The sequence below is a fragment of the Desulfonatronovibrio magnus genome, assembly GCF_000934755.1.
Lineage (GTDB): Bacteria > Desulfobacterota > Desulfovibrionia > Desulfovibrionales > Desulfonatronovibrionaceae > Desulfonatronovibrio > Desulfonatronovibrio magnus.
Map to the genome: position 1 here is coordinate 1 of NZ_JYNP01000045.1, position 53,142 is coordinate 53,142.

The 53,142-nt window shown below is 42.4% G+C and carries 56 protein-coding genes; 36 read left to right on the forward strand and 20 right to left on the reverse strand.

Annotated elements, in window-relative coordinates; genetic code table 11:
• Window positions 1-872 precede the first annotated feature (872 nt).
• From LZ23_RS05875 to LZ23_RS22375, 12 genes are all read left to right on the forward strand, one after another.
• On the forward strand, window positions 873-1,862 hold the full coding sequence (locus LZ23_RS05875; RefSeq protein ID WP_045212419.1) for an NAD-dependent 4,6-dehydratase LegB: 990 nt from the start codon (window positions 873-875) through the stop codon (window positions 1,860-1,862).
• Between the two features lie 364 nt (window positions 1,863-2,226).
• Window positions 2,227-3,465: a LegC family aminotransferase gene (locus LZ23_RS05880; RefSeq protein WP_045212500.1), complete on the forward strand. Its 1,239-nt coding sequence runs from the start codon at window positions 2,227-2,229 to the stop codon at window positions 3,463-3,465.
• Window positions 3,462-4,142 carry an acetyltransferase gene (locus tag LZ23_RS05885; RefSeq protein ID WP_045212502.1) on the forward strand — a complete coding sequence of 227 codons (681 nt, stop codon included), beginning with the start codon at window positions 3,462-3,464 and terminating at the stop codon, window positions 4,140-4,142. Before LZ23_RS05880 ends, LZ23_RS05885 begins: the two co-directional genes overlap by 4 nt.
• Complete coding sequence (neuB, locus tag LZ23_RS05890; RefSeq protein WP_045212421.1) at window positions 4,139-5,143, forward strand: N-acetylneuraminate synthase; 1,005 nt, start codon at window positions 4,139-4,141, stop codon at window positions 5,141-5,143. Before LZ23_RS05885 ends, neuB begins: the two co-directional genes overlap by 4 nt.
• A gap of 319 nt (window positions 5,144-5,462) precedes the next feature.
• The gene (locus tag LZ23_RS05895; RefSeq protein WP_045212423.1) at window positions 5,463-5,831 is read left to right on the forward strand and encodes a GxxExxY protein; all 369 of its coding nucleotides are present in this window, start codon (window positions 5,463-5,465) and stop codon (window positions 5,829-5,831) included.
• Window positions 5,832-6,131: 300 nt separating this feature from the next.
• Entirely contained in the window at window positions 6,132-6,368 is a 237-nt protein-coding gene (locus LZ23_RS05900; RefSeq protein WP_045212425.1) for a RelB antitoxin-like protein, read from the forward strand.
• Entirely contained in the window at window positions 6,358-6,699 is a 342-nt protein-coding gene (locus LZ23_RS05905; protein WP_045212427.1) for a type II toxin-antitoxin system RelE/ParE family toxin, read from the forward strand. Before LZ23_RS05900 ends, LZ23_RS05905 begins: the two co-directional genes overlap by 11 nt.
• Window positions 6,700-6,839: 140 nt before the next feature.
• Window positions 6,840-8,018 carry a UDP-N-acetylglucosamine 2-epimerase gene (neuC, locus tag LZ23_RS05910; protein WP_045212429.1) on the forward strand — a complete coding sequence of 393 codons (1,179 nt, stop codon included), beginning with the start codon at window positions 6,840-6,842 and terminating at the stop codon, window positions 8,016-8,018.
• Window positions 8,019-8,122: 104 nt separating this feature from the next.
• Window positions 8,123-8,497 carry a four helix bundle protein gene (locus tag LZ23_RS05915; RefSeq protein ID WP_198145915.1) on the forward strand — a complete coding sequence of 125 codons (375 nt, stop codon included), beginning with the start codon at window positions 8,123-8,125 and terminating at the stop codon, window positions 8,495-8,497.
• Window positions 8,498-8,580: 83 nt separating this feature from the next.
• Window positions 8,581-9,633: a nucleotidyltransferase family protein gene (locus LZ23_RS05920; RefSeq protein WP_045212431.1), complete on the forward strand. Its 1,053-nt coding sequence runs from the start codon at window positions 8,581-8,583 to the stop codon at window positions 9,631-9,633.
• Window positions 9,634-9,637: 4 nt separating this feature from the next.
• Window positions 9,638-10,330, forward strand: coding sequence for an acylneuraminate cytidylyltransferase family protein (locus LZ23_RS05925; RefSeq protein WP_045212433.1), 693 nt, complete (start codon window positions 9,638-9,640; stop codon window positions 10,328-10,330).
• On the forward strand, window positions 10,323-12,062 hold the full coding sequence (locus tag LZ23_RS22375) for a TIGR04372 family glycosyltransferase (RefSeq protein ID WP_052507148.1): 1,740 nt from the start codon (window positions 10,323-10,325) through the stop codon (window positions 12,060-12,062). Before LZ23_RS05925 ends, LZ23_RS22375 begins: the two co-directional genes overlap by 8 nt.
• A 428-nt stretch (window positions 12,063-12,490) precedes the next feature.
• On the opposite strand, the gene LZ23_RS05935 is transcribed toward LZ23_RS22375, so the two are convergent.
• The 18 genes from LZ23_RS05935 to LZ23_RS06020 form a co-directional block, all read right to left on the reverse strand.
• Window positions 12,491-13,198, reverse strand: a complete 708-nt coding sequence (locus LZ23_RS05935) for an LbetaH domain-containing protein (protein ID WP_045212434.1) — start codon at window positions 13,196-13,198, stop codon at window positions 12,491-12,493.
• Window positions 13,171-14,259 (reverse strand): DegT/DnrJ/EryC1/StrS aminotransferase family protein, encoded by a 1,089-nt coding sequence (locus tag LZ23_RS05940; protein ID WP_045212436.1) that lies wholly within the window; start codon window positions 14,257-14,259, stop codon window positions 13,171-13,173. The genes LZ23_RS05935 and LZ23_RS05940 overlap by 28 nt, the downstream gene beginning before the upstream one ends.
• 78 nt (window positions 14,260-14,337) lie before the next feature.
• Window positions 14,338-15,552 (reverse strand): class I SAM-dependent methyltransferase, encoded by a 1,215-nt coding sequence (locus LZ23_RS05945; protein ID WP_045212438.1) that lies wholly within the window; start codon window positions 15,550-15,552, stop codon window positions 14,338-14,340.
• The gene (locus LZ23_RS05950) at window positions 15,552-16,076 is read right to left on the reverse strand and encodes a WbuC family cupin fold metalloprotein (protein WP_045212440.1); all 525 of its coding nucleotides are present in this window, start codon (window positions 16,074-16,076) and stop codon (window positions 15,552-15,554) included. Before LZ23_RS05950 ends, LZ23_RS05945 begins: the two co-directional genes overlap by 1 nt.
• Window positions 16,060-17,244, reverse strand: coding sequence for a class I SAM-dependent methyltransferase (locus LZ23_RS05955; protein WP_045212442.1), 1,185 nt, complete (start codon window positions 17,242-17,244; stop codon window positions 16,060-16,062). Before LZ23_RS05955 ends, LZ23_RS05950 begins: the two co-directional genes overlap by 17 nt.
• Before the next feature lie 91 nt (window positions 17,245-17,335).
• Window positions 17,336-18,001: a class I SAM-dependent methyltransferase gene (locus LZ23_RS05960; protein ID WP_045212443.1), complete on the reverse strand. Its 666-nt coding sequence runs from the start codon at window positions 17,999-18,001 to the stop codon at window positions 17,336-17,338.
• A gap of 269 nt (window positions 18,002-18,270) precedes the next feature.
• Complete coding sequence (locus LZ23_RS05965) at window positions 18,271-19,335, reverse strand: radical SAM/SPASM domain-containing protein (protein WP_045212445.1); 1,065 nt, start codon at window positions 19,333-19,335, stop codon at window positions 18,271-18,273.
• Window positions 19,336-19,367: 32 nt separating this feature from the next.
• A complete protein-coding gene (locus LZ23_RS05970; RefSeq protein WP_045212446.1) occupies window positions 19,368-20,294 on the reverse strand; it encodes a transketolase family protein in 927 nt (308 codons plus the stop codon).
• Complete coding sequence (locus LZ23_RS05975; protein WP_157493113.1) at window positions 20,276-21,142, reverse strand: transketolase; 867 nt, start codon at window positions 21,140-21,142, stop codon at window positions 20,276-20,278. Before LZ23_RS05975 ends, LZ23_RS05970 begins: the two co-directional genes overlap by 19 nt.
• Complete coding sequence (locus LZ23_RS05980; protein WP_052507149.1) at window positions 21,114-22,163, reverse strand: aminoglycoside phosphotransferase family protein; 1,050 nt, start codon at window positions 22,161-22,163, stop codon at window positions 21,114-21,116. The genes LZ23_RS05975 and LZ23_RS05980 overlap by 29 nt, the downstream gene beginning before the upstream one ends.
• The gene (locus LZ23_RS24530; RefSeq protein WP_052507150.1) at window positions 22,147-22,755 is read right to left on the reverse strand and encodes an HAD family hydrolase; all 609 of its coding nucleotides are present in this window, start codon (window positions 22,753-22,755) and stop codon (window positions 22,147-22,149) included. Before LZ23_RS24530 ends, LZ23_RS05980 begins: the two co-directional genes overlap by 17 nt.
• An 85-nt stretch (window positions 22,756-22,840) precedes the next feature.
• Window positions 22,841-24,028 carry a hypothetical protein gene (locus LZ23_RS05990; RefSeq protein ID WP_045212448.1) on the reverse strand — a complete coding sequence of 396 codons (1,188 nt, stop codon included), beginning with the start codon at window positions 24,026-24,028 and terminating at the stop codon, window positions 22,841-22,843.
• Between the two features lie 83 nt (window positions 24,029-24,111).
• The gene (locus tag LZ23_RS05995) at window positions 24,112-25,185 is read right to left on the reverse strand and encodes a radical SAM protein (RefSeq protein ID WP_045212449.1); all 1,074 of its coding nucleotides are present in this window, start codon (window positions 25,183-25,185) and stop codon (window positions 24,112-24,114) included.
• Between the two features lie 193 nt (window positions 25,186-25,378).
• Entirely contained in the window at window positions 25,379-26,362 is a 984-nt protein-coding gene (locus LZ23_RS06000) for an SDR family oxidoreductase (protein ID WP_045212451.1), read from the reverse strand.
• Between the two features lie 207 nt (window positions 26,363-26,569).
• Window positions 26,570-27,181, reverse strand: a complete 612-nt coding sequence (locus LZ23_RS06005; RefSeq protein ID WP_198145916.1) for an SIS domain-containing protein — start codon at window positions 27,179-27,181, stop codon at window positions 26,570-26,572.
• 42 nt (window positions 27,182-27,223) lie between these two features.
• Window positions 27,224-27,922 carry a nucleotidyltransferase family protein gene (locus LZ23_RS06010; RefSeq protein WP_045212453.1) on the reverse strand — a complete coding sequence of 233 codons (699 nt, stop codon included), beginning with the start codon at window positions 27,920-27,922 and terminating at the stop codon, window positions 27,224-27,226.
• Window positions 27,919-29,343, reverse strand: coding sequence for a PfkB family carbohydrate kinase (locus LZ23_RS06015; protein WP_045212455.1), 1,425 nt, complete (start codon window positions 29,341-29,343; stop codon window positions 27,919-27,921). Before LZ23_RS06015 ends, LZ23_RS06010 begins: the two co-directional genes overlap by 4 nt.
• A 24-nt stretch (window positions 29,344-29,367) precedes the next feature.
• Window positions 29,368-30,732, reverse strand: a complete 1,365-nt coding sequence (locus LZ23_RS06020; protein ID WP_045212456.1) for a hypothetical protein — start codon at window positions 30,730-30,732, stop codon at window positions 29,368-29,370.
• A gap of 704 nt (window positions 30,733-31,436) precedes the next feature.
• Between LZ23_RS06020 and LZ23_RS06035 the strand changes: the two genes are divergently transcribed.
• The 3 genes from LZ23_RS06035 (at window position 31,437) to LZ23_RS06050 (ending at window position 32,896) form a co-directional block, all read left to right on the forward strand.
• A complete protein-coding gene (locus tag LZ23_RS06035; RefSeq protein WP_045212461.1) occupies window positions 31,437-31,673 on the forward strand; it encodes an AbrB/MazE/SpoVT family DNA-binding domain-containing protein in 237 nt (78 codons plus the stop codon).
• Complete coding sequence (locus LZ23_RS06040; protein ID WP_045212463.1) at window positions 31,670-32,065, forward strand: type II toxin-antitoxin system VapC family toxin; 396 nt, start codon at window positions 31,670-31,672, stop codon at window positions 32,063-32,065. Before LZ23_RS06035 ends, LZ23_RS06040 begins: the two co-directional genes overlap by 4 nt.
• A 444-nt stretch (window positions 32,066-32,509) precedes the next feature.
• Window positions 32,510-32,896: a GxxExxY protein gene (locus tag LZ23_RS06050; RefSeq protein ID WP_045212466.1), complete on the forward strand. Its 387-nt coding sequence runs from the start codon at window positions 32,510-32,512 to the stop codon at window positions 32,894-32,896.
• 426 nt (window positions 32,897-33,322) lie between these two features.
• Here the strand turns inward: LZ23_RS06050 and LZ23_RS06060 are convergent, their stop codons facing one another.
• Window positions 33,323-33,511 carry a hypothetical protein gene (locus LZ23_RS06060; protein WP_045212469.1) on the reverse strand — a complete coding sequence of 63 codons (189 nt, stop codon included), beginning with the start codon at window positions 33,509-33,511 and terminating at the stop codon, window positions 33,323-33,325.
• A 490-nt stretch (window positions 33,512-34,001) separates the two neighbouring features.
• On the opposite strand from LZ23_RS06060, the gene LZ23_RS06070 reads away from it, so the two are divergent.
• The 14 genes from LZ23_RS06070 (at window position 34,002) to LZ23_RS06130 (ending at window position 48,143) form a co-directional block, all read left to right on the forward strand.
• Entirely contained in the window at window positions 34,002-34,970 is a 969-nt protein-coding gene (locus LZ23_RS06070; RefSeq protein ID WP_269745163.1) for a Gfo/Idh/MocA family protein, read from the forward strand.
• A gap of 34 nt (window positions 34,971-35,004) precedes the next feature.
• The gene (locus LZ23_RS06075) at window positions 35,005-35,640 is read left to right on the forward strand and encodes a PIG-L deacetylase family protein (RefSeq protein ID WP_084590907.1); all 636 of its coding nucleotides are present in this window, start codon (window positions 35,005-35,007) and stop codon (window positions 35,638-35,640) included.
• 5 nt (window positions 35,641-35,645) lie between these two features.
• On the forward strand, window positions 35,646-36,632 hold the full coding sequence (locus LZ23_RS06080) for a sulfotransferase (RefSeq protein WP_084590908.1): 987 nt from the start codon (window positions 35,646-35,648) through the stop codon (window positions 36,630-36,632).
• A 21-nt stretch (window positions 36,633-36,653) separates the two neighbouring features.
• Window positions 36,654-37,346, forward strand: coding sequence for a WbqC family protein (locus LZ23_RS06085; RefSeq protein ID WP_052507151.1), 693 nt, complete (start codon window positions 36,654-36,656; stop codon window positions 37,344-37,346).
• A gap of 54 nt (window positions 37,347-37,400) precedes the next feature.
• A complete protein-coding gene (locus LZ23_RS06090; protein ID WP_045212476.1) occupies window positions 37,401-40,673 on the forward strand; it encodes a glycosyltransferase in 3,273 nt (1,090 codons plus the stop codon).
• A 74-nt stretch (window positions 40,674-40,747) separates the two neighbouring features.
• Window positions 40,748-41,020, forward strand: a complete 273-nt coding sequence (locus LZ23_RS23920; protein ID WP_157493114.1) for a hypothetical protein — start codon at window positions 40,748-40,750, stop codon at window positions 41,018-41,020.
• A 165-nt stretch (window positions 41,021-41,185) separates the two neighbouring features.
• Window positions 41,186-42,526: an ISNCY family transposase gene (locus LZ23_RS06095; protein WP_084590909.1), complete on the forward strand. Its 1,341-nt coding sequence runs from the start codon at window positions 41,186-41,188 to the stop codon at window positions 42,524-42,526.
• A gap of 224 nt (window positions 42,527-42,750) precedes the next feature.
• Window positions 42,751-43,470, forward strand: coding sequence for an FkbM family methyltransferase (locus tag LZ23_RS06100; protein ID WP_045212479.1), 720 nt, complete (start codon window positions 42,751-42,753; stop codon window positions 43,468-43,470).
• Between the two features lie 12 nt (window positions 43,471-43,482).
• A complete protein-coding gene (locus LZ23_RS06105; protein WP_045212481.1) occupies window positions 43,483-44,724 on the forward strand; it encodes a glycosyltransferase family 2 protein in 1,242 nt (413 codons plus the stop codon).
• A 33-nt stretch (window positions 44,725-44,757) separates the two neighbouring features.
• Entirely contained in the window at window positions 44,758-45,606 is an 849-nt protein-coding gene (locus LZ23_RS06110; RefSeq protein ID WP_052507152.1) for a glycosyltransferase family 2 protein, read from the forward strand.
• The gene (locus tag LZ23_RS06115; RefSeq protein ID WP_045212483.1) at window positions 45,599-46,942 is read left to right on the forward strand and encodes a protoporphyrinogen/coproporphyrinogen oxidase; all 1,344 of its coding nucleotides are present in this window, start codon (window positions 45,599-45,601) and stop codon (window positions 46,940-46,942) included. Before LZ23_RS06110 ends, LZ23_RS06115 begins: the two co-directional genes overlap by 8 nt.
• 169 nt (window positions 46,943-47,111) lie before the next feature.
• On the forward strand, window positions 47,112-47,336 hold the full coding sequence (locus LZ23_RS06120) for an AbrB/MazE/SpoVT family DNA-binding domain-containing protein (RefSeq protein ID WP_045212484.1): 225 nt from the start codon (window positions 47,112-47,114) through the stop codon (window positions 47,334-47,336).
• A complete protein-coding gene (locus LZ23_RS06125; protein WP_045212486.1) occupies window positions 47,333-47,752 on the forward strand; it encodes a PIN domain-containing protein in 420 nt (139 codons plus the stop codon). Before LZ23_RS06120 ends, LZ23_RS06125 begins: the two co-directional genes overlap by 4 nt.
• Window positions 47,753-47,864: 112 nt before the next feature.
• The gene (locus LZ23_RS06130; RefSeq protein ID WP_045212488.1) at window positions 47,865-48,143 is read left to right on the forward strand and encodes a hypothetical protein; all 279 of its coding nucleotides are present in this window, start codon (window positions 47,865-47,867) and stop codon (window positions 48,141-48,143) included.
• A 17-nt stretch (window positions 48,144-48,160) separates the two neighbouring features.
• On the opposite strand, the gene LZ23_RS06135 is transcribed toward LZ23_RS06130, so the two are convergent.
• The gene (locus tag LZ23_RS06135; protein WP_045212489.1) at window positions 48,161-48,460 is read right to left on the reverse strand and encodes a hypothetical protein; all 300 of its coding nucleotides are present in this window, start codon (window positions 48,458-48,460) and stop codon (window positions 48,161-48,163) included.
• Between the two features lie 404 nt (window positions 48,461-48,864).
• Here LZ23_RS06135 and LZ23_RS06145 point away from each other — a divergent pair, with 404 nt between their 5' ends.
• The 7 genes from LZ23_RS06145 (at window position 48,865) to LZ23_RS25300 (ending at window position 53,123) form a co-directional block, all read left to right on the forward strand.
• Window positions 48,865-49,083, forward strand: a complete 219-nt coding sequence (locus LZ23_RS06145) for a type II toxin-antitoxin system HicB family antitoxin (RefSeq protein ID WP_045212491.1) — start codon at window positions 48,865-48,867, stop codon at window positions 49,081-49,083.
• Between the two features lie 1,045 nt (window positions 49,084-50,128).
• Window positions 50,129-50,452: a DUF6883 domain-containing protein gene (locus tag LZ23_RS06150; protein WP_045212492.1), complete on the forward strand. Its 324-nt coding sequence runs from the start codon at window positions 50,129-50,131 to the stop codon at window positions 50,450-50,452.
• Window positions 50,449-50,679 carry a DUF4926 domain-containing protein gene (locus LZ23_RS06155; RefSeq protein WP_045212494.1) on the forward strand — a complete coding sequence of 77 codons (231 nt, stop codon included), beginning with the start codon at window positions 50,449-50,451 and terminating at the stop codon, window positions 50,677-50,679. The genes LZ23_RS06150 and LZ23_RS06155 overlap by 4 nt, the downstream gene beginning before the upstream one ends.
• A gap of 377 nt (window positions 50,680-51,056) precedes the next feature.
• Entirely contained in the window at window positions 51,057-51,419 is a 363-nt protein-coding gene (locus LZ23_RS06160; protein ID WP_045212495.1) for a GxxExxY protein, read from the forward strand.
• A 684-nt stretch (window positions 51,420-52,103) separates the two neighbouring features.
• Window positions 52,104-52,400, forward strand: a complete 297-nt coding sequence (locus LZ23_RS06170) for a hypothetical protein (RefSeq protein ID WP_045212498.1) — start codon at window positions 52,104-52,106, stop codon at window positions 52,398-52,400.
• A 165-nt stretch (window positions 52,401-52,565) separates the two neighbouring features.
• On the forward strand, window positions 52,566-52,763 hold the full coding sequence (locus LZ23_RS24945) for a toxin-antitoxin system TumE family protein (protein ID WP_232300426.1): 198 nt from the start codon (window positions 52,566-52,568) through the stop codon (window positions 52,761-52,763).
• Between the two features lie 237 nt (window positions 52,764-53,000).
• Complete coding sequence (locus LZ23_RS25300) at window positions 53,001-53,123, forward strand: hypothetical protein (RefSeq protein ID WP_269745164.1); 123 nt, start codon at window positions 53,001-53,003, stop codon at window positions 53,121-53,123.
• Window positions 53,124-53,142: the final 19 nt, after the last annotated feature.

Consider the following 53,142-nt stretch of genomic DNA (forward strand, 5'->3'; position numbering starts at 1 on the left):
AATCTTTTGATCATTAATTGGCCGACTTGCTTCATGATCATTGAATATAGTCAGGATTTCATCATCAGTCCTACGGCGGCCAAAAATATTGAGTGCTGAATAAACAACCCATTTTTACTCAAATCACGTGGCACGTAAAATAAGTAAAAAAAGGGAATGATACCGCCAGATGATGGTGATTGATTTCTGACAACTTCCGGGCAATGGCCTGGTAAGGTCAGAAATTCGCCGAATATCACCCGCATTAACTCATTCCATCTGTTATTCGGCACATCTTTTGCTTAAATACTTCCAAAAGCCTCATATGGGCATTAATTGCATTCCAGAGGCCTGATCATTCAATACAAATAGCTGAAATCATCAATAGTCAAAATGCCGCCCAAGGGTTGTTTCAGAATTTTTACTCACATCACGTATTACGTAAAAGAGGTAAAAAATGGCTTTTTTACCTGAATCACGTGGCACGTAAAATAAGTAAAAAATTGATTTATTGCTAAGGATGTATATGGCCTCGGCGGAAGAGGGAAAGAGATTTTACTGGGCCCGTTTGAGGGATAATTTTTTTTGTTGAAGTCGGGTGAGATTCTAATTGAATTTTATGGGAAGAGTTTTACCGGCCTTGGTGTAATTAAGAGATATTGCCTGGGAACAAGTGATAAATGGTGATCATACCATGGTCTTGTCAGTATGAGCAAAGGATTTTGAATGGGTCATGCCGGGAGTGTGATTATTGACTTCAAACACCGAACCGGTCTTCCATAACGCATTGAGCCTATATCCAAAATAGATTAGATCCTGAATCTCCAGTCACAAAGGATGTAGTTGAACAATGAAGAGATAAGCTATAATGAATAAGGAACCATAAGGGTGTTATGATAGCAGATAAAAAAATACTCGTCACTGGCGCGGACGGTTTTATCGGTTCCCATCTGACTGAACTGCTGGTCAGATCAGGCTATACAGTCAAAGCCTTAAGCCAGTACAATTCCTTCAACAGCTGGGGGTGGCTCGAGGATGTGGACTGCCTGGATAAGATAGAAGTCCTGACCGGGGACGTGCGTGATCCGCATTACTGCAAGCACATCACCAAAGACGTTGACATTATTTTTCATCTGGCCGCGCTCATTGCCATACCCTACTCCTACATCGCCCCGGACAGCTATGTAGACACCAATATCAAGGGCACGTTGAACATCTGCCAGGCGGCCCTGGAAAACGGGTGCAAGAAGATCATTCACACTTCCACCAGCGAGGTGTACGGCACGGCCCAGTATGTGCCCATTGACGAGAACCACCCGCTTCAGCCCCAAAGCCCGTACAGCGCCACCAAGATCGCCGCTGACATGATGGCCATGAGTTTTTACAACGCCTTCAACCTGCCCGTGGTCGTGGCCAGGCCTTTCAACACTTACGGCCCCAGGCAAAGCGCCAGAGCAGTAATTCCTACCATCATCACCCAGATTGCCAGCGGCAAAAAAGAAATTCAGCTTGGCGATGTCACCCCCACACGGGACTTCAACTATGTGACGGATACCTGCCAGGGATTTCTGGAGCTGGCCAGATGTGATCAGGCTGTCGGGCAGGTCGTAAATATCGGCTCAAATTTCGAGATAAGCGTGGGAGACGTGCTGAATCTGATCAAGGAAATCATGGGCAGTGACGTGCGTTTTATTACCGACGAGCAGCGCATCAGGCCGGAAAAATCAGAAGTTTTCAGGCTGTGGTGCGATAACACAAAGATTGAACAATTGACCGGGTTCAGGCCTGCCCATTCCATCAGGCAGGGGCTTGAGAAAACCATAGAATGGATCACAAAGCCGGAAAACCAGGCAAAATACAAGGCTGATATCTACAATGTCTGACATATGCACACAATCTAACATATAACTAAAGAAAAGAGCTTTTTTGACAGGATTAACAGGATTAAGAGCCTGATAAGAAAGAATATTTTTCCTGGCCGGAAGCCAGGACAAAAGGCTATCACTCGCCTTTGGCGATGGCTAATGCAATCTGTGGCTTCCGGCTTGCCTTGTGAAATAGACGAAGTCTAAAGCGAAGCGCATTTCAACTGGGCCGCTGATTGCTTATCCTGCAAATCCTGTTAATCCTGTCAAAGTTTCTTGTTTTTTATGACAGGACTTCAGGAGTCACCCTGAACAAAAAAAGAACCTCTAACTCAGAAAAAATTGCGGCCTAGAAGCGAAATCTTTCTTGAAACTTATAATTATGCGTACAAAAGACAAAGCACTAAGTGATAATATTTGCCAGGCCCTTGCTCAGGTACTTGGAGATGGCTCCAAACCTCTTCATGAGCCCTGCTTCAAGGGAAACGAATGGGAATACCTCAAGGAATGCCTGGACAGTTCATTTGTTTCCTCTGTGGGCAAATTTGTTGACCGCTTTGAAGACATGCTTGCGGAATATACAGGCGCGAAAAGAGCCGTAGCTGTAGTCAATGGCACGGCTGCCCTGCACATGTCACTTCTTTTGGCCGGGGTTAGGCCAGGGGATGAAGTCATTATCCAGCCGTTGACATTCGTAGCCACTTGCAATGCAATTTCCTATCTCGGAGCCACGCCTGTATTTGTTGATATTGACCAGGATATCCTGGGCATGAGTCCGGAAGCTTTGCAAGCCTGGCTGCGGGAAAATGTTGAGCTCAGGGAAGAATCCGATACCTTGCATCCGCATTCTTCACGCTTTCCGCTTTCCGCTTCCCGCTCCCCGAATCAACCACAGCCTTTCAACAAGCAAAGCGGTCGAAGAATATCCGCTATCCTTCCCATGCACACTTTTGGCCATCCCTGCAGGATTGATGAGATCGTAGATATTTGTCATGAGTACAATATCCCTGTAGTGGAAGACGCTGCCGAGTCATTGGGCAGTTTCTATAAAGGAATTCATACTGGCAATTTTGGCAGGCTTGGGGTACTCAGCTTCAACGGCAACAAGACCATCACCACTGGCGGTGGAGGGGCTATCATCACCAATGATGAAGACCTTGCTGATCAGGCCAAGTATTTGACCACCACGGCCAAACGTCCACATAAATGGGAGTACTTTCATGACCGGATTGGATACAATTATCGCCTTCCCAACCTGAACGCGGCACTGGGCTGCGCCCAGATGGAGCAGCTGCCTGAGTTTATCAACAAGAAAAGGGAACTGGCCAGTAAATATGAACAGGCTCTCGAAAGCATTCCCGGCGTTTCATTTTTTAAAGAACCAAAAAATTCCAAAAGCAATTACTGGCTGAACACAATTATACTTGATAAACAAAGCTCGCATTCAAGAGACGATATTCTCGAAAGCACCAACAGGGCAGGATACATGACCAGGCCTGCCTGGACCCTTATGCACAAACTGCCCATGTTTAAAAACTGCGCCAAAGCAGACTTAAGTACAGCAGAGGATTTGGAAACAAGAATCATTAATATCCCCAGCAGTCCTGGATTATGTATATGAGCAAAGAGACAGTTTTGAGCAATAAAGAGATAATATTAATCGGCGCTGGAGGCCACTGTAGCTCCTGTATTGACGTCATTGAGCAGGAAGGCAGGTTCAGGATAGCTGGGATTGTGGACAAATCCGGAGATGCGGAAAGCGGTAAGAGGGAGGCGGGAAGCGCAGAGCACGGTTCAGGCAAGGCTGAAGTGCTGGGATATCCTGTGATAGGCACGGATGATGATCTGCCCGAGCTGCGCAAGAAATTCCAATACGCCCTGGTCACAGTGGGGCAGATCAAGACACCGGATGTGCGCATCAGGCTTTTTGACAGACTGCTGGAGATTGGCTTTGTACTGCCGACGATTGTTTCGCCCCTGGCCTATGTTTCCCCTCACGCCAGAATCGGTCAAGGCACAATTGTCATGCACCACGCCCTGATAAATGCCGGAGCCACAGTGGGCAACAATTGCATCATCAACTCCAAGGCTTTGGTGGAACATGATGCTGTTATTGAAGATCATTGTCATATATCCACTGGTGTAATTGTAAATGGAGAAGCTCGGATTGGCTCGGGCAGTTTTTTAGGTAGCGGCTGCCGGATTAAAGAAGGCATATCCCTGGGTGAAAATTGCCTGGTTGGCATGGGGATCAGTGTCAGAAAGGATCAACCAGGAAACGCTCGGATTTTAACATGAGCATTAAGACAGTAATAATCGCCGAAGCCGGAGTAAATCATAACGGCTCTCTGGATACAGCGAAGCTCTTAATTGATGCAGCAGCTGAGGCAGGCGCTGACATGGTCAAATTTCAGACCTTCAAGGCTGCCAAACTGGTTACCAGAGGTGCTGAAAAAGCTGAGTATCAGCAAAAGGCTACAAGCATAAACCAGAGTCAGTATGAGATGCTGCAAAATCTAGAACTGTCTGCTGAAGATCATAAAGCTTTGATTCGGCTTTGCAAAGACAAGAACATAGCATTTCTATCCACTGCCTTTGACCATGACAGCATCGACCTGCTGGCCGGGCTGGGACAAAACGTCTGGAAAATCCCCTCCGGCGAGATAACCAACCTGCCCTATTTGCGCAGGATAGGTTCTCTGGGCCAAGAAATTATACTGTCTACAGGCATGGCAGATCTGGGCGAGATTGAAGACTCCTTGCAGGTATTGGAAGAAGCCGGTACAAACCGGAAGAACATCACTGTCCTGCACTGTAATACCGAATACCCCACTCCCATGCAGGATGTGAATCTGCGGGCCATGCAGACCATCAAGGCTGCCTTCCCAGGAATCAAAGTAGGCTATTCAGATCACACCCAGGGCATAGAAGTGCCTATAGCTGCTGTAGCCTTAGGCGCGACAGTCATTGAAAAGCATTTCACCCTGGATCGGAACATGGAAGGCCCGGATCACAAGGCCAGCCTGGAACCGAGTGAACTGAAGGCAATGGTTAAAGCCATCAGAAATATTGAGCAGGCCATGGGGGATGGTATAAAGCGGCCCAGTCCCAGCGAAATGAAGAACAAGCCTATTGTCAGAAAGAGCATTGTTGCCGCCTGTTCCATAAAAAAGGGAGAGGTCTTTACCGAAGAGAACCTGACAGTAAAAAGACCTGGAACCGGAATCCCGCCCATGCGCTGGGATGAGGTGATCGGCCAAACCGCCCACAAAGATTACATGGTAGATGATTTAATCTGAAGAAAAGACTACCCACTAATCTGCACTAATCATCACGAATAAGAAGGTTTTTATTGCGAAGCAATAAGATCCGTGTCAATTCGAGAAGATTCGTGGGAGAAAAAGAAAAGGACTGCCCACAAATCAGCATTAATCATCACGAATAAGAAAAGTTTCTTCATCCGCAAAGCGGAATAATTCGTGCAGATTCGTGAAAATTCGTGGGAGAAAAAGAAAAGGACTGCCCACAAATCAGCACGAATCTACACAAATAAAAGAGTTCTTATCCGCGTAGCGAAAAAATTCGTGCAGATTCGTGCAGATTAGTGGGAAAATTCTTATGAAATTCAAGGATGAAGTATATCAAATTATTGGTGTTGCCATGGAGGTATATAATGTCCTTGGCCCCGGATTTCTTGAGCCGATTTACCAGGAAGCCATGGAAATAGAACTGGATGCGAGGGGCATCCCTTATAAAGCACAATCTTTGATCCCGATATTTTACAAGGAAAGAAAGTTAAGTAGGGAGTATATCGCTGACCTTGTCTGTTTTGATGAAATCATCGTAGAACTGAAGGCGGTTGAACGATTGAATAAGACGTTCCAATCCCAATTATTGAATTACCTTCATGGTGCGAGAAAGTCTGTTGGGGTGTTGATCAATTTTGGGCATGAGGATGGGCTTGAGTGGAAGCGGATGATAATATAAGAGAACTACCCACTAATCTGCACAAATAAGAAGAGTTTTTTGCGAAGCAATAAGATTTGTGTCAATTCGAGAAGATTCGTGGGAGAAAAAAAAGAATTGCCCACAAATCTGCACTAATCATCACGAATAAGAAAATTTTCTTCATCCGCAAAGCGGAATAATTCGTGCAGATTCGAGAAAATTCGTGGGAGAAAAAATGAATTGCCCACAAATCAGCATCAAATTACGCTAATGAAGAACGATTCTTTCGCGAGGTGATTAAAATTCCCTTGTAAAATCTTTAGAAAAGGAGTGACCTGAATGAACACTTCAATTGGTGAAAAATACGTTGTCGATGAAAATGGAAAAGCTACTGCGGTTATCCTTCCCATCGAAAGCTTTAAAAAAATACTCAAAATACTTCACAATGCTGATGATCAATCTGAAGATCACGACTTTTATCAGTCGCATGAGTTCAAAAGGTTGGTAAAAAAGGGAACGGAAGATATTAATATGGGCAAAGCCAGTCCATGGAAGGATGTTTGGAATGAACTATGAAGTATATCTTACTCCAACCTCTCAGAAATCCATTAAAAAGTTGGCCAGGAAGTACCCCTCAATAAAAAATGACCTATTGCATACTATTCAGGCTTTAGAGGTGGACCCTACTACTGGAGCCTCTATTCCAGGTTGGAACAACAAAGTCTGGAAGGTCAGAACTGCAAGCACAGATGCAAAGAAAGGAAAAAGTGGAGGCTTTCGTACAATTTACTTTTGGCAAGAAGGCTGCAAAAAGGTATATTTATTATTTACCTACGCAAAAAGTGCCAAGGTAGATGTCAATAGTAAGGAAATCGCCAAGTTTATTGAAGGTTTGTTAGATGAATAAGACCAATTTGGCAGAGTATTCGTGTTTTTTAAATATCCCATCACATTGTGTAACAGAAAAACTGGCTCCGGACCAGCACTAGTGAAAAAATTTTTCGCGTATCGAAACAAATCGTGAAAATTCGTGGGAAAAATTAAATCATGAGAAAAATTTGCGTGTTTACCGGTACACGGGCTGAGTACGGCCTGCTCAAGCCTTTGATGGATGAGATTGTCAAGGATGATTCCTTGCGTCTGCAACTTCTCGTCACCGGCATGCACCTCTCCCCTGAGTTTGGGATGACCTACAGGGTTATTGAAAACGACGGTTTTGTCATAGATGAGAAGGTGGAAATCCTGCTAAGCGCAGATACTCCGGCTGGCATATCCAAGTCCATGGGGCTGGGACTGATCGGCTTTGCCGATGCACTGGCCAGGCTTACGCCGGATATCGCCATAATCCTGGGTGACCGTTTCGAATGTCTGGCCATGGCCTGCGCCTGCCTTAATGCCAGAATTCCTATAGCCCATATCCACGGTGGAGAAATTACCATGGGCGCAGTGGATGAGGCCTTTCGCCATTCCATAACCAAGATGGGCCACCTGCATTTTACCAGTACTGAGGAATATCGCCAAAGAGTTATACAGCTTGGCGAGCATCCGGACCGGGTATTCAATGTCGGAGCCCTCGGAATTGAAAACATCCGTAACTTACCACTACTCAGCAAAGAAGAGCTGGCAGAAGATATTAGGTTTGACTTGGATGTACCGTATTTTCTGGTCACCTTTCACCCGGTAACCCTGGAAAACGCCACTGCCCGGGAACAATTCAGCGCCCTTCTGGCTGCACTTGATGAGTTCAAAACCAGTCAAAGTTCCGACATCAAGCTCATATTCACCAAAGCCAATGCTGATACTGATGGCCGAATAATCAATCAGATGATTGATCAGTATGTGGGAGAAAATTCTGTTAATTCCACAGCGTTCACTTCCATGGGCCAGCTTAGGTACTTAAGTGGTATGAAATATGCTTCAGCAGTTGTAGGCAATTCCTCCAGCGGAATTATCGAAACGCCAAGCTTCAGAGTACCTACAGTAAATATTGGTGACCGGCAAAAAGGCAGGGTAAGGGCTGAGAGCGTGATAGATTGTGAGCCATTAAGAGAACCTATACAAAAGGCTTTGCTCAAGGCTATATCAGCGGAATTTCATGAATCGCTGCAGAATATGATCAACCCCTATGAGCAGGAGGGCACGGCTCGAAATATCTTGGATGTGCTTAATAAAACTGACTTATCAGGTATAATGAAAAAAGAATTTTATGATTTGAGAAGCTGTTGATCTTATTAGCTCATAAGCTCGTAAGCTCGTAAGTTCATGAACTCAACAACTCAACAACTCATCAACTTAACAGCTCATGAGCTAATCATCTAAGGAACCTGCAAATGAATGACACACAAAGCATGTTTGCGTTTGAAGATCTGAAAGTATGGCAGAAAGCGGTAGATTTTGCTGAAGTCGTAATAAAGACAATAGATTCATTTGACGCACCTCGTAAACATTATCGCCTTATAGAACAGCTCGAGAGCGCAGCTACCAGCCCGGCTATGAATATTGCTGAGGGTAAGGGCCGTTATTCTCAGAAGGAATTCGTTCATTTTCTTTACATAGCCAGAGGGTCTCTTTTTGAAACCATTACCTTGCTGATAATACTCCAGCGCCTTGGCTGGATTACTCATAAGGATTTACAAGGAATCAAAGTTTTGGCTGAAGAAATAGCAAAGATGCTGAATTCACTTATTAATTCAATTAAAAATTAGCGAATTAGCTCATAAGCTCATAAACTCATCAGCTCAACAACTCATCAACTTAACAGCTAAAGAGCTCATCAGCTAAAAAATCAATGAACTGGAAAAAAACCCTACTTACATCTGATGCCAATCTGGAGCAGGCCATAAGCAATCTGGATACTTCTGCCTTACAGATAGCCATGGTTGTTGGTCCAGATGGAGCTTTCCAAGGTACAATAACAGATGGCGATATTCGGCGTGGCCTGTTAAATGGTCTTAAGCTCAGTGATTCCATCACCCACGTTGTGAACAGATCTCCCCTGGTAGTGCCGCCTAATCTGGACAGAATAACAGTCCTGAAAATGATGCAGGTCAACACTGTCCGCCAACTGCCTATTATTGATGAAAATCGCAAGCCTGTAGGTCTGCACCTGCTTAATGAACTGATGAAGCCGGCTTCCAGAAGCAACTTTATGGTCATCATGGCAGGAGGACAAGGTGCCAGGCTTCGCCCCCACACTGAAAATTGCCCCAAACCACTTTTGCCGGTAGACGGCAAACCCATGCTTGAACATATTATCCTTCGGGCGCTTTCTCAAGGATATAAAAATTTTGTCATTACTACCCATTACCTTGGCCATATGATTGAAGAATATTTTGGCAGCGGAAAAGACCTTGGCATAAACATTGAGTATCTGCGCGAGGACACTCCCTTGGGCACAGCTGGTGCTTTGAGCCTTTTGAAGCCCAGGCCTCAGGAGTGTTTTGTGGTTTCCAATGGTGATGTCTTGACAGATATTGACTACGGAGAACTGCTCGAATTTCATCAGCGTCAAAACGCAGCCGCAACCATGGCCGTGCGCCTGCACGAATGGCAAAATCCATTCGGGGTTGTGCATACCAATGGCTTTGATATAACTGGTTTTGAGGAAAAACCCACTGTCAGCTCCAGAGTAAATGCCGGCATATATGTCCTTGAGCCGGAAATACTGGATCTTTTGGAATCAGATCAGCACTGCGATATGCCGCATTTATTCCTGCAGGCGCAGGAGCAAGGCAAGCGATGCGTTGTTTTTCCCATGCATGAGCCATGGCTGGATGTGGGCAGGCCTGATGACCTGGAAAAGGCAAGCGCTGCTCGATTAAACCTGAAACATTCAGGTTAAATTCATGATCCAAGGTAAAAAAATACTCTCTGTCATTCCGGCCAGGGGTGGATCCAAGGGAGTTCCAGGGAAGAATATCAGGCTGCTGGCAGGAAAACCCCTTATTGCCTGGACAATTGAAGAAGCAAAAAAATCAAAATACATCGATCGACTGGTTCTTTCATCAGAAGATCAAGAAATTATCAGCATAGCCAAGTCTTTTGGGTGCGATGTGCCGTTTGTCAGACCCACAGATCTCGCTGCAGATGAAACCCCGGGGGTTGATCCTATCATACATGCTCTGCAGAAGCTTCCAGGATATGATATAGTGGTGATGCTTCAGCCTACATCACCACTTCGTAAAGTGGAAGATATTGATGAATGCCTCGAATTTTTCATTAAACAAAAAGCATTTGTCTGCGTTTCAGTATCAGAAGTAAAAAAAACCCCCTACTGGATGTTTTCCATGGATAATAATTACCATATACATAAACTTATGGATAATAAGGATATTATTTCAAGAAGACAAAATTTGCCCAAGGCTTATATGCCTAATGGAGCTTTATTCGTTGCTGAGGCAGATTATCTGCAGCAGAACAGATCTTTTTATACATCAGATACACTTGGCTACTTAATGCCACAGGATAGATCCCAGGATATTGACAGCGAAATGGACTTATTTTGCACAGAATGCTTTATGGGGAAAAACAATGAGTAATCTGTCTTCTTCTAATAATTTACAATCATTAAACTTGTATGGCAGGCCAGCTAAAGAAAATCTATCAATTGCACTACAGGGTTTAGAAGACTCATCTTCTGAGGAAAAAATATGGAAGGCCGGAGTTATAGCCTTATGCGGTAAGGAAAAACTTGCGAGTTCAATTATTGAGAATACTCTTGAATCCAGCTCAAGTCTCCCAGAAAATTACAAAATCGCATACAGGAAGTGGAAAGGGCAGTCCAATGGTTTGTCACATTGGCCCATAAGTTATTTTCAGCTTTATCATGGGATAAAGCCAACAAAATCAGCATTGCCCCCCCGGAAAGCCTGTATAGACTGGAATTCAAGCTCCAAAGAAAATCTGATCATTAAAATTACCTGTCCCCAATGTAAAAAACAATTCCCAATAAGTGCCCAAAGCGACTTTTCACAACAGGATTCTATAGCCTGCCTTACCTGCTTTCAAGTGGTCAAGTATAATAAAAAAGCAGCCGTCCAAACTGTTAGAGAGCATTTCCTGAATGATTTTCGAAATGTCGAAAAAGTTTTTGCGCAGCGCAATCCCAATGCTAACAAACTCTTGGTTGATATAATTGCCAAAGCAGTGTTGCTGGAAAACTTCACTCCGGTCAGATTCGTTAAATTACGTACTGATAGAATAGGTCATTTATGTTTAAATACAGAAATTATGATTCAGGAACATAAATATTTATTCAATAAAAATAATGCAATTTTCATCTGTTTTACAGATCAAAAAATTTGCAATAAGTTTATGCTTGAAATGTGGACCCGGGTTTTAAATTTTTCCCCTCTTGCCCAGGTATGCTTTTCTTTTTGTAAGAAATCACAAGCCTTGGGAGAATTAGCCTTAGATATTACTACAAGTAATGATCCGAGGAATAACAGAGGTAAAGATCTTCACGGTCTGTTAGCAAAAACTCCACCTACCCTTGAGTTTACCAAAGTAGATCATGAGCGGGCCAAGCCTCACCTGGAAAAAATGGGAATTCCACCCGGTGAGCCTTATGTCTGCTTCCTGGGACGCGATTCAGCATATTTAAAAAAACAAATTCCTGACTTAGACTGCAGCTACCACGACTACCGCAACATGCCCATTCATGACTACCTGCCAGCCATGCACGCCCTGGCGGATATGGGAATCTACTGCCTGCGCATGGGGCATATTGTGGAAGAACGACTGGACGGGGGAAGGCCAGAGATTATTGATTATGCTTCGAATTTTCGAGATGAATTTATGGATGTTTATTTGTCTGCGAATTGTGAGATGTTTGTGTCTGTAAGCTCGGGGATAGATGCTATCCCGGTTATTTTCAATAAGCCAGTCTGTTATATCAACTTGATCCCAGCAGGGTATATCCCTTGGGGCATAAAATACTTTTGCATACACAAAAAATGTCGCCTGTCCAATGGCCATAATTATCTGACCTATAAAGAACAGTTAGAAACAGGTGCCGCATGGTTTACTCGAAGTGTGCAGTATAAGCATGCTGGAATAGATATTGTCAACAACACTCAAGAGGAAATCAAATACGCAGTACTGGAGGCGTGGAAACGAGCTAAAGGCGAATGGAAGGATACCCCGGAAGAAGCAAATCTGCACGACATGATGCTGTCATTATTTAAAAAATATGACAAGTTCGGCTATAAGGCATTCAACTCCCGCATAGGAACGGAATTTCTTAAAGCTAATTCATATTTGCTGGATTAGATTTATACAAAAGGCAGATGGAGTGGGACAACGGATAGGCTATCTACAAGTTAAGGATGCAAAAATGTTATAACACTAAATTGGCTTTTCGAGGTTTGATGTGGAAATGAAGTAACATTCTGGCAAGGTGCGCAACCTCGGTTCGGAGCTCTCGCCGGAGGAAGCCCCATCCGTCCCCACAATAGTCAACGTCGAAGAACAATTTGTACTTGTTGTGGGTAATACACTTAAAAGCAATTATTTATTGTGAATCCTGATGAATTAAACTAATTTCCTGTATACCTCTCACACACCATCCTGGAACCATAAATTGTTAGGCAAGAGTTTCCCATGGTAGATACGGAATATCAACAACACCTACAAAAAAACTATCCTAATTTTGTAGTGACGGCGGCTTCAATGCCTGTCTGCCTAGCGTGAGCAAAAATTTAAGCTTTTATTAATTTTGCTGGAACTCCGACAAACATGCTGTCTCTCTCGCTAATATTATTTATGACAGCAGCTCCAGCTCCAATAATATTATTTTCTTCAACAGTTATCCTATTTATTATTGTGCAATTTGTGTGAAGTGTTGAAAAACTTTTTACATGAGAATTTCCTGCAATTGTTGATTTTGGACCAATTGTTACATAGCTCTCTATAACTGTATGGTGTTCAACGTGAGATCCTGCTCGCATATGAACACAATTATTAATTTCAGCGCGATAGCCAATGTAACACAAAGGTTCTATAATAACTCCTGATCCGATTATTGCTTCATGCATAACTACTGCTCTTGGGTGTATACAGCTTATAATGCTAATTTCTTTGAATAAACACAAATATTCAAATATACTTTTTCTTTTATGATTATCTGAAATAGCTATCAATACATTGTGTATATTATTAGTTATAATGAAGGGTGCAAAGTCACTTTTATTAATCAATTTTTTATTTTTATATGAATTGGATTTTGGAACATCAAATTGACTTGCCGGACGTTTCTTCGCAGTGACTGGATCAATGTTTAGAGGGGTATCTGAAGGATTAATATATAGAACAATATCATATCCAAGAGATTCTTCAACCCAACCTGATACCTGACCAGCAAGTCCTTCTTCAAAACCAATTACTGCGAGCTTGTTGTTTTTATGCATTTTAAAACCATCTCAATATTGTCATCTTGTTGGGACGGACCTGAAGGAAGATATATGCCATTGTTTGAAAAATTTTTCGAATTTTTAAATTTTGAATGACTTGTGTTGAAATAATGAGCAGTGTTGATGTCTGGATAAAATGGACGGGTCTCAATGCCTTGTTTATCAAGCTTCTTGATCCAAAATTGTCGGTCGTTGACAAGGAATTCGTTGTAGACTGGTATTTCACCAGCATCAATATTTACAGGAATGATCTGAAAACAACTTCTTTTCAAACCTTCTTCATACATGGCATAAATAGTAAGCAGCCGCTCAATTTTTTCTGGCAATCGCTTCAATTGTTCAATACCGATGGAAGCAAGCACATCAGTAAAACGGAAGTTGAATCCGGGCATAGTCCACTGATTAGGGGCCGTTACGTTTTCAACGCCATGGGTCCGAATGGCACGCAGCCTTTGCGCTATATCCGGGTTCTGGGTTACGCAAAAACCTCCCTGGCCCGTCGCGATTGTTTTGGCCACCGAAAGCGAAAAACATCCAATATCCGACTGTGTTCCCAGGTACCCATCTCCATTTCGTGAGCCAAAGGCCTGGGCCGCGTCCTCGACAACATGCAATTGATGTTTGCGTGCGATAGTCTGAATGTGTTGCATGTCAGCGGAACGCCCGTTCATATGTACGGGGATGATCGCTTTTGTTCGGCTCGTAATGGCATTTTCGATCAATGACGTATCCATTATCGGGCGATGAGGCTCGACATCGACAAGAACGACCTTTGCACCCAAAAGATGTACAGCATGCGCAGTAGCGATCCATGTCCTGTTGGGAAGAATGACTTCATCTCCAACAGTTATGCCGAGGCCCATCAAGGCCATGAGCAGTGCTGCACTGCCACTGGATGTGGCTATAACGTGTTTGACTTCGAGAGCTCTTCCAAGCTGATTTTCAAACTCAACTGTGATCGGTCCCTGGCTTACGCATTCCCTGCGCATGGATGCAGCGACATGCTCAATTTCTTCCTCACCGAAAGTGGTCCTCCACCATGGAATACGGTTAATCATGCAGGTGTTGTCCAGTGGCGTAAAAGATAATTAAAAATTTTCGTGAGATGTAATAAAAATAGATTAACCTGATTACATTTAATTAACAACATGAACATCCGGCAATGGAACAAAAATTTTGCAATTATAATTCTTTATTTTTGGTATAATTGCGTTCTTGAATCGCCAAGCAAGGACAACTACGCTATCTGGAGGTTCGCTGTCTAAAACCGCAGGCGAGTGCACAGGTATGTGGTAGCCGGGACTGAAGGTGTCGATTTTGCCGGGATTGTCATCGACAAGATATTTTAAAACATTGTTCAGCTCGAAGTGACTTATAAGTGTCGTTGATGTTGCTGATGCTCCATAACCAGCAATAATTTGATCGGGATAGCGAGAAATAGTTTCCAGGAACTTTTCTTTTGTTGTGTTTATCTGTTGCTGATAAACATTGAATGTATCGAGTGACAAATTGAATTTAAGTTCATTGTTCACTGCTATTCTTACAGATTGATCTATTGAGCGTTTAGAACTGTTTTTAGCCCAATAATATCTTAGTGAACCTCCTTTTGTAGAGATATTTTCGACTTTAATTAACTTAAGATCAAATGTTTCAAAAAATTGAATTAATGGCAAAAGAGACAAATAAGATAAATGCTCATGATATATAAAATCAAAAACCATATTGTTAATCATATCGATCAAGTATGAGGATTCAATAATTAGAACACCATCATCACCCATAAGGTGTACTATAGCGTCAACAAAATCCTGAAGATTGTCAACATTTGCGAATAGATTGTTGATTGTAATCACATCAGCTTTTCCATACTCATGGACAATTCTTCTTGATAAACGCATATCAAAAAAATCTGGTAATGTGTAAATTCCATTGCTGGTTGCCTGCTTAGCAGTGTGCAATGATGGCTCAACACCCAAAACTTCATGTCTAAACTCCTTGAAATATTTAAGCAATGTGCCATCATTACTGCCAATATCCACAAAAAATGAATTGTGTGGCAAATCTAATGAGTTGACAACTTCGTTAGCGTATTGCTTGAAGTGACTTGATAGGCCTAGTGAACTGGTTGTAGTGTAGATATAATCACGATAAATAATTTCAGGATCAACTACAGTAGATAATTGTACAAAATTGCAAGCGTTGCAAAGCAATAAATCAAGCGGGTAAAAAAATTGTGGCTTGGGTTTCGGAATATATGCATCACATAATGGACTATGATTGAGATGCAAGGCCAAGCTCAAATCCTTACTGCCACACAACCTGCATTCTGTTTTGATATAATAAGTATCCATCAAGAGAACCTCATAATTTTTTTTAAAAATTTCTCGATTTCGACATGATTGCTTTCATCTGGTGCCCATGGGGCAAACATTGTATCGCTTTTGGCAAATGGTCCTTGAGTGATTTCGAGAAATACAAGCCAATCTGAAAGGATTATTATGGAATGATAGGCAGAATTTCTGTTACTTATGTAAAAGCAATGACGTGATGAGTAGCCAGCCATTTTCTCTACAGAGACAACATTACCATGGTCATCAAAAGTATAATAATCAACTAATCCATCCAGAACAAGCATGGACTCGGATTTCTCAATGTGCTTGTGTGGCCGCACGTACATTCCTTTTGAATGAACAATGACCATCTCATGAACCGTTTCGTCGATTGATTCATGCACGCAATACCTTGATCTTTTTTGCTCATTGTCATCGGCTTTTGAAATCAAGATATCAATATCAAGCTTGGATATTTTACTACTTGAACTTTGTGCATGATAAACCTCTGAAGACTGATTGTTTGAGCTAACCAGCTCTATCATAGACCATCCTTTTCCAAAAACCTGGAATATTTTTACTTGGCGGAAGAATAGAACAGTACTCGTGTATTAAATGTGACTTGTTTTGTAAAAGTTTATATTCGTTTTCTGTATTGACGCCAAACATATAAAAATAATCTGAATCTGGGAGATTATCTGAAGGCATAATGGGCAAGCCAGAACCAGGTATAAACAAATTTTGCTTTTCTTGCTGGTCGTCAACAAACGAATAAACATATTTGCTAATTTCTGTAAAGTTGACAAAATTTGCAGAACGAGCACCGCAGCCATAAACTACAATTGGTTTATTTTTTGCCGAAACAAACTCATGCAAACTGTCTTTGAATACTGGCCAATTATTTTTATACAAGAAGCACTTGTCACGATCATAATTTTTGAAAATTGTTTTAGAAGATTTTCTTTTCTCACAATACAATATTAAAGCACGTCCAGAAAACAAAGTAATCTCATGATGAATTATTGAAAAAGAATGTTTTTTTAATAATTGGTTAATAGTGCTCAATGTAAAATAGTTGATATGCTCTTCCCATAAAGCATAGTCCAGTAAATCCAGATTCCATTCGCTGTCTGGAATTTCAATTACGAACAAACCATCATCTTTCAAAATATATTCAACGCCTTCAAGAAATGAATCCAAATCAAAAATGTGCTCCAAAACCTGCCTGGTGGTTATGAGATCAAACATTTTGTTTTTTAAGCATTTACTTGCAAAAGAAAAGTCAAAAAAATTATTATAGACAGTGAATTTTTTATCAACAGCCTTGGAGTAAGAATCTTTTGTAGGTTCAACTCCAAAAACGTTAACATAGCCTCTGTTTTTTAAAAAATCTAAAAACGATCCATCATTACATCCAATATCAAGGATTTTAGAATTTTCATTGATTCCAGAAATCATCTCAATGACATCTACCAGCCTTGGCACGTGTGGTTGATTCTTCCAACTACTTATAGTGAAATAATTTTCATACAATATAGCTGGGTCAATTGGATTTTTAATGTATATAAAACCACAAGTTTCACATGAATTGAGAACAAAATCATGCCTGCTATAGTTTTCATCTTTGGCCTTGAGATAATGGTGAACAATTGGCTGCTTACCAAAGTCAATAATCGTGTCATGGTGTTTCCTACCACAAAGTCTGCAGTTCATTTGCTAATATCCTAAAGCATACCTTAATTTGCAACAAAAAAATAAAAAATTTTGTGGCCTTAATTGTCTGAGGCAGCGCAAAGCTGACTTCCTATTCAAAATAAATAAATTCATAATCGCCTTTATAGCCAAAATATTCATACAGCCATATCCACTCCGCAACATCAAAAAAGCTCTCGCAAGTTAATGCCCAGCACTGAAGATTGAACAACTCCTGTTCGTTGCGGTAGCTTTCCAGCATTATATATCCTTGCCTGCCTACACGTTCAATTTCAGCGAGGGCTGACTTTACTTCAAACAGGCGCAGATTATGCAGCGTTCCCAGTGAAATGACCAGATCAAACTCATTATCTCCAAAAGGATATGGGTCATGGGCCTGATATTGAAACAAATGGGGCCGGACCTCTTCCTTGGCATTTTCCAGGCCGTAACTGGAGATATCAAATCCCCGGATAATCAGATCCGGCTGCAGAAGCATCAGTTCATAAAGCAGATATCCCTTGCCGCAGCCAACATCAAGCACCTTTGCTCCAGGACCCAACCTGTAAGTCTGGATCAAGGCCTGGGCCACAGGCTTCCAGCGCCCTGGAATATAGCGGTAGCCTCCATATCCATGGCGTCGGTCCCCGTCCCAGTAGTCCTTGCAATACTGCTTGGCCACGTTCATGCAATGGACTTTGTCGTCATTCATCCGGGCCAGGTAATCGCGCTGGGTGGCCTGATGCAGGGGATTTACAAAATTTCTAAGTTGTCCCATAAAGTGCTTCCTTGTGCTGTATATTCAAAGCTGAAAGCTTGAAGCTCAAAGCTCAGAGTAAAAAAAGCTCGAAGCTGAAAGCTCAAGGCTCATAGTTCGTGGCTGAAAGCTGTCAGCTGAAATTTCAAATTTCAAAGCTCAAAGCTAAAAGCTCAAAGCTAAAAGCTAAAAGCTGAAAACTAAGAGTTGAAAGCAAAGATAAAGAGTTTAAATAAATTAATACAAGATGTTGCCAGGGTATTTTCAGAGGACTTCTGACTGGCAAGTATCTATACAAAAAGTCCATGCTCCTGGTCCAGGGATAAGTATTCATGTATTGCAATGTTTTTGGGGTGGCTGACGCAATGATGGCCACAATGGATCATGGGGTTAAAGTTGTTTAAAAACTTTTTGTTATGATCTGAAAACCAGAAATCCTTGAAGGTTTGCCCAATAATGGATCCCGTCCTTCCGGTCTGGGTATATGCCTTATCCTGGCAGGTATACACGTTCTGGTCCGCGCCGATAACCGTCAGGTAGCGCAGAAAAGGGCAAAAGGAATAATTCTTCTCAAAACGCTCTTCCAGATCATGGTAGTGGTTGAGAATGGTAAAACCTTCATCCGCCAGGGCATGGGCCGATTCTATCTGTGAAGCCACCTCGTCCTTGATTTCCCTGTGATACGCATTGTTGCCGGCGGCGTCATTGCTCATCACCGCCCCTGACAGTTTGACGTGGTTTACCCCGCACTGCTTCAATTTTTTGCATATTTCAGCAACATATAAAAAGTTTTTATGGGTAATGATGAAACTGACCCCCAGCACGCACCTGGTATCGCGGGCTGTAAAAGCCCTGATCTGCTCCAGTATGCGGGTAAACTCACCGTGCGCGGCGCCCCGGCTTTCAGTATGGCTGTCATCATCCCATGCATCCAGAGATAACCGAATCCATGTCCCGTGCCTGGCAAATACATCAGCCATGCGGCCTTTCAGGTTGGTGCCGTTGGTCAGGGCTGCAACACGCACATTGCCCGCGGCCAGGACTTCAATCACCTCAGGCAGGCTCTTGTACAGCAAAGGTTCTCCGCCACCGGAAAAAGTAACAGCCCTGACACCCATATCCACAAACTCATGGGCCAGAGCCATCATTTTTTCAGGTGGTATGGAGTCCTGGACGTTCATCTGCTCCCCAAGGGTCATGTGATCAGCCCTGTACGCGCAGAACCAGCAGTGATGGTTGCAGCGGTTTGTGGGCTTGACCCGGATATGCACGGGAGCCAGTATCCTGCCATCGATCATTGACCTGAGATGCTCTGTGAACTGCAAAAATTTTAAAGCGCTGTAGTATGTGGCCATAAATTGTTCTGTATTTTCTCTCTGTTGCTTACTTACTTGCTTGCCATGTCCAGGACAGTGTCTGCAAGATTTTCTGTGCTCAGTCCGTAAAGGGCCATCAATGTTGACTGAGATCCGTATTTTTCCGGAAACACATCTGGCAGGCCCAAGCGCTTGAAGCGTTTCCCGGCAAATCCGTCCCACTCGGCCAGTACTTCCGCGCTTGCCCCGCCCAGGCCACCAAGGACCGAATGCTCCTCTACAGTTACAATGATCCGGACCGGAGTGGCCATCTCCTTCAACAACTTAGAATCAAAGGGCTTCAATGTGTGCATATGCAGAATCCCGGCATCGATACCTTTTTCCATCAAGGTCATTCTGGCTTCCAGGGCTATGCCCATGGTTATTCCGGTGGTTACAATCAGTACATCCTTTCCATAATGTACAGGGACCCCTTTGCCAATCTCAAACTCATGCTTCTCACTGGTAACAATGGGGTCGTATCCTTTGGCCAGACGAATATACAAAGGATAAGGCCAATCCAGGGTTTTCGGCATCAATCTGGCCATTTCATCCGCATCCGCCGGGGCTACTATGGTCATGTTGGGAATACTTCGCATTACTGAAATATCTTCAATAACCTGGTGGGTAGGACCCAGGGGGGCGTAGACCAAACCGCCGCCATTGCCCACCAGGCGCACGGGAAGATTATGCATGCAGAGATCCACAACAACCTGATCCAGGGCCCTGCGTACAATAAAAGAGGCGATGGTATTTACATATACAATAAATCCGTCCATGGCCATTCCGGCTGCCATGCCGATAACATTGGCCTCGCTGATCCCCTCCATAAAAAACCGGTCCGGAAAATCACGCCGGAATTCACCCATGTTGCCAACACCCAGGTCTGATCCCATGAACACCACCCTGGGGTCTTTGCCGGCCAACTTATATATCTGGTTTAAACAGGTTTTGCGCATTGCTTATCCAGTGAGTTCATGAGTTCCTGCACGCATTCAGCCGTAACCTTGCTCTTGTGATGCCAGGCCAGATTGTTTTCCGTCCCGGCAAAGCCCTTGCCCTTGACCGTGTGGCAGATAATGACCGAAGGCTTGCCAGGGCAAAAGGGCAGCTCATTCATAACCTCAAGCAGGGAATCAGGATCGTGGCCATTGACGTCCCTGACTTCAAACCCAAAGGCTTGCCACTTGGCGCTCAAGGGCTCCAGCGGGGACACTTCAGATACAGGCCCGTAGGACTGAAGCTTGTTGTAATCAATGATGATAATAAAATTGTCCAGGCAATGCTTGGAAGCGCACAGGGCCGCTTCCCAGACCGAGCCTTCCTGGGCCTCTCCGTCTCCAATAATGACAAACACCCTGGAAGACCGACCCTGCATCCTGGCGCTTAAGGCCAGGCCAACGCCTATGGAAGGACCGTGGCCAAGGCTACCGGTGGTAGCTTCCACTCCGGGTATCTTGCCTCTTTCGGGATGACCGCCCAGGATGCCCTCAGCACTGCAAAATTTATTCAGTTCGTCCTTTGGGAAAAATCCCTTGTCCGCCAGAACAGCGTAAAGAGCCAGACAACCATGTCCTTTGGATAAGATGCAGCGGTCCCGCTCCGGCCAGTCAGGATTTTTTGAATCATATCGCAGTACTTTATCATAGAGAACACAGAGGATTTCAACCAGGGACAAGGCTGAAGCCAGGTGCCCCCGGCCGGCGCAGTGCATGGTTTGGACCATGATCTTTCTCATGTCCTGGCTGCGCTTGTTCAGTGCAGCCCGCATTGCCCGATCATGCCAGGCATCGACGGAATCGTTCATATTTTTCCCAACTTTGGTTCAATAGATTTTCAGCCTTTTGAAGCTGGCGCTGCAGCACATTCTTTTCCGGTTGACAAGCATTGGAAAACCTGCGGCGTTCAAGATCCGCCGGGATAAATTCATTGAGCAGAATGCAGCACCACTTGACAACAAAAATTGGATACAGGGCAATGCTCCTGTCATAAAGCCATTTCCCTGGCTGTAATCCTTGCAAGGATTTCTTCAAAAGCCGTTCCCTGACCTTAGGTTCCAAATCCATCAATGGATGGGGATGCAGGTCCATATCGCACAGGGTCTTGGCTGGATCGTCCCAGCCGAAATATTCAAAATCAAGAAACCAGAGACGATTATCCGCGCCCCTGAGAGCATTGTGAAACCCAAAATCAGAGGGGCTCAGGGTCTGCCTTGATCTGGGCAGCTTTTCCTCAAAGTCCAGTCTTTCCCGGCAATGGTTTTCAGCCTGGTCCAGGGCTGGTGCGAGTTGCTCATGCAAAAACGCGTGCATCCTGCCAACAACAGAGCTTTCATTGGGAGCATTGGATAGCCTTGTCAGGCGAAAACGCACATTGTCCATTAAGCCATCCGGGCTGAAAAATGCCTCTGATGCCGGATCTGCCAGGTCATACTGTACGCTGTCAGCAATTTTTTTTAAAGAACCAAGAAATTGTACTGCCTGCTCCGCATCATCCAGTGTTGCCAGGGATACCCGGGTGCCGGATATATGCTCCAAAATAGCTACGCTGTTTTCTTCGTCCACGGCCAGAATCATCGGCACTGCTCTGATTCCATGCCCGTGCAACAGCTGAAGGGCTTTTACCTCCACTGACATGCGATCGCGGGGATCACCTGGGTGGCGAAAATAGTGCTTGGCAATTACTGTCTGGCCATCACTAAGATTGAGCCTGAAGACTTGGCTGTTGCGGCCCCCTGCAATGGATTGCGCGGACATGACAGGTATTTTGCAAAGCTTGTTCCAAATTTGGCTGGCCTTATGTCCATTTGTGTCATGCTTGAAAGACAAACCGGGTAATTTCCTCCCAACTTCTGCATACCGTGACTTTTTCAGTATTCTTTGCCAAGTCGACAGGTAAAAAATGAAACCTGCTGATGGTTGTATCCAAATCCCTGTGCAGCAAAACTTCTTCCAGGTCGTCAATAAAGTGTGTGCAGCCCAGGCTATTAATCCGCACAACCTTGTCCTCACGGGTGGATTCAAAAAAAATACCATTGCTCCTCAGGCCGTTCTTGTTGTCCAGCAAACCATGGGTCTGCAGCCAATCCAGGGAGGCCTGGCGCAGATTTGTCTGCGTGTCATCATGAGGAGAATACTTGGTCTTATGGCTGACAACAAAAATATCGGCGCCATGCTCTGCTGCAGCAAAGAGAAATTCTTTAAAACCCGGCATAATTTCAGCCTCGGGCATACATGGTCCGTATACCCGGCCCTGCAGCTTCTGCCAGGCTAATTCGCCATGCTTATGGCGGATACAAACCCCGACTGCCAGCTTTGTTGCAGGGCATGTCAGCTTAATAAGGCCTTGGGAAAGTGCCTCGCTATGAAAAATACGGTCATAGGAAACTATTGTGTTGTCAAAATCAATGCCTATACGCATACATTTATATCTATACTTGATAAGTATATTTTCATAAATAATTTACAATAAGATAAAAAAATTAGAAATATATTGAACATAGCTATTAAAAGCTAAAATTTCTTAAATTTAAACGCTTTAAGTTCTCTAGCTTTGCCCTGCCTTTTAGCTTTTTTAAATTATCCGGTATGCGAGAAGACATTTTGTATGACATCATGAAGCCGCTATCATCAACTTTTAAAAAACCAAATTTTTCTTGGTAGTATTCCTTTGTGACTAATAAGCCAGCCTGGTCTAAAGTCCATTTTCCACCATTATTAAGTGCATAATTAATATAAGCAGAATATATTCTTAAAAAATTTATTGATTCTCGACTGTTTCTAAAATAGGATAAGCCAGCATTAAATCTCACCCATGGCACAATAGCATTATCTATTCTTGTAAAAGCTAAATTGTTTTTAATATTATTCGTATACTGACTAATATCAAAGTCAACATTCATGTCAATATCCATAAGTATGCAATTGCAGTTATATTTAACCATAATTTCTTCACACTTGAGAAATCTATACAAACTACTCATCAAAGCCATATTGTAGTGTGTAGTTGAAAAATCAACTTCTATGTTTTTGTAATTCTTTTTTAGTGTTTCTGAAAAGCTTATTATATGAGGGATCGTGGCTGAATCATTGATTATTACTATAAAGTATATCAAATTTTTATTATTTAGTCTAAGCTGTCGGCTAAAAAAATCAGAAAAAATTAAAAAAAGTTTAATATCACATGATATTAATATAACATTTTGATTCGTTGGTTTTTTGTCAGGTTTGCTATCAGTAAATTTTACACTGTCTAATAAAAAATTATATGATTCTGGAGGAAAAAAATTGCTCGAATGTTCAACATATTCAGGTGTCATCTGTATATTGTCATAAAAATATTTCATGTAAGTTTGTGCGCAAGTATAGAATGAACACATCCAGTCCTTACTTTTGTGTGAATAGCCAATGAAACCATTAATGTAGTCTTGAAAGCCGGGCAATTGTGAATTAAAGTTAAAATCATTTTTTAAATGTTTCAAAAAATTAACATTTCCAGCATAAGCTGCTGATATTACTATGTCAAATCTGTCTTGTAAGTCTAATATGCATGACTTTTTTTTAAAACATGAATATAGTTCAATAGCATAACGACATGATTTTGCGAAGTCTCTTAATCTAAAATATTTAGTTCTTAATTTTCTCAGCTCAATTATACCATCTGAATTGTTATATTTAGTGCTGTTTATAGTCATAATTTTCTGTGTGTAATAGACGTACAATGTGAAAGATTAAAATATAATTCCCTAAATCAATTTATACGATTAAAAAATTTTAACTATATAAAATTTGCATGCGCAGGAGGTTCTTTCAACTCCCACAAGTACCGATTGATTTCGTCCATTCTACAGTTCACCCTGCACTTGGTTGAATCAAAATCCTTCTCAAACCACTTCATCAATTTCCTTCTGCGATCTCCAGTCCATATTTCATCAAAACTATGATCATAAACATTACCGTAACAAAAATTTTCATCCCCCAGAAACACACTGCATCCCCAGATATTTCCCTCGGCATCCATGTAGGACCAGAAGGGCAGGGCCAGGCAGGAGGGGTAAGCGCGGTCCTGCTCATCCCATTTATGCATGGTGCGTTTTCTGAAGATTACTGAGAAGGAATCCGAGGCATGGGCCTGAAGCCGATTATTCAGATCTTCATATTGTGAGTACTCAATCTTCCTGTATTCCTGGGTTTTGCTTTGGGGATGCTGGGAATACGGCTTGACCACCAGGTAATCAATTCCCATATCCCGGCAGCGCCGGGCAAGGACTTCAATTTCCTGTGCATTTTCCGGCAAAAGGATAATTTGCAGACCCAGAGTGCAACGCCCCCCCTGTTTTTCTCGGATTTGAGCAGCCTGTTCCAGGTTGTGCATAACCCGCTCGAAATGATCCGGCCTGGTCCCGTGAATTCGGGAGTAGGTTTCAGCAGTCCCGGCATTACAGCTGATCTTGATCCATTCGGTATGTTCCAGGATTTCGCGACTGATTTCCGGAGACATGAGCGTGCCATTGGTGGTCAGGGCCACGTCAATGCCTGATTTTCTGGTATGCTGGACGATCTCAGCCATGTCCTGGTGCAAAAAGGGCTCGCCCTCGCCGGCATACATGACGCTCTTCAGGCCCAGACGACCAAGCTCAGTCAGACGTTCTTTCAGCAATCCGGTATCAAGAAATCGTTTCTTGTACCCCATGAAATCCAGCCCGCAGAACACGCAACGATGGTTGCATGCCCCGGCAGGACTGATCTCCATGTAGAGGGGGTAGACGCACTGTCCTTGCAACCACTGAGCCACCCTTTGGGGATGGTAATTCAGTTTGTGGCTGTCTATTTTGTATCTGTCTTTGTTCATCGTGATGTTAACCACTGATGTTTACTTGAAACTTTTATTAACCACTAATCTGCACTAATTTTTATGAGCTCAAAGATGAAAGATGAAAGCTCAAAGCTCAAAGCTCAAAGATAAAAGATCAAAGCTTTGCTGCAATACAACCTTCTGATTGTCCAGGCTCTTATGAGAAATCAGTATGCAATAGTGGTTCCAATCAGCTCTTCCCCAGGTACTTGAACCAATCCTGGGTAGCTTCTTCAATGCTCTTTGGCGTCCATACCGGGGCCTTGCGCCAATACTCGATGTTTTCCAATACATTGGCAACACCCTGTTCAATGGACACCTTGGGGCGCCAGCCAAGCTCGTTCCTGGCCTTTGTGATATCGGCAAAGGTACAGTCCGGCTCTCCTGGGCGCTTGGGGATGAAGACATGATCTCCGCCCAGCAGTTCCACCAGTCGGTTGACAGAAACAGTTCCATCGCTTCCGATGTTGTATACTTCTCCCACGCGGTCGCTCTTGGCCGCAGCCAGGAACGATTCCGCAATATCTGATACATAGGTGAAGTCCCTGGTCTGGGTTCCGTCGCCAACAATGGTGAAGGGCTGGCTTGCAAGTTTCTGAGCCAGGAACACCCCGAAAACCGCCCCGTATGTGCCAGAGGTGCGCGATCTTGGGCCGTAAACATTGAAGAAACGCAGGGAAACGGCGGACAGTTTGTAAACCTGGGCCCAGTGCAGGACCAGTTCCTCGCCCAGACGCTTGGTCAGGGCATAGGGGTACTGGGGGCGAATCTCAGCTGTTTCAGGCGTGGGGTAGTTGTCCGGGATGCCGTAGCAGGAGGAGGACGCGGCATAGACGAACCGTTTCACTCCCGTGGCGACGCTGGCCTGGAGGACGTTAAACGTCCCGTCCACATTGGCCCGGAAATAGGCTTGAGGTTGCTGGATGCTGGGCACGATATCAGCCAGGGCTGCCAGGTGAAAGACCCAGTCAGTACCCTGGAAATGGCTTAGCCAATCGTCTTGTGTGCCAAGGTCGCATTCAACGAGTTCTACCCTGCCGCGAACATGGTCCAGGTTCTCCGGCCTGCCTGTGCTGTAATTGTCCAGCACAACCACTTTATGGCCCAGGGCCAACAGGGAGTCAACAAGATGGCTGCCGATAAACCCGGCGCCGCCGGTCACGATGGATTTCATTGAGATCCTTTTTTAACCACTAATTTTCACTGATTCGCACTAATTTTTTGAGCACAAAGTTTAAAGCTGAAAGCTGATGGCTCATAGCTCATAGCTCATGGCTGGTAGCTGCTGGCATGTCTGCCATAAAACCATCTGGGCTGTACAGATTCTTATGAAAAATTAGTGAAGATTAGTGGAAATTAGTGGGTCAAAGTTCTTCCTGATTTACTCCCAGCACAATGCATTACACAGCCATTGCATACACATATGGCCAATGATGAGCTGCATGTCCTCGGCGATCTGCATGTCGTCCACTGGAAAATGCAGGGGCACCTGGGCCAGTTCCTTGCAGCGGCCGCCGGAAAAGCCCAGGATGGCAAAGGTCTGCATGCCAAGAGCATTGCCTGTTTCCAGGGCCTTGACCACGTTGGGCGAGTTGCCGCTGCCGGACAGGACGATGAGCATGTCTTTTTTCCTGGCCTTGACCCGGAGCTGTTCGGAATAGATGTCCTCGTAGCCCAGATCATTGGCCAGGCAGGTGATCACTGCCATGTTCGCGCTCAAGGCCTCCACCCTGAGCCCGGCGCCGGCCTTCACGCCCGCGCCGTAGAGCAGGTCGTTGGCAATATGGATGGCGTTGCCGGCGCTGCCGCCGTTGCCGCAAATGAATACCTGTCTGTTATTATGCCAGGCAGAGAGAAGTTCTTCACAAAGCAGCGGGATTTTGGATATACTTGAATGATCTAAAGCCTTATTGAGGCGCTGAGTATATTCATTGATAAACATTTCCCATGATGTCAAATTACTGCCAGTTGATGAAATTGAGATATCTTTCATAAAAAAAATCACCACCTTGCATAAAGGCATTTTGCTAAACATTTAATTGCCGGCATGAATATTTGCCAGTGCATAGTTTGCTGGAGTCCCAATATCCACAAAAAAATCAGAGGTTTCATAGGCAAAAATTTCCCCTTTTAGATAGGGCAGAACATCTATACTGAAATTTTCAGCATCCTGAAACTCATTTTGCAACCTCTGCAATAATTGTGCTGACAATAAATATATAGCCCCATTCGCCAAATTACCAGGTGGATCAGCATTTTTTTCATAGAATTCTTGAACTACCCCTTGCTTGTCCAGACGAACAATACCACAGGATGAAGGAATGTTTGAACGAAAAACCATCATGGTCATTGAACAATGTAAGGGACGGTTATGGTGTGCAGCCACAAATTCTTTTAAATCATCCAGACAATAATTGTCAGCATGTACAAGTAATCCATCCTGGTTTTGAAAAAAATCCAGATTAGTCAAAAGAGTACCTGCTGTCCCTAAAAGCTTGGGTTCATAAGACAATGTTACCGCGTCATTGAATTGGCTATGCTCAATGAATTTATTTACCTTTTTACTGAGATAGTGTGTGTTAACCAAAAAAGGACCAAAGTTAATACTGGAAAGTTTTTCCAGCCAGTGTTGAAGTAAAGGCTTTCCATTTATTAATGCCAGACATTTTGGAGTATTATCTGTCAATGGCTTAAGTCTTTTACCATAGCCTGCAGCCAGTAGAATTGATCTCATCCGCAAATCTCTCCGATAAGTTCATCACGGCAGACTGGAGTGTTGCCAACTCGACCAACCTGGATTGCAGCAGAAAGGGAACCAAGAAGTGCAGATTCCCATATATTGCCCCCGGAAGCCAAGGTTAAAGCGCTTGTCATGAGCAAAGAATCACCTGCTCCTGCCACATCCTTAGGTGCTGAATTTAGCGCGCTGATTCGGTCTGTATGCCAGGTGCAGTTATCTCCAGCATGAATAAGCAACCCTTCCTCGCCAAGTTTTAGCAGGACATTGCCGGCGTCAGCCATCTTTCTGAGCTTTTCCGCCAGGATGACAAGTCCGTCTTCATTGTTGCGGACAGCCAGGCGGGCTTCCCGCTCAGTGGGTGTTATGAGCTTCATGCCTTTAAACCTGCTGATATCTCCTACCTGCGAAGAAGACTGACTGTCAGCAAGCAGCATTACTCCCCTGGATAAGGCCATTTTATTTATTGATTCTACAACAGTAGAGGGAAGACAACCATAGTTGAAATCTGAGTAAACAAGAAGATCGACATCTTTTATGGCTGATTCAACCTGTTCAAGCAGCAAAGCTTGCAAGCTGGAATCAATAGCCTGTTGATAGAGACGACTGACTCGTAAAAGGGTTTTTCCCCTGCTTCGAAATCGTTGTTTAAGGGTAGTAGGCCTGTTGGAATCTTTCAGAAGACTGGCTTCAACGCCGGCACTGCTCAACTTTTCCATAGCCAGGCAATGATTTTGGTCATCTCCTGCAACTGAAACAAATTTCACATAAGCGCCCAGCCCTACTCCATGAGCAGCTACTATTCCAGCTCCACCAAGAAAAAAGGTTGAATCCAATGGACTGACAACGATAGTTGGATCCTCCTGGGACATTCCCAAGGCTTCACATGTTATGTATTCATCAATGATTAAGTCACCAACAACACACACCTTCAGTTTAGAAAATCTATGTATCAGCTTTTCCAGGCTCTCGGGTGTAATTTGATGACGAACAAGATAATCTGTTGGCAGGGCAATTGTTTGGGGCTGTGCTTCAGTGAATTCCTTTTTCAAAAGATCCAGTGAAGAAAAAACCGACTCTCCAGAGCTGAATAAAAGGCGGCCACCGTACTCTTTCAAAGCATCCAATTCAGGATTATACTTATTTTCGTGTTCTTTGCCTTTTACAACAATATCCGGGCGTATTTGCAAAATTGCGGAAGCAACAGGTTCGTCAAGCAAAAAAGCCTCATCCACCCAGCTGTTGCTGCGAATACCTTCCAATCTGTAATGTTCAGGCATATGAGCGGAATGCCCGGCCATGCGATCTGAAATTACCCCTACAATCAAATGATCGCCGCAAGATTTGGCAAAGCGAAGTAAACGAAGATGCCCTGGGTGGAGAATGTTGAATGCACCGGTAACAAGTACTTTTACCATTTATATAAACCGTTTATGAACAAGCTATAGATTTATTAAAAAATCATCAGCGCTTTTAACCCTTTTGCACGTTCCCTTTTGAATCTGATCTTTAAAATATGTCTCTCCATCATCTGTGATAACCAAAGACGGAACTCCTAAAGTTTCAGCCTCGATGACGCATGAGGAATAGCAGGTTACATGGACATCCATATGTCTCATTAGGGCTAATAGGGGCCAGTTAGTGGCCCTTTCAAGAATGATGTTATTAATGCCCTTATCTTTGAAATATTTTCTCCAGGATGGCAAGCTTTCATTGGCCCCTGGATGTACACGAAAAAAAATATCAAAGTCTTTGGTTGTTCTTTGCAGGGCAGTTGGAAACCAGTCTGGCCATGAATAAGAATCCTGGTGGGTGAAGAGCAAGCGTTTTCTACCGTTTGCAGATGGGAACTCCCTGGAAAACAGGTCGTCATAATATCTTGTGGTTGGGTTCTTCTGCTTCCACATATCCAACCAGGGATTTCCATCAACCTGAGCTTGATGCGGGCTGTTCTGGAGTTTTGAAGACCAGGTAATAATTGAGTCTTTCTCTTTGTCAGACCATACTGAAAAAACATCAGGAAGCATCGAGTACCCAGAGGATGGAACATTTTCCCAGCGACCGTATGCGGCATGGTAATCACCCTGTATTCCATGCTGTAAATCTATGGTTTGAATACCAATTTCTCTGGCAGCGCTAACAAAAGCCATTTTTTCACCATAATAGCACGTAAAATAAACGGATTTTGGCTTGACGCGGGAAAGTATATCCTGAAAATACTTTTTGTTGACCAAAAATCTTAAATTTCTAAAATTATTCAATATATAATTTGCTGTTTTCTTAAAGCCTTTTTTTGCCAAAATGATAATGACTTTTTCCATATCCTGCACATAACATTTTACCTTGTCTAACTTATGTTTTTTTGCGAATTCTGTTAAATCCTGACTGATATAAAATCTTGGACCATTGGGCATTGGTGATGAGTTTGTTATTTTTTCCTGTTCTAATACTATACTTTTTTTCCCTTCTGACTTTAATTTTTCAATAACTGGGTCTGTGTAAATATTTATATACTTATCCATAACCAGCTTATTGCAAATCGAATTTGTAACAAACAAGCAATCAGCAGTGTGATCATGGCGAGGATTATTTAGAAACAGAGAAAATCTGCGATTTTTTAAACTTGCATTTTTGAATTGAATTTTACTGTTATTAGCTGGTGTTGTTCTGTCATTTTTTTTGAAATTTTCAAAATAAATATTTATTCTGATTATTGGCCAGACATTTACTCCCTCTGCCTGCCAGGAAGTAACAGGAGTATTAATTTCCAGCCAATTTATAAAGTCCATTAAATCATTTCTGTTCATTGGTAGGTCCAATTTCATTGATTGTTTGATTATTCAAGTTTGCCTATCAAGGCTGACTTTCAGACTATAATCAGGCCTGCTCATACTCAGATCATGGAAAAAATTGCCAGCCAAAACAGCGTCATAGTGTCGACCTGTGTGTGTAAGAACTGGAGATATTTTTTCAGGATAGTTTTTCTTAATCTCAGACATTATAGACGTAATTCTTATGAAATTGCGCATAGACCCCTGACATGTAAGGTTTTTTTCATAAGCTAACCCATATGTATTTTTGCTGTAATTCTGATCCTTTGCTGATTCCATTAAGTAATGCTAATTTTGTGCCACCAAGCGGAAAGATTTTCTCGCGCTGGGCACGCAAAGGACGCAGGGGGGGCTGACGGGAAGGAAGAAGGACTGGGGCTTGCATATTCTTTATTCCTCTGCGTAACCTGGCGAACTCTGCGAGAGGGAAAGAAAAGATTGCCTCGCGCAGAGGGCGCAGGGGACGCTGAGGGGGAAGTTGTTCGCCCTGGCGGGAAGAAGTAAAAGCTGGGGGATGCACATTCTTTCTTACCTCTGCGGATCGGCTATACGGATTACGGATACAAGGCAGCACTAATGCGTGAAGCAAGACTTCTGATTAACTGATTCCCATTTTTCTTTGACAAAATCCACGCGATTCCTTACTTAATGGTAAGGAAAATAAGTTTCGGGAGGATTATATGCAAGCAACTGTGACCAGCAAGGGGCAGATAACATTACCCAAGGACCTGCGGGATAAGCTGAACCTCAACGTCGGAGACCGGGTGGAATTTTTCATAGACCAAGAGCAGGGTGCGCGCCTTGTGGTTAAGCATGTGCCCGTAACCATGCTCAAGGGGATGCTGCCCAGACCTTCCCAGCCTGTTTCCATTGAGGATATGGACAAGGCAATCCTGGAGGGAGCAGCGAAGTCATGATAGGCTTGGATACCAACGTTCTGGTCAGGTATTTGACCCAGGATCACCCAGAGCAGGCATCACAAGCATCTCAACTTATCGAAAAGCATTGCACTATAGATGATCCTGGCTTTATCAGTCTTGTTGTGCTTTGCGAACTGGTTTGGGTGCTTCGCGGCGCTTATGGATATAAAAAACAACTGGTCGTGAAAGTTCTGGATCAGATTATGACAATCAAAGAACTGATAGTCGAAGCAGAACAAACCGTCAGATATGCCCTTGCAGTCTATCGTAACGGACCCGCAGACTTTGCTGACTATGTAATCATTTTTTCCAACCGCGCACAGGGATGCGAGACGACTTACAGCTTTGACAAGCGACTTACCAAAAATGACTATGCACGCCTGCCATAGCAAAATATTATACTTGAAGTATCGCCAAATATAAAAAGCTTTGCGCTTAACGCCGTCAATGCCCGTGACACACTTCAGCAAGTCGCGTCTTCAGGGTAAAAAACTTTCTCGATTCTGGTTGTTGTAAAATGTCTTTTTCTTAGTCAAAAACCTGACCTGTATAAACAACCCTCTCAAAATTAATACCCTGGAATCGCTTACGGTTCAAGGAACATAAAAAACTTCTGCTTGATGAAAAGTTATGCATGGTAAACAGATTTCCCTGCAAAAACCTCAGATTATGGTGAATCTTTTGATGTTCCTGCACTCACAGCAAAAAGTACTTAAACTTTGCAAAACTGATGCCCATTCTTTCTTGCCTTTGCGTGACTTGGCGGTCTCTGCGAGAGGAAAAGAAAAAGATTGCCTCGCGCTGGGGGCGCAAAGGACGCGGGGAGTGATATCATGAGTGAAGAAAATCGAATCGGATCAATTGTCATAGATGCGGCTATCGGTGTTCATCGGGAACTGGGTCCTGGGCTGCTGGAATCAGTCTATGAAATCGTTCTCCTGCACGAGCTGCGCAGACGAGATCTGCAAGCACAAAGACAGGTTCCTGTGGCCATTGAGTATCAGGGGATGCAGTTTGATGAAGGGTTCCTGGCGGATATTGTGGTTGAGGGGAAGGTTATCCTTGAATTAAAATCCATTGAAAACGTTCACGCCTCCCACAAGAAACAATTGCTGACCTATCTCAAGCTGTCCAGGATGAGGCTTGGCTATCTCTTGAACTTTGGCGCTGAAACCATGAAGCAGGGCATTACGAGGATGGTGAATAATCTCGATGAATAGATGCAAATGGGTTCGTGTTCAAACCTCTTGCCTTTGCGTAACCTGGAGGTCTCTGCGAGAGGAAAAGAAAAAGATTGCCTCGCGCTGGGGGCGCAAAGGACGCGGAGGAAGAAGTTTTTTTTCCTAGCGGGAAGGAGGATGGGCTGGGGCTTGCCCATTCTTTCTTCCTCTGCGTAACCCGGCGAACTCTGCGAGAGCCAGAAAAATTGCCCCGCACAGGGGGCGCGAAAGGGGAAGTTTCGCGGGTTGGCCTGTGAAAAAAAGATGAACGCACCTGGGGCAGACTATAGTCCGCCCCAGGGTGGACTGAATTGGAGAACGTCTGCGAATGTTGTTGGGGTTGCAAAGAATACTGAGGTTGATCCAATTGAGGTTTCAGCGTTCAAGGACATATTTACCAGGGAGAATGTTTGAGGCTGATACGCATCAATGAAACTTCTGGCGGAGCGAGACAGCTTGGGAGTTCGCAGTAACGCGCTTTGATGGCTGACGGGGGATGTACTTCGCAGGCATCAGGGCCTTGATCATGTTCATAGCCTGTTCTGTGCCTTTGGCTTGGCCAATCCAGGGGTTGATCTGCAGCAGACGCTCCTGCAGAAAGGCTTGGTTGTTCATGGAGTTTTTTTAAGCAGGCTCAAAATGATTGTCAATCCTTTTGAGCCGGGCTTATAAAGATTTTTGTTCTTTTTGAGGTTGGTTTTCGAAAGGAAGAGCCGATTTTCTCGCGCAGGCCCTATGTGTCAGGAGGGGAATATTTCCCTGGCGGGCGGAAAAGAGGAAATGGTCACGCTTATCAGACTGTTGAAAATCTCCCAATTGCTGCGTCGCTGCAAAAATTTCAAACTCTTACGTATCCTAAATACGCCCCAGTGAAACGAAAGAAGGTTTCACGGGGTAAACTTTAACCTTGAACATTTTTTGCTTCTTGCCCTTGGAATTTTTGAACAGTCTGCAGGGTAAGGACTTTTTCAACAAGCTGTTATGCTTTCCTGCCTCAGCGTGGCCTGGCGTGTTTCGCGCGAAAAGAATCTTTTTTTTGAAAAGGATGGCAAGGTTCATGCATTAAGTTAAACTTATTGAAAAACTCAATAACAAGGAGACTGGCATGGATCATCCTCAGATAAAAAATTTTGCATTGATCGGAGCTGGGGGATATGTGGCCCCTAAACACATGAAAGCCATCAGGGATGTTGGCGGAAACCTGGTTTCCGCTCTTGACCCGGCAGATTCTGTAGGCATTCTGGACAGCTATTCCTATAATGTGGATTTTTTTACCGAATTTGAGCGTTTTGACCGCCATGCTGAAAAACTGCGCAGACTGGGAGATGAAAAGCGCATCCACTATGTAAGCATCTGCTCCCCCAACTACCTGCACGACGCACATATCCGTTTTGCCCTGCGCATTGGAGCGGATGCCATCTGCGAAAAACCCCTGGTTTTAAACCCCTGGAACTTAGACGTTCTCGAGGAAATGGAACAGGAAACAGGAAAAAAGGTTTATTGTATTCTCCAGTTAAGGCTCCACCCTACCCTCATAGCCCTGAAGCAAAAGATCGATGCCCTGCCTTCTGGCCGCAAGCACACCGTGGACCTCAGTTATATTACATCCCGGGGTCGCTGGTACTTCACCTCATGGAAAGGCAATCCGGAAAAATCCGGCGGCATTGCTTCCAACATCGGCATTCATTTTTTTGACATGCTCATGTGGATATTCGGTCCGGCCCAGCACAAGGAAGTTCATTACTCAAGCCCAAGAAGAATGGCCGGATACATTGAACTTGAAAAAGCCAGGGTACGCTGGTATCTGTCTGTGGACAGTGCAGACTTGCCGCCATCCGCCATTGAGCAAGATAAGCCTGCCTACCGCTCCATCACCATTGACGGAGAAGAGCTTGAATTCTCGGGTGGTTTCACAGACCTGCACACCCAAAGTTATCAGAATATCCTGGATGGCAATGGTTTTGGCATTAAAGAAGCAAAACCATCAATAAACTTAGTTTCAGAGCTAAGAAATGCTGTTCCGGTTCCGAGAGAAAACGGAACTGTTCATCCTTTGTTGCGTAAAAAAATGTAAGCATAAGGTATGCACCAAAAGGAGAACCATTTTAATGATTGACTTTAAAAATGTGCTGGTACTAGGGCCTCATACTGATGATGGAGAATTTGGATGTGGGGGAACCATTGCCAGGTTTATTGAAGAAGGACGACAAGTTTATTATGCAACATTTTCCTGCGCTGAGGAATCAGTTCCTGAAGGATTACCTAAAGATATTTTATTGAAAGAAGTAAGGGAATCAAGCCGAACATTGGGTATCAGTTCAGATAATTTACTGATTTTTCGCTATCAAGTTCGGAAATTCGCTCAATATCGTCAAGAAATTTTAGAAGATTTAGTTCAATTGAATAAAGAGTTAAGTCCGGATCTTGTGCTTATGCCTTCTGAACATGATTTGCACCAAGATCATTATACTGTAGCGGTAGAAGGCCTTAGAGCTTTTAAGTTTACATCTATCCTAGCCTATGAAATGCCTTGGAATAATATAAATTTCAAAACAAGATCATTCATTCACCTTAATGAAAAGCATGTGCTGAAAAAACTTGAAGCTGTAAAATGCTATAGATCTCAAACTGGAAAAAAATATGCTAATGAAGAATTTATCCGTGGTCTGGCCAAAACTAGAGGCGTGCAATGTGGTGTTGATTTTGCTGAAACTTTTGAAGTAATACGTTTAATAATAAGTTAAGTGTTATGAAAATAAAATTATGCAATAAGCGTCAAGGAAAATTCATTAAAGATAATTTTGAGGAGATGTTCATACAGAACTTAAATTATTCATTACTAAAAAATGAAAATAAGGCTTACGATAAAGATGCGGAGATAGATTACCCAATAATTTTTGTTTTTGGAGCACCACGTTCTGGAACAACTCTTTTATCACAAATTATTGCAAATAATTTTGATATTGGATTTATAAACAATTTGATGGCTAGATTTTATCTGACGCCTATACATGGAATTTATCTTTCTCAGATTGTTTTAAGAGATGCAAAAAGAATAAAATTTAATTCAGAATATGCTAGAACAGATGACTTAACCGATATCCATGAATTTGGATATTTTTGGCGTCACTGGCTTAAAAAAAAATCATTTAATGACATTGTTGAAGCAGAAAAAAAAGAAAACGATATTGATTGGAATGGTCTTAGATTGACATTGGCAAACATGCAAAGAGCATTCAAAAAAGGAATGGTTTTTAAAAATATTTTTGGCTCATATCATCTAATAAAATTTCAACAAATAATGAAAAAAATGATATACATATATATCGAACGTGACCATCTTGATACTGCTGTATCAATATTAGACGCCAGAAAAAAATATTATGGTAATATTGAAACATGGTGGAGTTATGTTCCAATTGAATACAATAATATTAAAGATTTTGATCCATACAGGCAAATAGCAGGACAAGTTTTTTACCTAAATAGATACTACAGAATGCTGACGGATAAAATGAATTGCTCAATTAGAATAAGATATAAAGAATTAGTTGAATCACCAATTAATGCAATAAATATTATAAACGAATTGTCTCATAAATTGTATAAGTATAAATTTAAGACAATACCCTTAGAAAATAAGTTCTCATTTCGAACATATCGCAATAGATGTAAAGACAAAGAAAAATTTGAAGCGGCCTTCAATGAGTTAAATATAAAATATAATAAGAAATAGTAGAAGTATATGTGTAAAATTATGGCTATGCATCAACCAAATTATCTTCCATGGATTGGATACTTTTATAAAATATCTTCTTGTGATATTTTTGTTTATCTTGATGCAATTCAGTTTCCCCGTGGGCGAAATTATTCAGCACGGACAACAATTAAAACTGCAAATGGTCCGATTACTCTAAGTATCCCAGTTTCAAAGCCAAAAGGTTTAGAAGGTAAAGCATATTATAATCAGATTGCATTTGCTGATACTAAATGGAAAAAAAAACATTTGAAAACGATTTATACTAATTACAAAAAATGTTTTTATTTTTCTGAAATATACGATATAATTGAAGAACACATTTTAAATGCTACAAATATATTAGATCTTAACATAAATTTAATCGAATCCATTGTTGATTATCTTAAAATAAAAAATAAAAGAGTAAGGTTGTCTCATTTATCAGAAAGCTTTGCACAAAAAAACGACTTGATTATCGATATTTGTCAAAAAGTGGAAGCAAATTTTTATTTATCAGGGACTGGTGGAGGCAAGGAATATAATAATGAACAAGCATTGAATAATAATAATATAAGCTTGAGATATTTAAAGTTTAAACATCCTGACTATCCGCAAATTTGGGGTAAATTTAAATCTAATCTTTCAATAGTTGACATGTTGTTCAATTGTGGGCTCGATTCACGTAAGTATTTTTTACAAAATACTAATTAATCTTCAATACAAATAACTTTATTAGTTACATTTTTGAAACACTGGGGTCGTATAATGTTATCAAAATTCAACATTAATAGATTAAATATATCGCATGCTAGCATTGATACAAGAGAGATAAATTTAAAAAATATTTTAATCTTAACGAGAAGTTACCCTCCGTATGATGGAGGGAATGTTGGACATAGTGTCCGTATTTACTATCTCAGCAACTATCTTGCAAAAAATGCATATAACGTATACGTTCTTTTTTTTCATGAACTTATTCAAGATAGAGAATGCCCGCAAAAACATAAAAATGTTTTTCTATTAAATCATTTTTTTGAAAAAAATAAACTTAATTTTAATGACAATACTGATGTATTAAATTTTTGCTTTGATATCATTAATAAAAAAAACATTTCAACTATAATATCAAGCTCTCCACCTTTAGACGCTCATCTAATTGCGCAATCACTTAAACTTTTTCACAGTAAAAAAATTTTTTGGATATGTGACCTCAGGGATATTACGAGTAGCCATCCAAATCTTAGAGCTAAGCACCCAGAACATCTACTAAATCAAAAGGAACATGAATTATCTGCAGTTGCCCATTCGGATGTTATAACTACTGTTTCAATTGGTGCAAAAAAGGCTATTGAAAATTTACAAAAAAAATCAAAAAATAATATTAAGCTTAATGAGATTTGTATAGTTGAAAATGGATATGTTGATCTTGAAAAAATCCCGCCGCAGAACGAATTTAAAAATTTCGTTTCGTCTTCAAGAAATAAAGGAAAAATAATCTTAGTTTATGCAGGTACTGGTGTCCTAACTGGAGATATCGAAAGCTCGATTGCAAAGGACGTAACGCTAATTTTTGACATTATTTCCAAAATTCCAATATTTAGAAAAAACTTTGCAATCATAATTCAAGGTAATGTAAAGGTAAATTCTGAATATTTAAAATTTCTTCATCCTGAACTAAGTTACTGTATATTTCCCAGAACGGACAATAGACAAATGAGAGCTAATCTAGGTTTGTGTGATATTGGGTTCATAGTAAACACTGACTCTACTTTAGGGCCAATAGGCATGGCTGGCAAACTTTATGAATATATTTCTTGTGGGCTTTGTTTATTGCAAGTTATTCCTAACAACTCACTCTCTCGATTAGAATTTGCTAAAAAGCACAACTGGAAACCATTTACTGCTGATGCGCACAACAATTCTTCAATAATTGAAACTCTTTACGAAATTATTCAAAACAAAAATAATCTTGATAATAGAAGGTTTACATATGAAGAAATTCAACCTTATAATCGATACCGTCAGTATGATAAAATTATTGATTTGATTAAATACCGTGAAAAATACGTAAGATCTATTCCCAGTAAATTAGCTTTAGATAAAGTGCGAAAAGACTCTGTTAACAATTCATTTTCTCAAAAACCATTAATAGAAAATTTAAAAAATATTCGCTGGAATCAAAAATTAAGCCTTTATAAGAAATATATAGAGTCTATAAAATTTCGTAACAGCCTTGTTGCACCAAAAATTTCCATAATCGTCATCTCTTGGCGACTTCACCCGGACACCATCAAAAACTTCCAGATTTTGGAAAAACAGCGTGATCAGAATTTTGAGCTGATCTTTGTGGACAACGGGGGGAAGTCAGGTGAGTTTGAAGAGCTGAAGCCATATATTGATACCTATGTCCGACTGAACACCAACACAGGAGCCTATCTTGCGCGAAACATAGGTGCCGTGTTTGCCAAAGCCCCGATCCTATTTTTCTTGGAAGATGACGGAATTCCTGCTGTAAATATTGTCCAGGCCCATCTTGATGCTCATGAAAAATATGATGTGATTGCTGTCAGGGGAGTGTATCAGCCTAAAACTAAAAACCCTCTCAATGAAATTGCAGAGCATTATTATCTTGGTGAAAAATTATATCCCAGATTTGGTGATCTTGAGGGAAATGTTTCTTATAATGCAAATATTTTTTTTCAAGCGGAAGGATGGGACGATAATATCAAGTTTGGTCATGGAGGGATAGACTTATGCTACCGTTTGCTAAAGGTTGATCCGGACATGAGGAAGCAGATCTACTCACCTGCCCCGGTTATTTTGCATGACTATGCTGTTGATGAGAATTATTTAGTCAGTAAGCGAAAAAAGCAAAGTCAGTCATGGCAGTATCTCAGGCAAAAACATGGCCCTGATTTTGATCGATTTCTTCCGTCATGGGACAAATTTATAGGTAAAGAGCAGCTTATAATCAATACATCGCCAACACTATCTCCCATGAAAACTTTTAACGAAACAGTATTTTTGAATGAATGTAATCTCAGTAAATCTTCAAGCATTATAAGGTCAGGAAATTACAATTTGATAAAAGAAGATATTTTGAAAATTAATTGGGTGTTATCTATGAGATGTAACTACTCTTGTAGTTATTGCACTGTGCATGATCACACATCACCGTTCACAAATTTCAATGAACTAATGACAGCGGTTAACCATATATCTAAATTTTCAAATAAAAAAATCAAAATTACCTTGAGTGGAGGAGAGCCAACGATACATCCTGAATATCGAAATTTAATTGAATATCTTATTGAAAAAGAGCCTAACAGGGTTTCCATTTTGACAATTACAAACTTAAGCATGCCTGAAATTTTTTTCAAAAAATTATTAACTTCAAATAAATCTTATGAAAATAAATTGACTTTTGTAAGCTCATATCATGTTGAACATGCTTTAAAAGAAAAGTTTATAAAAAGAGCAATGACAGTAGCAGATATGGGCTTCAATATAAATATCTTATTAATTGCACACCCCAAAATGATGCAAGACATTAAGGTGATACATAAGGTTTTGAAAAAATTTAGCAATGAAAAATTAAAGGTCAATGTTAAGCTTGTTAGAGAAAAGTTCGGGTCATATCCAGATCTGCGATATACAGATAATGACTACAAATGGTTCAATAAGTACCATAATGATATAAAAGATAAGATCATCATTCTTGATCGGTATGATAACAATACACACAAAATTGTTAGAGATGAGTTTACACCTGATGAAATTATCGTAGCTGGCTTGAATAGGTTTAAGGGTATGTTCTGCAATGCTGGAATTAATATGTTATCAATACATCAAGATGGTACTGTAAATCGAGCAGTTTGTTTCAGAGGAAAAATACCTGGAGAAAACATTTTTGATCAAAACTTTAATCCCAAATTATTTGAAAAACCCGTAGTTTGTCCTTTTGATGCATGTGGATGTCTTGCAGATTTAGGTTTACCAAAATACAAAAAAGGTTTTTGCAATTTTGATCAATTATAAGTCGATGAAATTGTTGCCTCGAATGTAAAAAAATAGTTGATACCATTATCCTTGTCATAAAAAAAGTCATTTACATGACTATATATACTAATGATATATTATCCACTACAAATTCAACACTTTCATTAAATGAACTTATTCGAAATTCTTATAGAATCATCCTTATAGGCAATTCCTCAATTCAAAACATTCTTGGAAGACCCGTTGCCGCAGTATGTCCTGTCGATGGGAAGGAGCCTGAAAATCATCAAGATTACCCGCGTGTAATCAATGTGGAAGATATTTTGGATGAGATTAAGCCTGATGAACCTGTCATTATTCACAGTTTATGCTCGCCAGATTGCTGACATTTTATCAAAAGCTGGAATTAGTTTCTATCCGGAAATATTTAACGGCCTGAAATTTAACTGTATTTTGCGATAAATCAATTGACTTTTAATGCACTTTTTGGCATGCTTCCTTTTGTAAGCAGGCGATTATACTGTAAAAGCCAGAAAGGAGGCATGCAAAAAGTGCGAAAAATATTTGAAAATCAGCCTAATCTCTTTCACCTGATGCCGAATAATAAACTTGGTAAACAGCTCGGAAAAATATCTGTCATATTGTCTGAGAATAAGCAAGTGCTCAACAACATATTTATCGACATAGCTGCGGACAAAGATCATACAGTTGGCCGCAATGGATTGAATGCTAACCAGGTACTGAGATGCGCTGTTCTCAAAATGCTGATGAACTTCACCTATGAACGCCTGGAATTTCATTTGTCAGATTCTCAGGCCATGAGAGCATTTGCCAAGCTGAACTACAATCAAAAGCCAAGCAAATCATCTCTACAGGCAAACATAAAGTCCATATCTGAAGACACATGGGAAAAGATCAATAAAGCTCTGGTCATGTACAGCCTTGATACAAAGATCGAGACAGGAAATATGACCAGAACAGACGCCACGGTTGTGGATACCAATATCCATGAGCCTTTAGACTCAACCCTTTTGCAGGACGGCATCAGAGTCATTACCAGAATCCTGGGCCAAATAAATGAACTCTGTCCGGGGCTCATATTCACAGACCATAACCGGGCTGCCAAAAAGAGAGTCATGGAAATTATGCACGCAAAGCAGAACAAGAAGACAAAACCCTACAAGAAACTACTGAGATTGGCCGACAATGTCGCGCATTACGCCGACCAGGCTCATGCCCGGCTTGAAGCATACAATGATCCAGACATCGAAAAAAAGCTTCTGGCCGAACATCTCAAAGAGCAGCTTGAATACAACCTGAAAATGCTGCACAAAGTCATGGATCAAACCATACGCCGGGTAATCAACAAGGAACATGTTCCTGCTGATGAAAAGCTGACTTCTTTCTTTGAACCCCACAGCGACATCATAGTAAAAGACAGAAGAGACACCTACTTCGGACACAAAGTCTATCTGACTACTGGAAAAAGCGGCCTTGTCCTGGACTGTATGATGCCAAGAGGTAACCCGAATGATTCCACTCTTGTTGGGGAAATCGTGGATCGTCAAAAGCAGATCCTTGAAAAGACCCCCAGACAAATATCCATGGACGGAGGTTTTGCCTCCCAAGATGGCTTAAACAAAGCCAAAGAAGCGGGAGTCAAGGATGTCTGCTTTGCCAAGAAACGCAACCTGAACATCCTGGATATGGTCAAAAGCTCTTATGTATACAAAAAGCTTCGCAACTTCAGGGCCGGGATAGAAGCCATCATCTCCGCCATGAAGCGGGCCTTTGGTCTGGACCGCTGCACCTGGAGAGGCTGGGAGGGCTTCAAGCAGTACGTCTGGTCCAGCGTGGTTGCCTTCAATCTCCAGATTCTGGCCACTGCTTAGTAAACCCAGAGGTGACAAAGCTCACTCCCAGGGAGTAGTACGTCGAAAAATTAGCTTTACGGTATATTTTTTCATAGAACGTGTTACCCGGCCTGAGCTAAGGGGATATTAACCCCAGTATAAATCTTTTAGCAGACTATAGCTCTTGCGCAACCGGGGTTTCCGGATGGAAACGAATTAACAACATCATTGATATCACTCACGAATCCTGGCGTGGAGCTCAAATGCTTGACCGGGATCTCATAACTGAAAACATGGATTCAATAGCAAAACTGTATGATCTTCTTGCTGATGATGAATCGCGTAATGTGTTAACCATGATGCTCAAATTTAGAATTACCATGGACCCAAGGTTGATTAAATGTTCAGCATATCGTCAATATCATCACCCTGAAGTCAGCCCGGTTCACGGAGATTTCCTTCTGGATGGAGGAGCATTTACCGGTGATACGGTTCTGGATTTTTCCAGGACCCTGCAAGGTAAAATCAAAGGGGTTTGCTTTGAGCCTGACAAAGAAAATTTCAAAATTCTTGAACATAATCTTTATGCCAACAAGCTGGATCGAAAGTTCAAAGCTGTGCCTCTGGGACTATGGAGCAAGAGCGCTACTTTATCCTTTGACAGTGCAAGTCAGTCTTCCCGCATTGTTGAAAACTCTTCAAATTCAATTAAAGTGATTGATATTGATACATATTGCAAAAGGACAGGATTAGCACCGGATTTAATAAAAATGGATGTTGAAGGCGCTGAACTTGAAGCTTTGGCTGGTGGCGAATCAACAATAAAAACCCTCAAACCCAAAATGATGGTCAGTGCTTACCACCATGGCATCCACTTATGGGAAATCCCCCTGCGCCTTGCAGATATGGGCTACAATGAAATATTTCTTGGTCATCACCCACCAGAATATACCATATATGAAACTGTAGTTTATTGCAGATAGAAGAGACATCTTATGCCTACAAACAATAAAGAATCATACCAGAATCTTGCTGATCATTACTTAAAACAGGGAAACCAGAAAAAATATAAGCACTACATTGAGCTTGCCAGAAGCATTAAGGACGATTCTTTTGCGCCAGAACCTATAAGCACCACAGAGAATCTCTTGGTCCCTTCTGTGGAAGAATTGATTAAACTATACAACTTCGGCAAGCACAGCATGCTTGTTGAGCTGGCTGCAAAAAATCCAAATCACGAAATTTTGCCTTACCTGGCATCATCAATTTATTTTTCCCAGAACAAGCCCGATCTTGCAGCAGAATCAGCATCAAATATAAAAGACAATGATCAGAAAAGGCTGCGTATTAAAACCGCAGGCGCTTGGAAAAAAATTAATAAACCCCTTAACAGTGAGCCAAGGGTTCACCTTCTTATACTGTCTCACAACAGGGAGGAGTATGTAGAAAATGCCTTGCAGCAGCTGGCAGCAACTGATTACAGAAACTATGCAGTTTACATTGCTGATAATGGCTCTGAAGACCGTACATGGGATATTGTACAGGAAGCTGTTAAGGCCTTTCCAGAGCATATCAAGGTCAAAATTGAAAAATTTCCTACCAACATTGGACGACCAGCTGGACATAACTGGCTGTTGACTAAATATGACCATTCCGGGGCTGATTATATCGCTATTGGTGATGACGACCTGGTAGAAGTACCTCCAGACTGGCTGACCAGAATGGTTCAGACGGCCAAGGCCTTTCCCAGATGCGCAGTTGTTGGGGGCAAGGCCCTAAATCCTGGCAAGCCTGATGTTATTCACGGCGGAATACGCAATATAACCAGGTTTTCTTCAGACCAGCTAAATTTAAGCAACGGTGATGACCAAATCGACTATGGACAATTTGATTATGTAGATAAAGTGGACCATGTAATCGGATGCCTGCATATTTATGATCGTCAAATTTTGTTTGATGAAGTGGGGTTATTTGATATCAGATTCTCCCCCTGCCAGTATGTAGATATTGACCATCATCTTCGAATCAGAATGTTGGGCTATGATATAATCTTCAATGGTCTTATTTCATTTCGTCATTTAAGGGCCATGGGCAATCAGGCCAAGAAGGACATTACACTTGCAGGAAATTCTCAAGGAAATGCAATTAAAATCCTTCATAAATTTAATCAGCATGCAGTTAATAAACAGCTTAACTTCCTCTCAGAAGAGCGTATGAAATGGCTTAATGCTGATTAGCCCTACCTCAACCACTTTAATAATGGAAAAGTTATGTCTTCTCTCAGTACAGAACCCAGAATCCATGTCCTCCTCTATACCTTCAATAAAGCTGACGAACTCGGCCAAACCTTGGCCAGCCTCAGAAAAACAGATTATGACAACTACAAGGTTTTTCTGCTCAATAACGGCAGCACAGATCACACCTCTAAAATATTAGATGCCCTGCCCCAAAAAATGTTTCCAGGCATGGAAATAATTAATCTGCCAGTAAATATTGGTGCGCCTGCGGCCCGAAACTGGCTTCTGGCTTTGCCTGAACATGAGACCTGCGAATACATTGCCTATTTTGATGATGACATCAGGGTGGAACCTGACTGGCTGAAAAAAATGCTTGCAGCTTTAAAAGAAAATCCCCAAGCCGGTGTTGTTGGTGCCAAAATCTTGAATATCGGCAAACCCAAAACCATTCAGCACTCAGGTGGAATTCTTACCAAATCTGAAGACTGGATTGATAATGTTGCCATCTGGACAAGTGTTACAGATAATGGTCAATTTGATAATGTTTCAGAACGCGACTATCTCATGGGATGTGCCAACCTTTATCGGATTGACGCAATCAGGGATGTTGGGGATTTTGATCTCCAATTTTCCCCGACCCAGTTTGATGATGTTGATCATCATTTAAGAATGCGCCTCAAAGGCTGGAAAGTACTATTTCACGGCGGTGTAGAGGTTTTGCACACCCGCAAAAGCGGCGGCCCGCATAATCATAACCACATAGCCAACAGATATAAATTGCAGAACAAGTATACAAAAAGAATGGCCGGGCAAATAATCAGCCAGGGGGCTGTGGTTGATTTTCTAAAAAAACATCCCTGGGCTAAAGAACAAAATGGATAAGCAAATACTCATAATAGGCGCTGGTCCCACCGGCCTTGGCTCCGGGTACAGGCTTCAGGAGCTTGGTTATAAAAACTGGCGGATAGTGGAAAAAAATTCTTATGCCGGAGGCCTGGCCGCAAGCTTTGTGGATGACCAGGGCTTTACCTGGGATGTGGGCGGTCACGTAATATTTTCTCATTACAAGCGTTTTGACAAACTGGTGGATCAGGCTTTGGGCAGTGACTATCTTGAACACCTGCGTGAAAGCTGGATACGTATCCTGGATCGCTGGATTCCTTACCCTTTTCAAAACAATATTCGGCATCTGCCCAAAGAAGCGGTTTTTGAGTGCCTTGAGGGGCTGTATGAAGCCAGCCAGGCCATGGATGGCTCCGCTGCAAATTTCAAAGAATGGATACTGTCAATTTTTGGACAGGGAATTTCAGACTATTTTATGCTCCCATACAACAAAAAAGTCTGGGCTGCTCCTCTGGAAAAAATGTCCAAGGACTGGATTGCTGAGAGAGTGTCCATTGTTGATTTCAAGCGTGTCCTGGAGAACGTGATCCTGGAAAAGGACGATGTGAGCTGGGGGCCCAACAATAAGTTCAAATTTCCATTAAACGGAGGAACTGGGGAAATTTTCCGCAATACTGCCATGCGTTTTGAGGATCATATTGATTATGATAAGTCCATTGAATGGATTGATGTTGAAAAAAAACAGACCCGGCTTTCAGACGGAAGTACCAGGAGCTATGATCTACTCATATCCACCATGCCTTTGGATGTCCTTGTTTCAAAGATCAGAAACAGACCGGAACAAGTTCAAAATGCTGCCGGCTTGCTTGTAGCCAATAAAGGACTGGTTGTGGGGGTAGGTTTTGAACGAAGTGATGCTTCAAAAAAATGCTGGATGTATTTTCCGGAAAAAAAGTCCCCCTGCTACCGGGTGACCTACTTTTCCAATTATTCATATAACAATGTTCCGGACATCAATAGTAATTTTTCCCTGATGGGTGAAATATCCTATCCAAAAGACACTCATGTGGACAAAGAACTGGCAGTTGAACAGACCATCCAGGGCTTTATCAATACCGGATTGATAAGGCCTGAAGATAGAAACCTGATTAAGAGTGTCTATACCATTGATATCGAGCACAGCTATCCAGTTCCTACCTTAGAGCGGGACAAGGCTCTAAACGTTATCCAGCCATGGCTTGAGAGCAAAGATATATATTCTCGGGGCAGATTCGGGGCCTGGAAATACGAAGTGGCCAACATGGACCATTCTGTTGTCCAGGGCATGGAAGTGGTGGACCGGCTGCTGATGGGGGAGGATGAAAAGATTTTATAGAAGAAATACGAGGATAAAACATAATGCCGGGATAATAAAGACAATTCTGGAATGCTGGGATGCTGGAATGCTGTTGAATGCATTTTTGATTCTGCATCTTTAGGGTCTTTACACTTATCGAGCAATGAAATATTTTGATACTTAAAAAGTAATTCACGTGGAGGAGCTGATGCGTAGTACAATTACTGAACGAGGGCAGACAGTCGTGCCCGCTGAGATCAGGCGAAAGTTTCATCTCAAACCTTCTGACCGTCTTGAATGGTTCGTTGGGCCTGATGGCATTCGCGTTGTGCCGGTTGTGGACGACCCGATTACCGCTTTTCGAGGCAAGGGGAAAGGCGGAGGAACCAAGCGACTTTTGGAGGAACGCGCCTATGACCGAGGTTTGGAGTGAAACGATATCTGCTTGATACATCGGCTCTTCTGACATTGCGCGATGACGAACCTGGAGCGCAGCGCGTGGCGGATATCTTGCGGATGGGACAGCATAAGCAGGCAAAGTGCTTTGGCTGCTTTATCACCTTGATGGAGATTCTCTGTCGTGTCTGGCGTGATGAGGGTGAGAGTCAGGGATGGCTGGCCTATGAGCAGTGCCTTGTCTTGCCTATGGAATGGATTCATGAGTCCCCTGATTTGCTTTGTAAAGCCGCTGAAATCAAAGCAACCAACTCTCTGTTTCTTGCCGATGCCTGGATAGCGGCCGGTGCCGTACTTCAAGGGGCTGTACTGGTGCACAAGGACCCCGAGTTTCAAGCCCTTAACGTGGGCCAGGAAATTCTTCCTCTGAAAGGGAAACCATCTTCCACATGACAGAAATGCTGGAGTGCTGGCCCTAGTTGAATCCAGCCCCACATGAACACCCAAAGGATGTCCAGTTTAAGGGGGTAAGCTCCGCAGACGCTTACGCATCATTCAACGGGGATTGAAAGAAATTCTGGGATGCTGGGGATACAAAGATAATACCGGGATGCTCGCCCCGGTGAAATCAGCTCCACTGGCCTTCGGCATTTCCCGGGGTAAAAATGCTGGGATGAGTAATCGTTCACCGTTCAGGGTTCAACGTTCAAGGTTGGGAGACAGGAAGAAGATAGAAGAAGTGCTGGGACGAGTATACGTTCACCGTTCAGGGTTCATGGTTCAAGGTTGGGAGACAGGAAGAAGAAATAAGAAATGCTGGGCAGAGGATTTGGACCGCAGATAAGAAGGAGAAGAAAAGAATTATTGGCCACGGACAAGAAAGGCAGACAATAAAGACAGACTGAAGAGAAAATCATTTCCTGTGAAGGACTTCTTCACAGAAAAACTTCCCTCGCCAAAGGCGATGACAATTTTTTCTACCGGCAAGTCGCCGGGTGAAAAATGTTTTAGTCTGTATTTAACGTCTGACTTTTCGTCTGTGGCTGAAATAAGAAAAGAACTGTTGGCCTTGGACCGGAAAGACAGGCAGAAAAGAAAGGAAAGATTAATGGCCACGGACAGGAAAGGCAGACAATAAAGACAGACTGAAGAGAAAATCATTTCCTGTGAAGGACTTCTTCACAGGAAAACTTACCTCGCCAAAGGCATGACAACCTTTTCTCTCAGCATCTTGCTGCATAAATTTGAAATTATCTCATTCCTTGTTCTTGCCAGCTTTTTTGATTTTCATTAAAAAGGTATTGTAAAAGATTCATGCAGAAAAAGAAACTTCTAAAAAAAATTATCAATGGATCCAGAAATGTAAAGTTTTCTGATATGGTGAACTTGGTGAAAGGGTTCGGATTTTGTTTATGAAGAACTGAAGGAAGCCACCACATTTTTGTGCATCCGAACATACCTGAACAGATTAATCTCCAGGAAGTAAAAGGAGAAGCCAAACCATATCAAGTAAGACAATTTGTCAAACTTATTGAAAAACATAACCTGCATTTGGAGAAAGAATAATGTCTGATTATCATGTTAATATTTTCTATTCACAAGAAGATCAGGGATATATAGCTGATATTCCTGATCTCGAATCGTGTTCAGCGTTCGGGGAAACGCCTGAAAGTGCACTGAGAGAGGCTCTTATAGCGAAAAAACTATGGATAGAATCTGCAAAAATTCAAGGAAAACCAATACCTTCTCCCATGTATCGTCCAGCCATCTACCAAGTTGCATAAAAGGGATGATGACTGCAGGTGATCATTTTTTAAGAAGAAAGAAGATTTAATGGCCACGGACGGGGGAGGCAGACGGTTTTGGGCCAGGAAGAGGAAGAGTTTATTGGCCACAGACAAGAAAGGCAGACGTCAAAGGCAGACGTAAGAGAAAATCATTTCCTGTGGAGGACTTCTCCACAGGAAAACTTGCCTCGCCAAAGGCGATGACAATTTTTTCTACCGGCAAGTTGCCGGGTGAAAAGTGTTTTAGTCTGTATTAAACGTCTGTCTTATCGTCTGTGGCTAAAATAAGAAAAGTATTATTGGCCACGGACAAGAAAGGTTCACCCAGTTAAATCCAGCGTAGCTGGAACGCGAAGCGTTATTTAACCGGGCAGGGACTATAAAGGCAGACAAAAGAACTATCATTTTCTGTGAAGGACTTCTCCACAGAAAAACTTCCCTCGCCAAAGGCGATGACAATTTTTTCTACCGGCAAGTCGCCGGGTGAAAAATGTTTTAGTCTGTATTAAACGTCTGTCTTATCGTCTGTGGCTGAAATAAGAAAAGTATTATTGGCCACGGACAGGAAAGGCAGACGGGAAAGGCAGACGTAAGAGAAAATCATTTCCTGTGGAGGACTTCTCCACAGGAAAACTTGCCTCGCCAAAGGCGATGACAATTTTTCTACCGGCAAGTTGCCGGGTGAAAAATGTTTTAGTCTGTATTAAACGTCTGTCTTATCGTCTGTGGCTAAAATATGAAAAGAATTTATGGCCACCCCGATGAAACCCAGTGAAATTCGCTCCGCTGAGACTTCGTCCCCCAATGAAATCCAGCACAGCTGGACTGCCACGGGCAGTATTTCATGGGGTAAATATTTCACAAGGCAAGCAACGCGAAGCGTTCCTGCGAAGCAGGGTTTCATCGATGCTGGAAATGAGAGGCAAGTTTAATTTTCAGGAAAAACTGAAGGATACCTCTCAACCTTTTGTAATATTGTAAAAAATCATACTATTGATGTAGAACCCTTTCATTTTTTGTCTTGATATGAGAAAAAGACCTAATGCACGTTGAAAAACGAAAAATTCTTGATTACCTGCTCAACAAGGAAAAAAGTCGAGGAAAAGCTGCTTTCTTTATGACTATGGGCTTTAAAGCTTCACATTGGGAGGTATTGGCGCAAGCCCTTAAAAATCAAGCCGTTATAGGGACAGTATCCAGCATTGTTGAATCGCCATACGGAATCCGCTATACTGTTGATGGTCCCATCGAAACTCCAAATAAACGCTCACCAATGCCCAGTATAAGAACAGTATGGATCAGAGAATCTGCTACTGAAGAATGGAGACTTGTTACCGCTTATCCTCTAAAAGGAGATACACCATGATTAAAGAACATGAGAATGCTGTTTTGACAGTCGATTTACCTTCTACGGGCCTTGTGGCTGGAGATGTTGGTGTTGTGGTACATGTATACAAGCATGCAAAGGCCTATGAGGTCGAATTTATTGCACTTGACGGGAATACATTGTCAGTTGAGACCCTGGATGCTGACAAAATCCGACCTATCCGAGATCGCGAGATGCCACATGTCCGTGACATGGCTGCTGCCTGATAACCTGATGCTTTCATCTCTAAAAAATGCCAAATAATGGCAACCTTTTCTCCCAGCATGTCGCTGGGAGAAAAATGCTTATGTCTGTCTTCAGTGTCTGACTTAATGTCTAGCGAAGTTCACCCCGTGAAATGCCGCTTACGGCGCTGCGTAGCAGATTTTACTGGGGCGGGTGGCTAAAAAAAGAAAATATTTATTGGCCACAGACAGGAAAGACAGACGAGTAGGACAGACTGAAGCAAATTTCCAGTGGGCGACGGAGTCCACTGGAAAGGTGTCCTGCTTAATGTTTTTCTATGAGGTTTGGGAGATGGAAAGTTTTTCGTCTACCTTTCATATCTGCCATTCTCGTCTGTGGTTAGAAAAAGAGGTTTTGCATGGATGTCAATGAGCTGACATATGCCATTAACGGGGCGATATATGAAGTGAACAAGGTGCTTGGAGCCGGATTTCTGGAGAAGGTCTATGAACAAGCCCTGATGGTTGAGCTTGAAAAGCGAGGGTTGAGGGCTGAGAACCAAGTTTCCATTACTGTGTGGTACAAAGACTTGGTGGTTGGCGAGTATTTTGCTGATATCGTGGTGGAAGACCAAGTCATTGTGGAGTTGAAGGTGGTAGGGGGGTTGAGTGGTGTACACGAGGCGCAGATGCTGAACTATCTAAAGGCGACCGGATTCAAGGTGGGACTGCTGGTAAACTTTGAATATCCCAAGGCTGTGATCAAGCGCTACATGCTGTGATAAATGAATTGTTTGCCACAGACAGGAAAGGCAGGAAAAATTAATGGCCACAGACAAGAAAGACAGACTTGAAAGGCAGACGTAGGATATTTTCCTGTGGAGGACTTCTCCACAGGAAAGCTGTCCTCGCCAAAGGCGCGACAACCTTTTCTCCCAGCATGTCGCTGGAGAAAAATGTTTTAGTCTGTCTTAAACGTCTGACTTATCGTCTGTGGCTAAAAAAAGAAAAGAATTTATGGCCACAGACCTGAAAGACAGACTATAAAGGCAGAAGGGGGATAATTTTCTGTGGAGGACTTCTCCACAGGTAAGCTTGCCTCGCATAGAGATGACATGTTTTTTTACCGGCAAGTTGCCGGGAAAAAATGTTTTAGTCTGTATTTAACGTCTGTCTTATCGTATGTGGCAAAAAAAAGAAAGAAGATTCATTGGCCACAGACAGGAAAGACAGACTTGAAAGGCAGACGTAGGATATTTTCCTGTGGAGGACTTCTCCACAGGAAAGCTGTCCTTGCCAAAGGCGTGACAACCTTTTCTCCCAGCATGTCGCTGGGGAAAAATGCTTTAGTCTGTATTTAACGTCTGACTTATCGTCTGTGGCTAAAAAAAAGAAAAGAATTAATGGCATTGAGCTGAGAAAAATACATCCCTGAATTTTTCAGGTTCATCCGGATGGAGGAAGGTATGAATGAAATACGATTGATGACAGACAAACCTGACAAGGCAGCGGAAATATTAAATGATGCACTGGCCATTGAGAAGGCAAGATTGCAGTATAGCCTTGAACTGTCTCAGAAACGCTTGAAATATTTTGAAGAGAAGTACGGTATTGACAGTGAACGGTTCATGATCGAAGGGTCTGCTGAAGATCTGGAGGAAAAGGATATGGAGTATGTGGAGTGGGCTGGAGAATATAAACTGGCCACTTCGATGATCAACAGGATTGATGTCATTACCGGAATCAGACATGAGCCTTCATGAATATTTACAAGCATTTCGGGAAGCCATCGATAGAATTGACCGTTATGGATACGCGGACTCCATCAGTTTTCATCAAGAATTAAGAGCAGGAAAGCAGGCGCTGCTGAAAGTGACCGTCATCCTGGTCGATGGAAGCCTCTTCATATCAAAGAATATATCGATGCAATGTACGGCATTGAGGTGGTCAGCTATGGATATCAATACCAGGACATAAATGGCAGCCTGCACTTCCGATATGACAATGCCCGTCACAAGCCAGAACTACAATTTAAAGAACATAAGCATTTGCCAGGCAACAAGATCATTGAAGCACCACCTTCGGATATTTCAGAACTTGTAGATGAAGTTATCAGTTTCTTGTGAACGTTAACAAAAGGAAAAAAGTATTGGCCACCCCCGATGAAACCCTGATAAACCCCTTTGGGAGATCGTGCCGAGCTGTCGAACCAAACTGGATCCAGGATTCTTCCTGATTTTTTATAGTTTGGCCTGGTACCTTAGGACCGGACCCCAGAATGATTTTCAATCCTGTTGAACCGTAACGACCAGATTTTTCTTTCTGTGTTGGCGAAATCCCGGATATGGTAAAGCATCAGGTCAATGATTATTTTGTCACCGATTGACGATGATACGGAGCTGGTAGATGGGCTGGGTCATGGGGAGATAAAAGGCGGGAAGCAGGATTCGGATAAAATGCCGAGAGAAGGTCTTGAAGAACTATAACCTTCCTTTGCAGGCGGGG

Excerpts from the sequence above, each read along its gene's own strand:
- LZ23_RS24530 (WP_052507150.1), bottom strand. The coding sequence starts at position 22,755 with ATGCGTATAGGCATTGATTTTGACAACACAATAGTTTCCTATGACCGT.
- LZ23_RS06110 (WP_052507152.1), top strand. The coding sequence starts at position 44,758 with ATGTCTTCTCTCAGTACAGAACCCAGAATCCATGTCCTCCTCTATACC.
- LZ23_RS06150 (WP_045212492.1), top strand. The coding sequence starts at position 50,129 with ATGCACGTTGAAAAACGAAAAATTCTTGATTACCTGCTCAACAAGGAA.
- LZ23_RS05905 (WP_045212427.1), top strand. The coding sequence starts at position 6,358 with ATGAACTATGAAGTATATCTTACTCCAACCTCTCAGAAATCCATTAAA.
- LZ23_RS05995 (WP_045212449.1), bottom strand. The coding sequence starts at position 25,185 with ATGAACAAAGACAGATACAAAATAGACAGCCACAAACTGAATTACCAT.
- LZ23_RS06035 (WP_045212461.1), top strand. The coding sequence starts at position 31,437 with ATGCAAGCAACTGTGACCAGCAAGGGGCAGATAACATTACCCAAGGAC.
- LZ23_RS05975 (WP_157493113.1), bottom strand. The coding sequence starts at position 21,142 with ATGAACGATTCCGTCGATGCCTGGCATGATCGGGCAATGCGGGCTGCA.
- LZ23_RS06090 (WP_045212476.1), top strand. The coding sequence starts at position 37,401 with ATGTTATCAAAATTCAACATTAATAGATTAAATATATCGCATGCTAGC.
- LZ23_RS06145 (WP_045212491.1), top strand. The coding sequence starts at position 48,865 with ATGTCTGATTATCATGTTAATATTTTCTATTCACAAGAAGATCAGGGA.
- neuC (WP_045212429.1), top strand. The coding sequence starts at position 6,840 with ATGAGAAAAATTTGCGTGTTTACCGGTACACGGGCTGAGTACGGCCTG.
- LZ23_RS06135 (WP_045212489.1), bottom strand. The coding sequence starts at position 48,460 with ATGATTTTCTCTTCAGTCTGTCTTTATTGTCTGCCTTTCCTGTCCGTG.
- LZ23_RS05960 (WP_045212443.1), bottom strand. The coding sequence starts at position 18,001 with ATGGGACAACTTAGAAATTTTGTAAATCCCCTGCATCAGGCCACCCAG.
- LZ23_RS05925 (WP_045212433.1), top strand. The coding sequence starts at position 9,638 with ATGATCCAAGGTAAAAAAATACTCTCTGTCATTCCGGCCAGGGGTGGA.
- LZ23_RS06105 (WP_045212481.1), top strand. The coding sequence starts at position 43,483 with ATGCCTACAAACAATAAAGAATCATACCAGAATCTTGCTGATCATTAC.
- LZ23_RS06040 (WP_045212463.1), top strand. The coding sequence starts at position 31,670 with ATGATAGGCTTGGATACCAACGTTCTGGTCAGGTATTTGACCCAGGAT.
- LZ23_RS05950 (WP_045212440.1), bottom strand. The coding sequence starts at position 16,076 with ATGATAGAGCTGGTTAGCTCAAACAATCAGTCTTCAGAGGTTTATCAT.
- LZ23_RS06115 (WP_045212483.1), top strand. The coding sequence starts at position 45,599 with ATGGATAAGCAAATACTCATAATAGGCGCTGGTCCCACCGGCCTTGGC.
- LZ23_RS05880 (WP_045212500.1), top strand. The coding sequence starts at position 2,227 with ATGCGTACAAAAGACAAAGCACTAAGTGATAATATTTGCCAGGCCCTT.
- neuB (WP_045212421.1), top strand. The coding sequence starts at position 4,139 with ATGAGCATTAAGACAGTAATAATCGCCGAAGCCGGAGTAAATCATAAC.
- LZ23_RS06170 (WP_045212498.1), top strand. The coding sequence starts at position 52,104 with ATGAATGAAATACGATTGATGACAGACAAACCTGACAAGGCAGCGGAA.
- LZ23_RS06050 (WP_045212466.1), top strand. The coding sequence starts at position 32,510 with ATGAGTGAAGAAAATCGAATCGGATCAATTGTCATAGATGCGGCTATC.
- LZ23_RS05920 (WP_045212431.1), top strand. The coding sequence starts at position 8,581 with ATGAACTGGAAAAAAACCCTACTTACATCTGATGCCAATCTGGAGCAG.
- LZ23_RS05915 (WP_198145915.1), top strand. The coding sequence starts at position 8,123 with ATGAATGACACACAAAGCATGTTTGCGTTTGAAGATCTGAAAGTATGG.
- LZ23_RS05965 (WP_045212445.1), bottom strand. The coding sequence starts at position 19,335 with ATGGCCACATACTACAGCGCTTTAAAATTTTTGCAGTTCACAGAGCAT.
- LZ23_RS05955 (WP_045212442.1), bottom strand. The coding sequence starts at position 17,244 with ATGAACTGCAGACTTTGTGGTAGGAAACACCATGACACGATTATTGAC.
- LZ23_RS06080 (WP_084590908.1), top strand. The coding sequence starts at position 35,646 with ATGAAAATAAAATTATGCAATAAGCGTCAAGGAAAATTCATTAAAGAT.
- LZ23_RS06000 (WP_045212451.1), bottom strand. The coding sequence starts at position 26,362 with ATGAAATCCATCGTGACCGGCGGCGCCGGGTTTATCGGCAGCCATCTT.
- LZ23_RS05895 (WP_045212423.1), top strand. The coding sequence starts at position 5,463 with ATGAAATTCAAGGATGAAGTATATCAAATTATTGGTGTTGCCATGGAG.
- LZ23_RS06020 (WP_045212456.1), bottom strand. The coding sequence starts at position 30,732 with ATGAACAGAAATGATTTAATGGACTTTATAAATTGGCTGGAAATTAAT.
- LZ23_RS06085 (WP_052507151.1), top strand. The coding sequence starts at position 36,654 with ATGGCTATGCATCAACCAAATTATCTTCCATGGATTGGATACTTTTAT.
- LZ23_RS06015 (WP_045212455.1), bottom strand. The coding sequence starts at position 29,343 with ATGGTAAAAGTACTTGTTACCGGTGCATTCAACATTCTCCACCCAGGG.
- LZ23_RS06010 (WP_045212453.1), bottom strand. The coding sequence starts at position 27,922 with ATGAGATCAATTCTACTGGCTGCAGGCTATGGTAAAAGACTTAAGCCA.
- LZ23_RS06070 (WP_269745163.1), top strand. The coding sequence starts at position 34,002 with ATGGATCATCCTCAGATAAAAAATTTTGCATTGATCGGAGCTGGGGGA.
- LZ23_RS06075 (WP_084590907.1), top strand. The coding sequence starts at position 35,005 with ATGATTGACTTTAAAAATGTGCTGGTACTAGGGCCTCATACTGATGAT.
- LZ23_RS25300 (WP_269745164.1), top strand. The coding sequence starts at position 53,001 with ATGATTATTTTGTCACCGATTGACGATGATACGGAGCTGGTAGATGGG.
- LZ23_RS05945 (WP_045212438.1), bottom strand. The coding sequence starts at position 15,552 with ATGGATACTTATTATATCAAAACAGAATGCAGGTTGTGTGGCAGTAAG.
- LZ23_RS05885 (WP_045212502.1), top strand. The coding sequence starts at position 3,462 with ATGAGCAAAGAGACAGTTTTGAGCAATAAAGAGATAATATTAATCGGC.
- LZ23_RS06060 (WP_045212469.1), bottom strand. The coding sequence starts at position 33,511 with ATGAACAACCAAGCCTTTCTGCAGGAGCGTCTGCTGCAGATCAACCCC.
- LZ23_RS24945 (WP_232300426.1), top strand. The coding sequence starts at position 52,566 with ATGTACGGCATTGAGGTGGTCAGCTATGGATATCAATACCAGGACATA.
- LZ23_RS05875 (WP_045212419.1), top strand. The coding sequence starts at position 873 with ATGATAGCAGATAAAAAAATACTCGTCACTGGCGCGGACGGTTTTATC.
- LZ23_RS05935 (WP_045212434.1), bottom strand. The coding sequence starts at position 13,198 with ATGCATAAAAACAACAAGCTCGCAGTAATTGGTTTTGAAGAAGGACTT.
- LZ23_RS06005 (WP_198145916.1), bottom strand. The coding sequence starts at position 27,181 with ATGAAAGATATCTCAATTTCATCAACTGGCAGTAATTTGACATCATGG.
- LZ23_RS05940 (WP_045212436.1), bottom strand. The coding sequence starts at position 14,259 with ATGATTAACCGTATTCCATGGTGGAGGACCACTTTCGGTGAGGAAGAA.
- LZ23_RS05900 (WP_045212425.1), top strand. The coding sequence starts at position 6,132 with ATGAACACTTCAATTGGTGAAAAATACGTTGTCGATGAAAATGGAAAA.
- LZ23_RS05970 (WP_045212446.1), bottom strand. The coding sequence starts at position 20,294 with ATGCGCAAAACCTGTTTAAACCAGATATATAAGTTGGCCGGCAAAGAC.
- LZ23_RS23920 (WP_157493114.1), top strand. The coding sequence starts at position 40,748 with ATGACTATATATACTAATGATATATTATCCACTACAAATTCAACACTT.
- LZ23_RS06120 (WP_045212484.1), top strand. The coding sequence starts at position 47,112 with ATGCGTAGTACAATTACTGAACGAGGGCAGACAGTCGTGCCCGCTGAG.
- LZ23_RS06160 (WP_045212495.1), top strand. The coding sequence starts at position 51,057 with ATGGATGTCAATGAGCTGACATATGCCATTAACGGGGCGATATATGAA.
- LZ23_RS05990 (WP_045212448.1), bottom strand. The coding sequence starts at position 24,028 with ATGACTATAAACAGCACTAAATATAACAATTCAGATGGTATAATTGAG.
- LZ23_RS22375 (WP_052507148.1), top strand. The coding sequence starts at position 10,323 with ATGAGTAATCTGTCTTCTTCTAATAATTTACAATCATTAAACTTGTAT.
- LZ23_RS06155 (WP_045212494.1), top strand. The coding sequence starts at position 50,449 with ATGATTAAAGAACATGAGAATGCTGTTTTGACAGTCGATTTACCTTCT.
- LZ23_RS06100 (WP_045212479.1), top strand. The coding sequence starts at position 42,751 with ATGCTTGACCGGGATCTCATAACTGAAAACATGGATTCAATAGCAAAA.